At 39.2% G+C, this 57,671-nt stretch carries 52 protein-coding genes, 1 pseudogene and 1 riboswitch (1 of these 54 running past the window's edge); of the genes and pseudogenes, 24 read left to right on the plus strand and 29 right to left on the minus strand.

The window, feature by feature from the left end; genetic code table 11:
- From BUB28_RS05190 to BUB28_RS05200, 3 genes are all read left to right on the plus strand, one after another.
- The coding region (locus BUB28_RS05190) for a phosphatase PAP2 family protein (RefSeq protein ID WP_242939937.1) at window positions 1-609 on the plus strand (609 nt) is incomplete at its 5' end.
- 17 nt (window positions 610-626) lie between these two features.
- The gene (locus BUB28_RS05195) at window positions 627-1,244 is read left to right on the plus strand and encodes a helix-turn-helix domain-containing protein (RefSeq protein WP_072948255.1); all 618 of its coding nucleotides are present in this window, start codon (window positions 627-629) and stop codon (window positions 1,242-1,244) included.
- Between the two features lie 17 nt (window positions 1,245-1,261).
- Window positions 1,262-1,636 carry a ribosome small subunit-dependent GTPase A gene (locus BUB28_RS05200; RefSeq protein WP_072949545.1) on the plus strand — a complete coding sequence of 125 codons (375 nt, stop codon included), beginning with the start codon at window positions 1,262-1,264 and terminating at the stop codon, window positions 1,634-1,636.
- Here BUB28_RS05200 and BUB28_RS05205 read toward each other — a convergent pair.
- Complete coding sequence (locus BUB28_RS05205; protein WP_072949547.1) at window positions 1,633-4,131, minus strand: CotH kinase family protein; 2,499 nt, start codon at window positions 4,129-4,131, stop codon at window positions 1,633-1,635. The two genes, BUB28_RS05200 and BUB28_RS05205, sit on opposite strands and share 4 nt — an antisense overlap.
- Window positions 4,132-4,833: 702 nt before the next feature.
- Here BUB28_RS05205 and BUB28_RS05210 point away from each other — a divergent pair.
- From BUB28_RS05210 to BUB28_RS05270, 12 genes are all read left to right on the plus strand, one after another.
- Window positions 4,834-5,568, plus strand: a complete 735-nt coding sequence (locus BUB28_RS05210) for an MATE family efflux transporter (RefSeq protein WP_081373407.1) — start codon at window positions 4,834-4,836, stop codon at window positions 5,566-5,568.
- Between the two features lie 126 nt (window positions 5,569-5,694).
- A complete protein-coding gene (locus BUB28_RS05215) occupies window positions 5,695-6,408 on the plus strand; it encodes a DUF134 domain-containing protein (protein ID WP_072949548.1) in 714 nt (237 codons plus the stop codon).
- On the plus strand, window positions 6,408-7,217 hold the full coding sequence (locus BUB28_RS05220) for an MBL fold metallo-hydrolase (protein ID WP_072949550.1): 810 nt from the start codon (window positions 6,408-6,410) through the stop codon (window positions 7,215-7,217). Before BUB28_RS05215 ends, BUB28_RS05220 begins: the two co-directional genes overlap by 1 nt.
- 184 nt (window positions 7,218-7,401) lie before the next feature.
- Complete coding sequence (locus BUB28_RS05225) at window positions 7,402-8,742, plus strand: TrkH family potassium uptake protein (RefSeq protein ID WP_072949552.1); 1,341 nt, start codon at window positions 7,402-7,404, stop codon at window positions 8,740-8,742.
- Between the two features lie 24 nt (window positions 8,743-8,766).
- Entirely contained in the window at window positions 8,767-9,405 is a 639-nt protein-coding gene (locus BUB28_RS05230) for a potassium channel family protein (RefSeq protein ID WP_072949553.1), read from the plus strand.
- 335 nt (window positions 9,406-9,740) lie between these two features.
- Window positions 9,741-10,016 carry an amidohydrolase family protein gene (locus tag BUB28_RS05235; RefSeq protein WP_072949555.1) on the plus strand — a complete coding sequence of 92 codons (276 nt, stop codon included), beginning with the start codon at window positions 9,741-9,743 and terminating at the stop codon, window positions 10,014-10,016.
- Window positions 10,017-10,325: 309 nt separating this feature from the next.
- Entirely contained in the window at window positions 10,326-12,581 is a 2,256-nt protein-coding gene (locus BUB28_RS05240) for a glycoside hydrolase family 11 protein (protein WP_072949556.1), read from the plus strand.
- Window positions 12,582-12,622: 41 nt separating this feature from the next.
- Window positions 12,623-13,297, plus strand: a complete 675-nt coding sequence (locus tag BUB28_RS05245; RefSeq protein ID WP_072949558.1) for a polysaccharide deacetylase family protein — start codon at window positions 12,623-12,625, stop codon at window positions 13,295-13,297.
- A gap of 204 nt (window positions 13,298-13,501) precedes the next feature.
- Entirely contained in the window at window positions 13,502-16,054 is a 2,553-nt protein-coding gene (locus BUB28_RS17355) for a dockerin type I repeat-containing protein (protein ID WP_139277511.1), read from the plus strand.
- A gap of 382 nt (window positions 16,055-16,436) precedes the next feature.
- Window positions 16,437-17,402: a nitroreductase family protein gene (locus tag BUB28_RS16455; protein WP_175547798.1), complete on the plus strand. Its 966-nt coding sequence runs from the start codon at window positions 16,437-16,439 to the stop codon at window positions 17,400-17,402.
- Between the two features lie 71 nt (window positions 17,403-17,473).
- On the plus strand, window positions 17,474-18,298 hold the full coding sequence (locus BUB28_RS05265) for a hypothetical protein (protein ID WP_072949560.1): 825 nt from the start codon (window positions 17,474-17,476) through the stop codon (window positions 18,296-18,298).
- Between the two features lie 53 nt (window positions 18,299-18,351).
- A complete protein-coding gene (locus BUB28_RS05270; protein ID WP_139277512.1) occupies window positions 18,352-18,906 on the plus strand; it encodes a hypothetical protein in 555 nt (184 codons plus the stop codon).
- A 352-nt stretch (window positions 18,907-19,258) separates the two neighbouring features.
- Here BUB28_RS05270 and BUB28_RS05275 read toward each other — a convergent pair whose 3' ends face one another.
- Genes BUB28_RS05275 through BUB28_RS05295 form a run of 5 tightly spaced genes read right to left on the minus strand, consistent with a single transcriptional unit; the run spans window position 19,259 to window position 24,920 of the window.
- Window positions 19,259-20,284 (minus strand): sugar kinase, encoded by a 1,026-nt coding sequence (locus BUB28_RS05275; protein ID WP_072949563.1) that lies wholly within the window; start codon window positions 20,282-20,284, stop codon window positions 19,259-19,261.
- Between the two features lie 11 nt (window positions 20,285-20,295).
- Window positions 20,296-21,870, minus strand: a complete 1,575-nt coding sequence (locus BUB28_RS05280) for an aldolase catalytic domain-containing protein (RefSeq protein WP_072949565.1) — start codon at window positions 21,868-21,870, stop codon at window positions 20,296-20,298.
- Window positions 21,863-22,537 (minus strand): acylneuraminate cytidylyltransferase family protein, encoded by a 675-nt coding sequence (locus BUB28_RS05285; RefSeq protein WP_072949566.1) that lies wholly within the window; start codon window positions 22,535-22,537, stop codon window positions 21,863-21,865. Before BUB28_RS05285 ends, BUB28_RS05280 begins: the two co-directional genes overlap by 8 nt.
- 18 nt (window positions 22,538-22,555) lie before the next feature.
- Window positions 22,556-23,449, minus strand: coding sequence for a 6-hydroxymethylpterin diphosphokinase MptE-like protein (locus tag BUB28_RS05290; RefSeq protein WP_072949568.1), 894 nt, complete (start codon window positions 23,447-23,449; stop codon window positions 22,556-22,558).
- Between the two features lie 19 nt (window positions 23,450-23,468).
- A complete protein-coding gene (locus BUB28_RS05295) occupies window positions 23,469-24,920 on the minus strand; it encodes a lipopolysaccharide biosynthesis protein (RefSeq protein WP_072949570.1) in 1,452 nt (483 codons plus the stop codon).
- Window positions 24,921-25,310: 390 nt separating this feature from the next.
- Window positions 25,311-25,420, plus strand: a riboswitch (TPP riboswitch).
- A 208-nt stretch (window positions 25,421-25,628) separates the two neighbouring features.
- Here BUB28_RS05295 and BUB28_RS05300 point away from each other — a divergent pair.
- Entirely contained in the window at window positions 25,629-26,333 is a 705-nt protein-coding gene (locus BUB28_RS05300) for a class I SAM-dependent DNA methyltransferase (RefSeq protein WP_072949572.1), read from the plus strand.
- Between the two features lie 10 nt (window positions 26,334-26,343).
- Entirely contained in the window at window positions 26,344-27,015 is a 672-nt protein-coding gene (locus BUB28_RS05305) for a thiaminase II/PqqC family protein (RefSeq protein ID WP_072949573.1), read from the plus strand.
- 94 nt (window positions 27,016-27,109) lie between these two features.
- Here the strand turns inward: BUB28_RS05305 and BUB28_RS05310 are convergent, their stop codons facing one another.
- From BUB28_RS05310 to BUB28_RS05410, 21 genes and pseudogenes are all read right to left on the minus strand, one after another.
- Window positions 27,110-28,324, minus strand: coding sequence for a YqiA/YcfP family alpha/beta fold hydrolase (locus BUB28_RS05310; RefSeq protein WP_072949575.1), 1,215 nt, complete (start codon window positions 28,322-28,324; stop codon window positions 27,110-27,112).
- Window positions 28,325-28,336: 12 nt separating this feature from the next.
- Window positions 28,337-29,101, minus strand: a complete 765-nt coding sequence (locus tag BUB28_RS05315; protein ID WP_072949577.1) for an AlkZ-related protein — start codon at window positions 29,099-29,101, stop codon at window positions 28,337-28,339.
- 676 nt (window positions 29,102-29,777) lie between these two features.
- Window positions 29,778-29,897 (minus strand): annotated as a pseudogene (locus BUB28_RS16695) (DegT/DnrJ/EryC1/StrS family aminotransferase); the annotation flags it as partial.
- Window positions 29,890-30,855, minus strand: coding sequence for a glycosyltransferase (locus BUB28_RS05325; protein ID WP_072949579.1), 966 nt, complete (start codon window positions 30,853-30,855; stop codon window positions 29,890-29,892). The gene BUB28_RS05325 and the pseudogene BUB28_RS16695, both read right to left, overlap by 8 nt.
- Before the next feature lie 222 nt (window positions 30,856-31,077).
- A complete protein-coding gene (gene wecB, locus BUB28_RS05330) occupies window positions 31,078-32,259 on the minus strand; it encodes a non-hydrolyzing UDP-N-acetylglucosamine 2-epimerase (protein WP_072949580.1) in 1,182 nt (393 codons plus the stop codon).
- A 111-nt stretch (window positions 32,260-32,370) separates the two neighbouring features.
- Window positions 32,371-33,567 carry a capsular polysaccharide biosynthesis protein CapF gene (locus BUB28_RS05335; RefSeq protein WP_072949582.1) on the minus strand — a complete coding sequence of 399 codons (1,197 nt, stop codon included), beginning with the start codon at window positions 33,565-33,567 and terminating at the stop codon, window positions 32,371-32,373.
- On the minus strand, window positions 33,567-34,610 hold the full coding sequence (locus BUB28_RS05340; protein WP_072949584.1) for a polysaccharide biosynthesis protein: 1,044 nt from the start codon (window positions 34,608-34,610) through the stop codon (window positions 33,567-33,569). The genes BUB28_RS05335 and BUB28_RS05340 overlap by 1 nt, the downstream gene beginning before the upstream one ends.
- A 338-nt stretch (window positions 34,611-34,948) precedes the next feature.
- Window positions 34,949-35,683 (minus strand): WecB/TagA/CpsF family glycosyltransferase, encoded by a 735-nt coding sequence (locus BUB28_RS05345; protein ID WP_072949586.1) that lies wholly within the window; start codon window positions 35,681-35,683, stop codon window positions 34,949-34,951.
- Window positions 35,680-36,849, minus strand: coding sequence for a glycosyltransferase family 4 protein (locus BUB28_RS05350; protein ID WP_072949963.1), 1,170 nt, complete (start codon window positions 36,847-36,849; stop codon window positions 35,680-35,682). Before BUB28_RS05350 ends, BUB28_RS05345 begins: the two co-directional genes overlap by 4 nt.
- Window positions 36,850-38,089: 1,240 nt before the next feature.
- Window positions 38,090-39,709, minus strand: coding sequence for a hypothetical protein (locus BUB28_RS05355; protein WP_072949587.1), 1,620 nt, complete (start codon window positions 39,707-39,709; stop codon window positions 38,090-38,092).
- 134 nt (window positions 39,710-39,843) lie between these two features.
- Window positions 39,844-40,830, minus strand: a complete 987-nt coding sequence (locus BUB28_RS16965; RefSeq protein WP_072949589.1) for a hypothetical protein — start codon at window positions 40,828-40,830, stop codon at window positions 39,844-39,846.
- Between the two features lie 12 nt (window positions 40,831-40,842).
- Window positions 40,843-41,292 carry a DUF4869 domain-containing protein gene (locus tag BUB28_RS05365; RefSeq protein WP_072949591.1) on the minus strand — a complete coding sequence of 150 codons (450 nt, stop codon included), beginning with the start codon at window positions 41,290-41,292 and terminating at the stop codon, window positions 40,843-40,845.
- Window positions 41,293-41,580: 288 nt separating this feature from the next.
- Complete coding sequence (locus BUB28_RS05370; RefSeq protein WP_072949593.1) at window positions 41,581-42,327, minus strand: hypothetical protein; 747 nt, start codon at window positions 42,325-42,327, stop codon at window positions 41,581-41,583.
- On the minus strand, window positions 42,321-42,944 hold the full coding sequence (locus BUB28_RS05375; protein WP_072949594.1) for a hypothetical protein: 624 nt from the start codon (window positions 42,942-42,944) through the stop codon (window positions 42,321-42,323). The genes BUB28_RS05370 and BUB28_RS05375 overlap by 7 nt, the downstream gene beginning before the upstream one ends.
- Window positions 42,937-44,226: an AAA family ATPase gene (locus BUB28_RS05380; RefSeq protein ID WP_072949596.1), complete on the minus strand. Its 1,290-nt coding sequence runs from the start codon at window positions 44,224-44,226 to the stop codon at window positions 42,937-42,939. Before BUB28_RS05380 ends, BUB28_RS05375 begins: the two co-directional genes overlap by 8 nt.
- Window positions 44,227-44,715: 489 nt before the next feature.
- Window positions 44,716-45,009 (minus strand): hypothetical protein, encoded by a 294-nt coding sequence (locus tag BUB28_RS05385; RefSeq protein WP_139277513.1) that lies wholly within the window; start codon window positions 45,007-45,009, stop codon window positions 44,716-44,718.
- A 64-nt stretch (window positions 45,010-45,073) separates the two neighbouring features.
- Window positions 45,074-46,075, minus strand: a complete 1,002-nt coding sequence (locus tag BUB28_RS05390; RefSeq protein ID WP_072949599.1) for a PD-(D/E)XK nuclease domain-containing protein — start codon at window positions 46,073-46,075, stop codon at window positions 45,074-45,076.
- 54 nt (window positions 46,076-46,129) lie between these two features.
- Complete coding sequence (locus tag BUB28_RS05395; RefSeq protein WP_072949601.1) at window positions 46,130-46,405, minus strand: hypothetical protein; 276 nt, start codon at window positions 46,403-46,405, stop codon at window positions 46,130-46,132.
- A 191-nt stretch (window positions 46,406-46,596) separates the two neighbouring features.
- A complete protein-coding gene (locus tag BUB28_RS05400) occupies window positions 46,597-47,523 on the minus strand; it encodes a DUF1848 domain-containing protein (RefSeq protein WP_072949603.1) in 927 nt (308 codons plus the stop codon).
- Between the two features lie 97 nt (window positions 47,524-47,620).
- The gene (locus BUB28_RS05405; RefSeq protein WP_072949605.1) at window positions 47,621-48,034 is read right to left on the minus strand and encodes a hypothetical protein; all 414 of its coding nucleotides are present in this window, start codon (window positions 48,032-48,034) and stop codon (window positions 47,621-47,623) included.
- Complete coding sequence (locus tag BUB28_RS05410; protein ID WP_072949606.1) at window positions 47,941-49,290, minus strand: serine hydrolase domain-containing protein; 1,350 nt, start codon at window positions 49,288-49,290, stop codon at window positions 47,941-47,943. The genes BUB28_RS05405 and BUB28_RS05410 overlap by 94 nt, the downstream gene beginning before the upstream one ends.
- A gap of 168 nt (window positions 49,291-49,458) precedes the next feature.
- On the opposite strand from BUB28_RS05410, the gene BUB28_RS05415 reads away from it, so the two are divergent.
- The 5 genes from BUB28_RS05415 to BUB28_RS05435 all read left to right on the plus strand — a co-directional run bounded on the left by BUB28_RS05415 (window position 49,459) and on the right by BUB28_RS05435 (window position 51,674).
- On the plus strand, window positions 49,459-49,743 hold the full coding sequence (locus BUB28_RS05415) for a DUF960 domain-containing protein (RefSeq protein ID WP_072949608.1): 285 nt from the start codon (window positions 49,459-49,461) through the stop codon (window positions 49,741-49,743).
- Window positions 49,744-49,799: 56 nt separating this feature from the next.
- Window positions 49,800-50,207: a hypothetical protein gene (locus tag BUB28_RS05420; protein WP_242939939.1), complete on the plus strand. Its 408-nt coding sequence runs from the start codon at window positions 49,800-49,802 to the stop codon at window positions 50,205-50,207.
- A 197-nt stretch (window positions 50,208-50,404) separates the two neighbouring features.
- Window positions 50,405-50,863: a tyrosine-type recombinase/integrase gene (locus BUB28_RS05425; protein ID WP_175547801.1), complete on the plus strand. Its 459-nt coding sequence runs from the start codon at window positions 50,405-50,407 to the stop codon at window positions 50,861-50,863.
- A 17-nt stretch (window positions 50,864-50,880) separates the two neighbouring features.
- Entirely contained in the window at window positions 50,881-51,213 is a 333-nt protein-coding gene (locus tag BUB28_RS05430) for a plasmid mobilization protein (protein WP_072949610.1), read from the plus strand.
- Entirely contained in the window at window positions 51,213-51,674 is a 462-nt protein-coding gene (locus BUB28_RS05435; protein ID WP_072949612.1) for a relaxase/mobilization nuclease domain-containing protein, read from the plus strand. The genes BUB28_RS05430 and BUB28_RS05435 overlap by 1 nt, the downstream gene beginning before the upstream one ends.
- Window positions 51,675-52,168: 494 nt before the next feature.
- Here the strand turns inward: BUB28_RS05435 and BUB28_RS05440 are convergent, their stop codons facing one another.
- Complete coding sequence (locus BUB28_RS05440) at window positions 52,169-53,611, minus strand: leucine-rich repeat protein (protein ID WP_072949614.1); 1,443 nt, start codon at window positions 53,609-53,611, stop codon at window positions 52,169-52,171.
- Window positions 53,612-54,107: 496 nt separating this feature from the next.
- On the opposite strand from BUB28_RS05440, the gene BUB28_RS05445 reads away from it, so the two are divergent.
- Window positions 54,108-55,301, plus strand: coding sequence for a hypothetical protein (locus BUB28_RS05445; RefSeq protein WP_072949616.1), 1,194 nt, complete (start codon window positions 54,108-54,110; stop codon window positions 55,299-55,301).
- Between the two features lie 60 nt (window positions 55,302-55,361).
- On the plus strand, window positions 55,362-57,515 hold the full coding sequence (locus BUB28_RS05450; RefSeq protein ID WP_207647078.1) for a S8 family peptidase: 2,154 nt from the start codon (window positions 55,362-55,364) through the stop codon (window positions 57,513-57,515).
- Between the two features lie 107 nt (window positions 57,516-57,622).
- On the opposite strand, the gene BUB28_RS05455 is transcribed toward BUB28_RS05450, so the two are convergent.
- Window positions 57,623-57,671, minus strand: the end of a protein-coding gene (locus tag BUB28_RS05455; protein WP_072949619.1) for a glycosyltransferase. 1,106 nt of this gene lie beyond the right edge of the window; 49 of the gene's 1,155 nt are visible here — the last part of the coding sequence; the start codon falls outside the window, past its right edge; the stop codon is at window positions 57,623-57,625.

Consider the following 57,671-nt stretch of genomic DNA (forward strand, 5'->3'; position numbering starts at 1 on the left):
ATACTGTTTGCAGTCTGGACTGTACTGATACAGACGGTTGATGTTCAGGCAGTGGGACAGAACGGAACCGACATCGGTTTTGCAGGTCTGAACGTGTGGTTCCATAAAATGACAGGCGTTCATATGTGGGTGTATACTGTCACCGACTGGCTTGGACTTGTGCCGATCTTTATCTGTATGATATTCGGAGTTGTCGGTCTTGTCCAGCTTATAAAGCGGAGAAGTCTTCTTAAAGTTGATAAGGATATTATCCTGCTTGGTATTTACTATATCCTTGTGATATTCGGTTATCTCATATTTGAGATGATACCTGTAAACTACCGACCGATACTTATAGAAGGACGTATGGAGGCTTCTTACCCGTCGTCAACAACGCTCCTTGTTATGAGCGTAATGCCTACGTTGGCTTTTCAGGTGCATCGCAGGATAAGGAATACTAAAGTCAGATACGGTATTTATGCGTTTACGGTCTTATTCACGGCGTTTATGGTGGTGGGACGAACTGTTGCAGGAGTACACTGGCTGACGGATATAGCAGGCTCTGTTTTGCTGAGCTTGGGACTTTATCTCATATATCAAGGTGCTGTCCGACTCACTGACAAAAAATAACTAACGGAGAAATGAAAATGGAATTTCACGAGAAATTGCAGGAATTAAGAAAGAAAAAAGGCTTAACTCAGGAGGAGCTTGCAATGGAGCTCTATGTTTCACGTACAGCTATATCGAAATGGGAATCGGGAAAGGGTTATCCGAATATTGATTCGCTGAAAGAGATATCAAAGTTCTTTTCTGTGACCATAGATGAGCTTCTGTCATCGGAGGAACTCCTTACCGCAGCAAAAGACGAGAACCGCTCAAATATCGGGAAAATGATAGATCTGCTGATAGGCATAGTAGATATAATGAGCATTATGCTTATTCTCCTGCCGCTTTATCCGAAAAAGACAGGAGAGACAGTCTCGGCAGTTGCCCTGTTTGATTACACGAATATTTCCTTCGGGATAAGCTGTGTCTGCTGGGGACTGTTTGCCGCTCTTATCATCATTGGTGCAGTGAAGCTGTTTATGAATTACAGAAACATAGAAAATGGTAGAAGTACTGTTACAGTGGCATCGCTTGTACTTAGCATTATCGCGGTTTTATTCCTGACCATGGCAAGAATACCCTATGCGGCAACAGTAGCGTTTCTGCTGCTTATAGTTAAGGGGATAATGCTTTTCAAAGTTCCGAAAAGCGAGCACTGAACAGATAGGAGATAAAAATGAAATTAGAGAGCTTACCGCCTGTATATGAGGCATACAGTGCAGAATATCCTGATCTTACAGTGTGCCGTATAGTTTTGCAGGAAAAAGAGCTTTACCATGTCATACATAAAGACGGGATGATGCAGGCACAGGTATCGGGCAAATTCAGATACGACGTCAAAACTGTATCTGATTTCCCTGCCGTAGGCGATTATGTTATGGCTGATATAACTGGCGGAGACAGAGCAGTGATACACAATGTTCTTCCGAGAACAAGCGTATTTATCCGTAAAGCTGCAGGAAAATCAAATACTGAACAGGTAGTTGCCGCAAAAGCTTTTTTGATGATAATGGAGCCGCAAAAGCGGCTCCATCTTTTTACATCATTTTAGTACCATGTTCTGAAAATACTATTATTCTGGCGCGGCGGACAGAAATAGTTCCTTAAACCAAGCAATGAACGGATAATAGAAATTATTCTCTCATTGTACCTGTTATATGTGTTCCTTATTATCGTATTTATATAATCGGAAACCGAGAACGTATTTGTTATGGTCTTATTGTCCCCGTAATGATATACCGCAGTTATCCTGTTGGATATTGCAAATGAATCGGGAGAACAAGTAAAGCCATAATATTTTTCGTCACAGCTCATAAAATCAGCGTCAAAGGCATCTGTGTATGTTTTGCCATTGATATTGAATTCCATATAGCTGTTATTCTTTTCTTCTTCTGTAAGAGAAGTAATGTCAAGGTAGAAATTAAAGCTGATCTGTCTGCTCAGAACAATACTCTGCGACTTGAATTCAGGAACGGGTTCAGCAGCGTACTCGCTTTGTTTTACAGTAGTGAAGTTTCTGACTGTAGTATTATTATCCTTGTCTTTTCCGATAAAGGATATCACGTTTTTCTTTTCTGCTGCCTGACTTAACTTATCGGCAGGAAGCTCAAATCTTACAGAACCGTTTGACAGTGCAAAAGTATCATAGTACAAACCGTTTACATATACTTTCAGACTTGTTGTCTGCGGATCATTTACGGCTATCTGCATGATAAGGTCTTTTTCGGGCTTGATAACAGCATCGGCAGGAGCACTTGCTGATATCGTATCATCAACAGCATTTGGTGTCGAGATATTCACTGCATCCGATCTGATATACGGTGAAGCGCTGTTTTCGTTATATGTGCTTGCAAGCAATGCGTCATCCGAGCTGAACTGCTCGTCAAGCCACGCTATCCTTTCGCGCATATACGATATGAATAAGTCTCTGTCGGCTATATAGCCTCTGCCGTAACCGGGCCACTGATTATTTCTGTCCCAGAGCGCACTGTCAGCCATACCTGATTCGTAAAGATATTCGCTGTCTCTTTCAAGTGCGCCGTTTTCCTTTATAACATCTTCAAGGTAAGGCCTTATCTGCCAGTATCTGTCGGTTGCTGCCGAAATAAACAGCGGATCATCAAGGAACTCTCTGTAGAAATTCTGCGGATCCTCAAACTGCGATACCTTCCAGCCTGTTGCATTACTGCTTATTTCCTGACTTACGATTATTGAACCTGCGCCTGTGTCAAAGTCCCATGGAGGCCCGAATTTAAGGAGAGAATCATGCGGTTTATAGATATATCTGCTCTTGTAGCGCGAATCGTCATTTCCCATTATCTCCATAAGCAGCCAATAGGATACCATTGAATCAAAATCAGCAAGCTCGGTGTAATGAGTCATCTTGCCGTCTATCTCGGTATATCCGTCCTCGGAACGATAGGCGTTTTCAAAATTCTGCCAGTAATCCTGAACATAGCTCATCATTGCGTCGTTTGAGGCAAGAAATTCGGGAGATTTGAGCATTACTTTAAGTCCCGAATCTGTCATGAATTTTGATTCCTCGTCGTATTCCTCAGAGGACTCAAAAAGGTAACCGCCCGAAATGTCGCTTTCAAAGTCATAATAGTCCGATACCAGATATTCTTTTCCGTCAAAAGTAACTGTACCGCCTTCTTTTATCCATGACATATCCTCTGTCATCATATCTGTAAGCTCGTCTTTTTTGTCACCCTTTATCTTTTCCTTTTTAGCGATAGCAGAAGCGGCGTCCTTAGCTTCGCCCTCCCAGTCAAATATATCCACTCTTGCTTCTTCAATGCCTACCTGCTCGCAGAGCTGATAGTTTCCGACGTATTCACCGTTTATGACTACATCTGTCCAGACTGTCTCCATAGTGGTGAGACCGAGCTCCTTGGAAAGCTTTGAAGCAGTCGTATTTCTCAGAAGGCTTTCGTCCTGATAATTTGCAAGCAGGCACCATTTTTTGCTCTTACCCATACCGTAAAAGTCGGTCTTTTTATCGAGCTTTATCTTATATGGCTTCTTTTCCCAACCCCATGTAGTATTGCCGCGGCCTTGCATAGTCATTTTGCCGTTGTAAATCGGCTCTGCTGTATCTTCGTTGTTCTGTATGAACATTTCGCCGCTCTTGGCGTCCTTTTTAAATGCAGGGACCTGACCGTCATCTGTATTGATATAAATAACGGGAAGCTTGCTGAAGTATACCTTGTCCACTGTTTCGTATCCTTCACCGTCAAATTCCTGAACTTCTATCCACTTCTCATAGAATTCTTCTGTAAGAACAAAGCTCTCAGGATCGACCTCGCTGCCGTCCGCAAGGCATCTTATCATGCTTCCTGTCGGATTATTGATCTTCAAAGCCTCTCCGACCTTCAAGTAAGTTTTGTCGATACTTATCCCAGTATTTTCTGTTTCTGCTGCAAATACTGTAAAACCTTCCTGTGAAAAGAGCTGACCGCAATTACCTGCGAACATAAGATTTGTACAGGTAAGAGCTGCTGTGGTAAAGCTGAACATTTTTTTGAGTATTCTTCGATTAGACAATTTCAATTCCTCCTTTTAAATTTAAGCCGTTTTTTTATCTGTGCATTTCATAAAATCATTGCTACAACATATCATCAATCCCCCTATGCAGATATATTTGCTTCTGTTTTATGTTTTATTGGAAGCATTTATGTCCTTTTTTCTAATGACAAAGTCATTGTAGCATATTTTTTCTCCCGAATGCGGATAATTACAGATTTGTAATCGGCAAGCAAATAGTACACAACTAACTCAATATATTTAATAATGGCCGCTTTGATTTTGTTAAATATAAAAGAATCTTTACAGCTGTATTATAACATGATAAATCAATATATATAAAGATTTTTTGTAAACAATGTCAATACTTCTGCGTTTTTTTGTTATGTTATACAAAAAAACAGCAGCCGGAGATATTACTTCTCTGACTGCTGTAATATCTGATCTTTTCATAGATCTCCATTGCTATTGCCACTCCTTGTTCCTCCTGTACACAAGCTCTTTCTCTTATTATACAGGATTATTATTATTAGTGGCTCACTTTTTTATTATCATTTGTGCCATATTTGGCTCAGTTTTATTTTAGCATACATAAATAAACCATTTAACTTCACTATTTATATTCCAATCTGCATATAGTATGTATACACTATCTTATGTCCCATCGATTTCACGTTATTTCGCGGAATTTTCCATTGTTGTTCCGGACACATCATATTGCTTATGATACGTCGTACCAAATTACCGTTTGAATTTAATAAAAGTTATGTAACTCTTGAGAAAAACTATGCGTCAACCATCATCAGGATCGGAACACCGATCGCCTTGCAGGATTTCCTTGTGGGCATCTCCTTCCTCGTTCTGCTTGCCATTGTAAACAAGCTCGGTGTTACGGCATCTGCCGGAGTGGGCGTTGCCGAAAAGGTATGCGTATTTATCATGCTCGTCCCACTTTCCTTCATGCAGTCAATGACCGCATTCGTTGCTCAGAACTACGGAGCAGGACAGATGAAAAGAGCGAAAACTGCTCTGAAAACAGGTATTGCCGTTTCATTTGCGTTCGGAATTGCAATGTTTTTTATCACATTCTTCCGCGGAGACCTCCTTGCAGGCATCTTTTCACCCGAAGCAGATACAGTTAAAGCGGCATGGGATTACCTGAAAGCTTATGCTATAGACTGTCTCAATACCTGCTTCCTGTTTTGCTTTATCGGCTATTATAACGGCATCGAAAAGACTAAGTTCGTTATGTTACAAGGCATTTGCGGAGCATTCCTTGTCAGAATACCTTTTGCTTTTCTGATGCAAAAAATAGGACATAATTCCCTGTTCCTCATCGGAATGTCAATACCATGCTCAACGGTATTGCAGATAGCAATGTGTTTCGCAGCGTATTTTTACTTCAGGTCAAAAGATGACATCGAACATGACAGGACTTATGATAAGACGGCACTTTAATTAAAAATGATTTTAAGAAATAGCTGTGTCATTATAGATAATATTGGTTTTTAAAATTATGCGTTTATACTTGACATAAGTCAGAAACAGTGATATAATTGACATAAGTCAGAAAGGAGATCGCCTATGCCAAGACCTCAGAAGTCCCGCCGTATATGCTGTTACCCCGATTACTGGAGCTTTGCCCCCGATCAGGATACCGCAAACGATACGGTAACAATGTCACTTGACGAGTTTGAGACCATACGTCTGATAGATCATCAGGCCAAAACTCAGGAGCAATGCGCCGCCGAGATGAACGTCGCAAGGACTACTGTTACGGCAATATACGACAGCGCAAGAAAGAAACTCGCTGCTGCATTGGTGGAGGGCAGACGCATCGTCATTTCGGGCGGAAATTACACACTTGACAACACTATCTCAGAGGAGATAACTCAGAAAGGAAGCAAAATCATGAGAATTGCAGTTACCTATGAAAACGGACAGATATTCCAGCATTTCGGCAGAACAGAGCAGTTCAAGCTCTATGATATCGCCGACGGAAAGATAATAAACGAGCAGGTCGTAGGCACAAACGGCACAGGTCACGGTGCTCTTGCAGGTTTCCTCAAGAATGCACAGGCTGACGTGCTTATCTGCGGTGGTATCGGCGGAGGCGCTCAGATGGCTATGCAGGAGGCTGGTATCGCTCTCTACGGCGGCAATATTGGAAGTGCTGACGAAGCAGTTGCTGCTTTCCTTGCAAACGATCTTGCTCAGAACTCAAATCCAACCTGCGATCACCATCACGAACACGGCGAAAGTCATTCCTGCGGCAGTCACTCCTGCGGTAATCACTGATGAAGATATTAACACTTGTCGAGAATACTTCCGCAAGCGAAAGCTGTATCGCAGAGCACGGCCTCAGTATATATATCGAGACTGAAAAGCACAAACTCCTGCTCGATACGGGACAGACTGACGCAGTTGTGAAAAATGCGGAAGCTCTCGGCGTTGATCTGACCGCTGTTGATACAGCCATACTCAGTCACGGTCATTACGACCACTCGGGCGGTATCCTGCCCTTTGCAAAGCTTAATCCCAATGCAGAGATAATCATGCAGAGGTCCGCAGCAGAACCACATTACAACGGCGAACGCTATATCGGAATTGATACGGATATCCTGAAACTGCCGAACGTTCAACTCATAGACGGCGATCTAAGGCTTGACGATGAGCTGTTCCTGTTCAGCGGAATTACAGGCAGAAGGTGCTACCCTCAGGGCAACAGAAAGCTTTCCTGTATGCGCAGCGGCGAGAAAGCAGAGGACGATTTCGCCCACGAACAATGCCTTGTCATCACACAGAACGGCAAGCACTGGCTGCTGTCGGGCTGCGCTCATAACGGAATACTCAACATTCTTGACCGTTACAGGGAGATTTTCGGCGGTGAGCCCGACTGCGTTCTCAGCGGATTCCACATGATGAAGCGCGAGGGCGAGCACACCGAGGACGAAAAGACTGTCATCGTTCAGACAGCTCGTGAGCTTGCAAAAATGAACACTGTTTTTTACAGCGGACATTGTACGGGTGAGCCTGCCTTTGAACTGATGAAGAAAATATTGGGCGGAAAGCTCATCGCACTGCACAGCGGCGAACAAGTTATATAAAACTAAAACGGGAACAGTTTCAAGCTGTTCCCGTTTTTGATGAATGTACTTGCAATTTTTTCGGCCCATGCTATGATTTGTAGATATATGGCAGATTACAGCTTATAAATTATAATATTGCAATATCACCAAAATAATGATATAATAAAATATATCTATTTGATTTTTTAGTTGGAGAATTCGTATGAAAAAAGATAAAACACAAAACGGACTACACAACCGTAATTCATTCCGTACTATAAGCCTTGGATTCGTAATACTGATACTAAGCGGAGCACTTCTGCTTATGCTTCCGATATCATCACAGGACCGAAGTATTACGCCGTTCAAGGACACGCTTTTCACGGCAATATCAGCATCATGCGTAACAGGTCTGGTTGTCCGTGATACTGCTACACACTGGTCGTTCTTCGGACAGGCGGTCATACTGACCCTTATTCAGATAGGCGGTATGGGAGTTATTACCATAGGACTAATGATAACGCGACTATCCGGAAAAAAAGTTGGGCTGTGGTTCCGAGGCATGATGCAGGACTCTATTTCAGCTCCTCATGTTGGCGGAATACTTCAGCTCACAAAATTTATACTGAAAATGACCGCGGCTATAGAGCTTACCGGTGCAGTGCTGCTTTATCCTGTATTCTTCCGTGAGTTCGGTGCGGTAAAGAGCATATGGTACTCTGTCTTTCACTCCGTTTCGGCGTTCTGTAATGCAGGCTTCGACCTTATGGGCGTAAAAGAGAAATTCTCATCGCTTACAACTTTAGGCAGCAACGCTTATGCCAATACTGTAATTATGCTGCTTATAATAATTGGCGGTATCGGTTTCCTCACTTGGGACGATATTGTACAGTATAAGTTTCACTTCAAGAAATACCGCCTTCAGACCAAGGTCGTAATCGTTACATCGGGACTGCTTATAATTCTGCCTGCGATTTTTTTCTTTTGCTCGGAATACTCAAACGAACCTATCAAGGAACGTATACTTCACTCATTTTTTCAGTCGGTCACGGCAAGAACAGCAGGTTTCAATACATCGGATTTTTCTAAAATGAGCGAACCTGCTGCAATGGTAATGACGGTACTCATGCTCATAGGAGGTTGTTCGGGTTCTACCGCAGGCGGTATGAAAACTTCGACGGTTGCCGTGCTTTTCCTTGCTGCACTGAGCGTGTTCCGCCGAAAGAATGACATCGAGTGCTTTAAGCGGCGTATTCCTGAAGATACGATCCGAACAGCAGGTGCGATACTGTTTATGTACTTAACGCTTTTCATGTCAACGGGAATAGCAATTTCTATGATAGAGTCGCTGCCGCTGATAAGCTGCCTATTTGAAACAGGTTCTGCACTCGGAACAGCAGGATTGACACTTGGAATAACTACATCCCTTTCGTTGTCCTCTCATATCATACTCATGATCCTGATGTTTGCAGGAAGAGTCGGAGGACTGACACTGATATATGCTGCATTTTCATCAAGCAGTGAGACATCAAGACTCCCGCAGGAAAAGATAACAGTCGGATAATAAACAATAAAAGGAGAAATAACCATGAAATCAGTTTTAATAATAGGCGCAGGTCAGTTCGGTATACATATAGCAAGACGCATGGCGGAATCACGTTGTGAGATAATGGTGGTAGACAGCGAGGAAGAACGCATCAACACTATACTGCCGCTTGTTACCAATGCTCAGATAGGCGACAGCACAAATGCAGATTTTATGCGTTCATTGGGAATACCTGACTATGACGTGTGTATCGTTACTATAAGCGACAGCTTTCAGGATTCGCTTGAAACTACAGCTCTTCTCAAGGAACTCGGAGCTCGAAAGGTAATATCCCGTGCGCAGAATGACGTTCAGGAGAAATTCCTGCTTCGCAACGGAGCAGATGAAACAGTTTATCCTGAAAAGCAAACGGCTATCCGTCTTGCAACAAAGGAGGCTTCAGACGATATTCTTGATGTGTTCCAGTTAGACCACGACATAAATATCTATGAGGTCCGTGTGCCTAAGGCATGGAATGAAAGAACAATTGCTGAACTTGATATACGCAAAAAGCATCATTTGAATATCATAGCTGTCCGCAAATCAAATCAGCTTGTTGTTCCCATGCCGGATATGATGCTATCAATTGACGATGCAATACTTCTTCTTGGCAATATGAAGGATATACAAAAAACATTCTGACATAAAACCGTCAATAAAATTTTCCAAAAGAGCCCTGCATTATTTGCAGGGCTTTTTATTTTCGGTAAATTTTTTCTGAGAAAAAATAAAGATGTGATTTGTCTCAAACTGATTCTACATAATCCCAATAATTATACCCACAAAAAATTTTTTGAAAAAGGGTGAGACAAAATTAGTTTTTAGTTGTCTAAGAATCAAGCAAATGATTGCAGCAGATGTTAATAGTTATAATGTGTTGAGGCGACAGAAGCTTCAGATGTTCTTGTCTATTATGCATACGCTGCAAATAAAAATAATTATATCTATTTAATACGGAAGTTTATTATGAGAAGCATATGAAGGAGAATAATATCCCCATAGAGATAAATCTCACAAGCAACGAGTTCATACTCGGTGTTAAGGGCGATTCTCACCCGTTTACTATTTATAAGGAAAGCGGGGTTCCGATAATAATATCTACCGATGATCCCGGAATACTGCGAACATCTATTACGGAGGAATATGCCCTTGCTGCTTATAGATACGATCTTGATTATGAAACTATAAAAGGAATTGTAAAAACAGTATCACATACAGTTTCCTCAATAAAAATGACAAAGAGACTATTTTGAAAAAATATGAAGACAAGCTGTCAGTTCTTGAGGCAAAATACTCTAAGTAACAAGTTATTAAACCAAACAGCACAAAAAGGTCTCCCGTTAACGGGAGACCTTTTTCAGATTATCTATCACTAAAATAGCATATTCAGAACTATTTTGTCTTTAAAGCATCTCTTTCCGCCTCACCTTATATGTGTACAGAAATTTTGACGTATCCGACTCGTTTTATGCATAATGCCGCAATAAAAGACTTGATATCACGCAAAAAAATAAACTATAATATTGATATCGGGAACTTTTATGATTTAGGAGGGATTTGAATTGAACAACACAAAAAAACACTTTTTATCCGCACTGACAGCCTGCTTAGTTACTGCTGCGTCAATGACTGTATTTCATATCCACGCTGTCGGAAATACAAATATGTCTGCCGCTGAAAAGCAAACAGTCGGACTTGAGACAGAAAAAGAAGCTTTAACCGAGCATATTATCGGTCCTGATAATGGTGAAAACTACAACATATGGAAAGGAAAAGATGATAACGGCGAATTATCGCTTGACCTTAATAATTCAGACCTTTCCTTTGAATGTTCATGGAACGGAACAAAGCGTGCTGAATATCTTATCGGCAAAAACGACAGGATAAATTTTGATAATTACAAGAGATATTCAATGGAGTATTCTGCCGAAATAAACTGCGAAGACGATTACGGTTTCGGAGCTTCTTTCGTTTGCTCAAATGAAATAGATTCACCGCAGACAGAGGTACGCGTACTTGAAGCATACTCAGGTGAGGAATACAGCAGCCATGAGATAACTCAGACTATAGAAGTCAATGGTGTGAGCTATAATGTATATAACTGCTCGCTTCCTTGCTATGGATTTGAACTCCGTACAATATATGTACTGCGTTCCGACAAGCTTGCTGCTGAAAAGAAGATCAGCGGAGATATTGATATAAAAGGCATATTCAAAGCATTGAATATGGAGGGCTATAAACTTCATGATACTCATACTGCCATTATGTATATTGAGGGGCTCGGTGAAAAAGGCAGCATAAAAGTGAACAGAAACAATATCAATATTATTCAGCCGCCTGAAAGAATTACCGTGCCTAACAGCAATTCTTTGGATTACGTTTACTATGACGGACTCAGATATTCTTTCTGGCAGGACGACAGTATCTCAAACGGAAAAATGACGTTCAACAGTGACGGAAGTGCTGAATGTATCTATGACAATACCAACCAGTATTCGGATTGCCTTTTCAAAAAAGGTATCATCAAAGAAAAGGGCTTAACATATGATGAGTACGATAATCTCAGTATCAATTATAAAACTACCATAAAGGCAAAGGATAATTACGCAGCAGGCGTTTACGGCTGGCTCAAAAACGATTTTGTTGAGTTTTATGTTGTCCAGTTCAGAAACTCTGACGATTTTCTCGGAGATGCAAAGTATGTTGAAACAGTCACTATAGACGGTGTCAAATATGACATATACAAGGGATACGCTATGCCGCTGGCTTTTGACGCCCCTTTAATAGAAAGGTACTGGAGCGTATCACAGCAGGTATATAATAAAAATGTATATGAGGGAAACGGCGAAGTTGATCTCATCAAGCATTTTCAAGCATGGGAAAAAGCAGGCCTTAAAAGGCACACTTTATACGAAGTTTCGTCCTTTGCAGAATCATTCGGCAAGGGTAAAGGAGAGTTTATTCTCGGAGATGTCGACATCAGTATCAAGTCCCCGCAGGATAAGAATGATGTGATACTGGGAATTCAGGATTCAAAATATGAAAAAGAAGGATATTCATATTATCCTAACGATACCTGTATCCTTAAAGAAGACGGCACATTCATATTCAGCTGCGACCACGCCAAGCCTGTTTGTTCAACCAACAGAAGAACAAAGGTCTTCCCTGACGGTCAAAAAATATACATCAATAAAAATGACGGATTAAATATAATATATGATGCCGATGTCAGCACAGAATGTGATTATTATATCAACGGAAACGTCTATATGGCTACCGAGGATAATTACACAAATATAAATCTTTGCATTTATGATTATTCAAGTCAGGACCGCAGTATATCAAATGCAAAAAAGGTGGGCGAATTTGAATTATACGGCGTACCTTATGAGCTGTATATCAGCAATTATATAAATAAAGAACACACTATCAACGGTACATACAATACCATGACTTATTACAGTGTTTGCAAGGATAAAGTCAAGAACCATGAAAATATACGAAGCAACATTGACGTTGCAGCCCATGCAAAAGCATTTAAAGACGCAGGATATGAGACAGGATCTGTTACAGGTATCTCTCTCGATGTTATTTTTAACGGTGCAGGAAAAGGTGAAGTCGTATTCAAAAATTGTGACTATGAGATCACAAAAGGCGAACCTCAAACAGTTACTCAGGAAGACATTGAACTGTTCCAAAACTTCCTCCTCGGCAAGGAATGTGACTTAGCAGGCAAAGACTTCGACCTCAATAACGACTTCAAATGGGATATATATGACCTTATCGAAATGAAAAAAACTGTTTACGGGGAATTATAATCTATTCCGAATATAAATTCAAGAAAGGCTCAGATCACCTTATGGATCCACACACAAATAATAAAACGGACATTCAGGCGTACAAAAAACTCTGCGCTATCTCATTTGATGACGGTGCAGCAGGCAATGCTCCAACTGATCCTTCAATGAGAATACTCAAGGCTCTCATCAAAAACAAAATGACAGCTACATTCTTTTATGTCAGCGACTGGACAAAAAACGCAGGCGGCATTGAAGAAGTAAAGTTCGCATACAAAAACGGCATGGAAGTTGCCAACCACTCTATTTCACATCCGTATCTCAGTAAGCTTGATACAAATGAAATAAGGGAACAGTGGGAGCAGTGCAACACCGAACTCAGAAATATAATCTCTGCCGAGCCCTCACACATTATGAGGCCGCCCTATCTTGACGTTAACGAAAACGTATTGTCTGCCCTGTGCGATATACCGCTTATATCTTGTGCGATAGATACACGCGACTGGGACAACGCAACAACAGAACAAATAGTAAATACGATCAAGAAGGCTGCTCAGGACGGTTCACTTGAAGGCGCTATCGTTCTTTGCCATGAGACATATGCTTCAACGGCAGCAGCTATGGAAGAAGTTCTACCATGGCTTGCCCTAAACGGCTACAAGAATGTCAATATCTCCGATATGGCAAAGGCTCACGGCAATGCGCTTGCAAACGGTCAGCTAAATACACATATTTGAATCGGACGCATTTTCTCCCTACACCATATAGCATTTATTTTTATTCATAAAAAGTTTACGATTTTCTGCCGCACATTTCACCTTCTCATACGTTAAACTCAATATAAACTTATAATACGATCATCTCTTGCTTTCAGAGATATATCGTTTATGACGAAATAAGCATTTTCATGCTTCAAAATTTAAGAATGGCAGGTGAATATTATGAAACTCGCAAAACTTACTGCTGCGATCATAGCAGCAGCAACCGCAACCACCCAGTTCTCAATAAACGATTTCAATATTTCAACTCCTTCCACCGCGTTTGCAGAAGGTGCAGGAGTTGTTGCAAAGCTTCCTGATTGGATCCCTAATAATCTTGAATCGGCAATTGAGTTCCGCAACACCTACGGAGCAACACATATCGACAACGGTCTCATATGCGTCGTATCCATATTACAGCGTGATAAAGTCCCTGAAGGCGAACCACAGGGCATACTGCGCTACGAAGTCCAGTCAACATCTAAATCGGTAAAAGAACTGCGGCATACAAATTTCGGCTCGGAACAAAGCTCTTATTACTATGATATAGCTGTATTCGATCCGCAGAAATCCGAAGATTTTGATATCGCAGTCATCGACACTTGGGCAAAAGAAAGCGATAAGGACCTTAAATACGGTCATGCTGTCGCCCGCTATTCTTTCTCGGCAAAAAATGATATGGATATTACCGAAACCGATATCTATGGCTGGCTGCCCGATTGCGAGAAGGAATATCAGGATTACACAGACAAGAACGACAATTTATCCGTAAAGGATAATTATGTTGTGTTCTGCCTTTCTCATAACGCAGGTACTCCCTATAACTGGATCCTGAACGATACGGGAAAAGAATGCTTTGAGCTTGAAACAGTAAGCGATTGCAGTCCCCTGTATTCCGTTCCGCTTGAAGGCGGAGCGATCAATACGATCTATGCGTACAAAGCAGTCAAGGACGGTTATGACAAGATATCCTACGATTTCACGGCAGTCTATTCCAGCAGCGCCGAAGGCAAAAAAACTCTTGCTGCTGACTGTGCGGTTATAAATGACGCACAAACTATATTGCTTTCAGGAGATATGAGAGTCACCCTTGTTGACTATGACACAGGCGAACCGCTTACATTCGATGAAGATACGATGCCTTACATATGGACAGATATAAGCAAGACCACTCCCGAGGGCGAGGTCTATTGCGAAATGCAGCCTGTCGGATTCAGGAACAATCCGGCAATTGTACGTTTAGGAGATTTTTTCGGTGAATTCAATTTCTCCTTTGGCTTAAAAACTGATAATCTGCCTGTTGGGTATTCTCTGCCCGATACAAATAAAAAGTCCGCCGGTTACTATAACGGAACTATTTTGCCTGAAGATCATATGACTGTCACAAAATATGACAACCATACTGCTGATGTCGTTTTCAAGCTGAAAAAGAACAGCAATATCAATAAAAAGACAACAAAGATCACATTTTATGACAAGGACACAGGTGAACTTATAGATATCCCAAAAGAAGATGAGAATATCTACCTTCTGAAATGCACATCAGGAGAACAGTCAACAAGCGAGATATTCTATATCAAATCAAATCCCTGTACAGTGGATTCGGACTGTGTATATGAAAAATCATGCTCTTATTCCTTCCACTCAGATACAAATGCAGGCTGGTATGATTTCCTGGAATTTGAGATCATCTCTGAAAATGCAGATAATATCGAGTTAGCTTGCAGAATGAACTGGAAGCCCAGCGGTGATATAAACGGAGACGGTTCATTAAGTGTCGGCGATGTGCTGTTAATGCAAAAATGGCTGCTCGGCACAGCTGATGCAAAGCTTGCAAACTGGAAAGCTGCTGATTTCTGCCGCGACAACAAGCTCGATATATTTGACCTTATCAAGATGAGAAAAAAGCTCATCGCAACTCTCCCACCCTCTTATGTTGAGCCTGACGAAAAAATTGAGTTCGGAATGCCACTTATTGTTGCGGAAGACGAGGTGAAACTGTATCTCGGACCAAATGAAAGCTATCAGGAAATTGCTTCGATACCGGCGAATACCCGTATTAGAGAATGGGGCTATCAGCAGAACAATGACACATGGTTATTCACAGAGTACAGAGGACAGTATGGCTGGATAAAGACCATAAAAGATGATGGTATAACTCCGACGATATTCTATGAAATGGTAGCAAAAAAGCCTGTGATATACCTATACCCCGAACAGGAGACAGATGTTCATATCGAACTTGAACTGACAGAAGCAGAGCTCTCAACAACATATCCGAAGTATAATAACGGCTGGGACGTAACAGCTTACCCTGACGGCAAGCTTCTGAACAAGGCTGACGGTACACATCACAGATATCTGTTCTGGGACGCAGTGAACTCCCACACAAGATACGATCTCTCCAAGGGATTCTGCGTTGCAGGCGGCGATACAGAGAGTTTCCTCAGGGAAAAGCTCACATACATGGGACTGACCGAAGATGAAATGAACGAGTTCATCGTATACTGGCTCCCGTTAATGGAGCATAACAAGTATAATCTCATTTCCTTCCAGGGCGAGGCATATACAAATTCTGCTAAACTGAATATATCCCCAACACCTGACAGCCTGCTCCGCATATTCATGACATATGTTCCGCTGGAAAATGCCGTGGATATCGAACCGCAGCAGCTGCCTACCTTTGAAAGAAAAGGCTTTACTGTCGTTGAATGGGGCGGAAGCGAAATAAGATAACAGCAAATATAATACGAATACAAAATGAACTTCCGACCTTAACCGTATTGTTCACTTATAAGTTTTACAATTATTATTTAAAGCTCCCTGTGCAAAAACACAGGGAGCTTTTTAAGTAAACGAAGATACAGCTTTATAACGTAAATCTTCAGAAGTTTTTATTCTGCTTTGCTATTACCGATACAGGATAATTCCTTTATCTCGGCAAATTTCTCGGTATCAGATGTGGCAAGCGTAAACATTTAATCGCTCCCGTATTTCACTGAACAAGAAAAATGTTTACAATACATCTTCCCTTTTATCTTGAAGAAACAGCAGATATGTGATATAATTAATGATAAACATTCACTATATCTGGAAAAACTTAACGGGGGGCATTTCTATGGATAAGATAATTTCAGCCTGCGGAAACGATTGCTCGGCTTGTCCGAGATATATCGCCGCTCCGTATGAGAAAACAGAAGAAGAATTACGGCATACAGCAGAACTATGGCTAAAAATAGGCTACCGTGACAGATTAGTTTCCAATGGCGAAATATCCTGCAACGGATGCAAACCTGAGAACTGGTGCAGATATGGAGTCATTAAGTGCTGTAAGGAAAAAGCTATCAGGAATTGCTCTGAATGTTCCGATTTTCCTTGTGATAACATGAAAGAATGTTTTGCTGTAACAAAATCATTTGAACCGAAATGCAGAGAAGTCTGTACTGATCCTGAATATGAACAATTGAAAACGGCTTTCTTTGAAAAAGAAAAAAATCTGCTTGCACAGCGTAATTCACAAGCTAATAATATGGATATATTTGATATTATAAGGAACAGGACCAGTTATCGCGGGAAATATATAAACGCTCCCGTTCCCAAAGCCGATCTGGTGAAGATACTTGAAGCAGGAGCAGCTGCACCGTCAGGCTGCAACAAGCAGACTGCTTCATTTATTGCAGTTGATGATACAGTGCTGTTGAAGGAAATAAAATTACTGATCGAACCACCGATCGCTGAAACTGCACCCGCCTTTATTCTTGTCCTTACGCAAAGAATATTTGCTTATCGAGATAAATGCTATAATATACAGGACTATAGTGCTGCTATCGAAAATATGCTGTTAGCGATCAAAGCGCTTGGCTATGAGAGCTGCTGGTACGAAGGTCACATAACCGATGATGACGATATAGCAGGAAAGATCGCTGCTCATATGGGTATACCTGACGACTACAGTATCGTATGTATTTTACCAGTGGGTAAACCTGCCGAAAAAACACACCAGGCAGTTAAAAAGCCATTTGAAAGCAGAATATGGTTTAACGGCTTCGGGAAAAGCAGCTTGTCGAACAAGGACTTCCATTAAAGCATGACAGCGTTCTAAGCGATATATAAGGTTAATTACAGAATCAAACCGAAAGAAAGAGGAAATAAACATTGAAAAGAAGAAATATTATCACATTACTTATGCTCGCAGCTGCACTTACAAGCTGTGGAAAAAGCGGCAAAGTTACTGCAACTGAGAGCAAAACTTCAGTTACAACAACAGTTGCCGAAGCAGTTACTACCACTGCCGAATCCCAATCAACAACGGCAACAACAACAGAAACGACTTCAAAAGGCAGTGCCGATAATAGTAATGAACAAGAAAGCACTGCCGCCAACAACAATTCCGAAAGCATCGGCATAGACCGTGAAACAGCTGTCAGCAACGTAAAAGAATTGGCAGGATCGGGTGCAAAAATCGTCAGCGTTACAGAGGGAACAAGCCTTGAAGGATTTAAGTGCTGGGTAGTTGTTGTTGAGCCTGTAACGACCGAAAACGGTCCTGATACGGTAACTTACTATTCCGGCTATCAGTTCTGCTATCCGGATAACAGAGTCCAGACGGACGGTCAGCAGAATCCAATGATGAATTTCATCGGCAACTATTCTAACGGCAGTAATAAGATGTTTGTTTCCTGCACCGGCATGGATCAGGCTTCGATAGTGGTAACATGGAGCGACAACGTTGCTGATACTTCTGTATGGACAATGAGCGGTAATGTTACAGCGACTGATGAAGCAGTTACAGTGACATACAACAATTGTACAAAGGAATCCGTCAGCTATGCAGGCGACGGCTCAAACATAAGCAATACGATAAATTATACGGACGGCAGCGGTACGATAGTATTCAAATCTGCTGATAATAAAGCTTACTGGTATGATTCACAGGAATACGCTTCCGGTGGAGTTCCTTTCACGTACTGTAATGAATAAAAAACTAAAAAAGATCATTAAGAAAATACTGATATATAGCTATGGGCATAAGCGTGGATAAAGTCAGATCAGAGAAAAAAGCCTATCACTATATGCTTGAACAGTACAAAAAAGACGGCAACAAAAAAATGGTCTCCGAAATGGAGCAATATTACGATCTTTTCAGCGGCGAAAATAATGACATTGATATGTCGTGTAAAAAAATGCACACATATTTTGCCAAGACACGCGATAAGGCTATGCACGAAAATGGTGTGGGAACACTCCATAATATGGATTCCGTTATTACGGGTATATTCTTCCCTACTCTGAAAATGACTGATTTCACGCAGAAGGAAAGACTGAATATCTGGCGCGGAAAGTCCTTTGTGTCAAAAGCTGAAGTTTCATCAGGAAATTTTAAAGCAGTTGATGTAACAAAACAGCTTGACATACCTTTTTATGTACTGACAGGCAAATATGACATGACCACAGATTATGAACTTCAGAAAGAGTATTTCGACCTTGTTAAGGCTGATAAAAAGGATTTTACACATTTGAAAACTCCGCGCACAGCCCTTTATTCGAAGAACCTGAAAGAGCAAAGAAAATACTTTCCGAAGACGTAATAAACAATAAAATTTCTCTCGCTGACAGCTTTTAAACTTCAAAGAGAGAATAAAATGTCATTACATAAAAATGGTCATCCAACAAAAAACAATTCAAACTAAAAAGGCAGCCTACACTTAACCGGCTGCCTTAGTTCTTATATTCAGTTATGGGATATCCTCCTTGCCGAACCTTACTTTGCAGGCTTTCTGTCCGCAGATAATTGTGAGCATTACAAAGAATACTTCAATGAAATAGTAAATGTACCGAAAAATGAACAGCAGAAGTCCTTTATGTTCAAGCTTGATAAGGACCTTGCTTCCGTTTAAGTCTATCCATGTGGATAAAAGACAAACGATTTCTTATATGTATTTAACGTTGAACTCTCCCGTTACCACCATTGTTAATAAGGCTTTCAACATCTTGAACTGTAACTCTATTATAATCGCCCTCAATAGAATGCTTTAAACAACTTGCTGCAACAGCAAAGTCAATACACTGCTGATTATCAAAATCAGAGAGGAGGCTATAAATCAATGCACCTGAAAAACTATCTCCACCACCAACTCTGTCAACGATTTGTATATTATATTCATTTGAATAAAATGCAGTATCCTGATCTTTACAATAAAGCATTCCACTCCAACCATTCATACTTGCTGAATAGCTTCTTCTTAAAGTAAAGGCAACATATTTACACCCATAAGATCTACAAATTTCTTTTGCAACTTGTTCATAAGCTTCATTATTGATGATACCATTTTCAATATTTGTTTTTTCAGCTTTGATACTAAGTACTTTGTCAGCATCTTCTTCATTCGCGATACATAAATCAACATAAGGCATAAGCTTCGACATAATTTCTTTTGCTTTATCACTGGTCCATAATTTTTTTCTATAATTAAGGTCACAAGAAACTGTTAATCCCTTATTCTTAGCGATTTTGCAAGCTTCAAGACATATCTCTGCAAGTTCATCAGAAAGAGCAGGAGTTATTCCGGTCCAATGAAACCACTTAGCTTCATTAAATAATCTATCCCAGTCAAATTCACTTCTTTTAGAAAGTGCTATCGCAGAATATTCTCTGTCATATATCACTTTTGAAGGGCGCTGAGATGCTCCTTTTTCAAGATAATACAGTCCCATTCTGCCATTGCCGTAAACTATATCAGATGTATCAACTCCGAAATAGTTTAAGGACCTGACCGCCGCAATCCCGACATCATTATCAGGCAGCTTTGTTACGAAAGAGGCATTGACTCCAAAATTTGCAAGCGATACGGCAACATTTGCTTCGCTGCCACAAAAAGTAGCGTCAAAACTATCTTTCTGTAACAATTTTGTATATCCAGGTGCAGCAAGTCGTAAAAGAAGTTCTCCAAAAGTTACAATCTTCATCGTATTTCTCCTTATATATGTACGTACTTTTGGGAAGTCAAAAACTCTATTTTTACACTGTTTTTATATATTCCTAAAACTTTTGTAATTCCTACATTCATTGCATCCAATATTGCATTACGAGTTACAAATGCTAAATCACTACTTCCATAGTTTTCAGCCGCATCATGTGAATAGCCATCGAATCCAGCTAAGTATATGCCTTCAACATTATATCTCATAAAAAATTTTATAGCCATTAATCCTGCATTATCAAATACTGATTCTTCTTGATTCGTGAGCTCTTTATACTTTTCCTGATAGTAAACACCTTCAGCAGTGATATTAGAAGTAATAATACAGCTATTTCTTTTATCTTCCGGCAAATCACGAAATCTTCGAGAATTGGAAATAAAAATATAATGCGGAGCTACTGCTTCATATACATGATTTATACTGATCACAATTGTATTTTCATCAATAAACTTAATGATCTTTTCGGATTCTTCAACTGAACTCTTTCCCGGAGCAATAAGAAGAACTCTCTTGCCTCTTAATAGATCTATCAATTCATTTTTATGTTCTTCCTGAGTCTGCCCTCTTGCCATATATTTCAGATACAATTCTTCAATATACACTTTGTCAAAAGAAACTTTCTTTTCTTCATCCATCATATCAAAGATATCATTCATACCTTCTATTGTAAGTGTTTTTTTATCGTCAAGATACCCCGCATAATTTGGATGTGCATTATGAGCTGCTGATATGTAGTTTGGAAGAGAATACCCACAATAGTTCATCTGATAAAAACCGCTTAATATTTCATCTATCAATACAAGGATCGGCTTCAAATTGTAATTCTTACCTGCATTTTCATTAAGATACTCAATAAACAGCTCTGTATTGAGATTACCAGCGCCTCGTCCCATGCCATAGATCGAAGAATCAATAATTAAATTACGATTAGTTTGCACCGAAACAAGCTGCTGAGCGTTGGAATAGGCAAGCTGCATATTGTTATGACTATGAAAGCCTATCCAAATATTATCGTTCAGATTATGTTCAACCATATAAAACAGTCTCGTGAGAGCTTTCCCTTTCATCATACCGAAACTGTCAACAATATAGAAAGCATACGGATTAAAACTATTTACGGATCTTATTAAAGATAGAAATTCTTCATCGCTATAATTTAAAGAAACCATTGCCTGTATGAATACGAGATATCCTTTTTCCTTGATTTTGCGGCAAACATCTAAAGCTTCGTTTAAATTCCTTTTATGAAAGGCAACCCTAATCCCATCAATAGATGATCCGTCATAAATTGGAAGATCATCTACATTGAATTCACCATAATTCATCATAGCTACATAGAGTTTTCCTTCTCTATTCGATGGTATTACTCCGGCAATATCTGATAAAGATACGAACTTAGATACATCAGGATCATATGAAATGCGATTCGTAATAAATCCACATTCAATTACTTCAATGCCCGCTTCCTGCAAACCTGAAGTGATCTTTTTCATATTGTTAAGCCCAAATCTCCATTCATTACAGTAGCCTCCGTCGCGCAAAGTACAATCTAAGATATGTATGTTATTCATTAGAATTCTCCTGTTTATTAGCAAACAAGTGGTTAAAGATAGCATCAGCAATCATAAAGTCTTCTGATTCATCAATATCCACGCTCTCGATCTCACCAACTTCGACAATAAACGGGTGGTTTCCAATTCTGCGATTCAGCTTTGTAATTACATCAGCTTTATAAATATAGAAACCACTTGTCTCCTCATAAATTGGAGGGAGATCCTGTGTTCTCGGAATGTTATCAAGCTCATAATTAAAAGGGATTCCGTCCTTCCATAGGAAATCCTGAAGTTTCTTTGCCGCAAAAGACGAGTCATATTCGCCGCTTTTTACTGCATTCAGCCCCTTTTCTATAGATCCTTTAGAAATAAAAGGTGCTGTTGTATGTGTCATTACATAAATATCAGCTGGAATATCCTTTGCAAAACACTGAAGAACCTCATTCATTTTTGTTGTATCCTGATCAAGGCTTTCTGATCTGCGAAGATATTTAACCCCCTCGGGAATGAATTCCTGAATATCAGGATTGCTACAATAAACATATACTTCATCAACGCCTTCTACAGTAAGAAGAGTTGAAAGAATGTAGCAGCATAGAGGCTTTCCATTAGTAAACGATTTAGTGTTCTTTTGCGGAAGGCGACGATTATTTAGTTTCATCGGAACTATTGCAACTGTTTTCATCTTTTATCATCTCCGGTATTATTTTCTTTTCAAAACCGAACTAATATCTTCTCGCGGAATAGAAGAAATCAATGTAGTAGAACTGCAATTTACAATTTTAATATTTCTCTTTTTACAGTATTCATTTATCTTTTTATATCCGAGAAAGAGAAGATACTGATCATAAAACACATCAGACATATCCCAATTCTGAAGTAAACCGCTTATTTCCTTCTCTGTATTGTCATTATCATATGCGTGCATTTCATCATTTTTCTGTTTCAACGCACAGTTAATTGTCGTAACTATACTTGTCGAATCGCATCCTAAAAGATAGATCTCATCAAAACCCATATATAATGCTATTATAATTGCATATTGAACAACGTTCCTCATTCCCGGAATGAAAGACGATATATCACATTTTTCTTCATTGATATTTATATCTTCTATCGAACCTATACTGTATATATAATGAATATCAAGAATTTTATCCAATTTATGTTTCTTTATAAACTCATATCCGTCAACAGGGACAAAACATACCGGATTCAATTTACTCATTTTTTGATAATTTACCATTACATCTTTCATATCATAATACATATCCGTTCTAATTGCAAAAAAAGCCCCATCTATCCACAAATGATAATCAGGTTTAACTTTTTCAAATCCAGAAACTTTAGAAAAATTATTCACTGTAAAAACAAATTCATCTTGTAATAATGATAAATCAATATCCTTCAATGATGGACCATTTCCTAAAATAAAGCATCTCTTACCCTTATGAATATCCTTATAGGAATTATTTTTTTTCCAAATTGAATATGCTTTACTTGACTTATTTTTTAACCGCATTGATTTTATCGGTTTCATAATTTTAATAGTTCCATTACCACCGAGAACCCTTTTTATAGTTTCTTTTAATAACATAGCAGTCCCTTCTTCATAATTATCTTTTTATTGTATTTCTTACGAATAATATAAGCTGTTTTCGCTTTTTAACGCATACCATAAAGATTATTATTACTAAAAGATATCTAATAATCATATAGTTATATAACAGCATAAAACCAAAACAAAGTATGCTAAAAGCTATGAAAAGAATAATAAGCCGCCTCAGATCAATAGCTTTCATCGAGAATCCCGTTTCCTTTGCAACTCTACACATTGCAAAATAATTCATTGATGCAAAAAGTATATAACTAATCATAGTTGTATACCCGGCAACAAGATAGCTAGTTTTGGGTATCAATATCATATTTAGAACGATATTAGCAACAGCAGCACCAATTGAAGCGTACACTAAGCTCTTCTTCTTTTCATAATAAAACTGTGCATTAATGAATAACTGAGCGTAGAACAATAAAAGTAAACTAATAGCTACAGGAGGAATGCTCCAAATAGCCTCACTATACTTTTTTCCGGCTGTAATCAGTATTATTTCCGGTGCCATAATGACGACGCACATTATCATTCCCGCCATCAATATTGCTATCCCATTTGCAACTTTTGCGTTTTCTTCTTCTTTTCCTTCTTTTATTTTTCTATAAAACCATGGCAAATACGAATTGTTTATAGCATTCAAGACAAATATAAGCAGCATCGCTAATGTATAAGCAACACCATAAATTGCAGCCTTGCCTTTTCCGCAATAATGGTTTATCATTAATCTGTCGCTTTGATTAAATATCATCTGTGAAAGATAATATGCTAATAACGGCACATTGAAACCCAATGCATATTTCCAGTATTCCTTATGGAAAACGCTTTTTCCTTTGACTGCATTCAAGCTGAATATAATTAGACCGAACGCTAAAGTAGCTGCCACATGACCAATGATTCGCGCCTCTCCTTTTTGCTCACTAAGCAAAACAAAAGCAATTGAAACAGCAGTGTCCGCTATTGCCATAATAAGCGTTAACATAATAACCGGCTTGTACTCATAATCAAATCTTTTCTTTCCGCTCCACAGATTTATCGAGTTAATAGAAATCGTTTCAAGAATCAAGAATATTACAAATAGCGTAGACAAATCTAAAAACTCATTCCAGAATCCTTGAAATGGCAGATATATTACTAAGAAAAAGCCGCATAATACTAACCAAATGCCCTGAATAGAGGAAATATACCTATCTCTGTCTTTTTCAAATTTTATCATAGCCGGTGCAAAAGATCCGTATGCCAAATTCAAAGTTAATATGATTGCAAATAAACTGGACCATGATGTATAAATAGTCATTTCGCCGTATTCATCTGTTGTCATCAGTCTTGCAAAAATAGGCATATTAATGAATGCAATACATCTTTGAGCAATATTACATAATGTGTATGCTAAAGAGGCTCTCGCCTCTTTTGACATAGTTCCCCATTTCTGCCTAAGCTTATGAATGGATAAAGTCAAACAAGATTCCTCCCGTTAGTTTATAATTTTATATATATATTTCTTAAACTCATTGTAATCTCTGCTATAGTCCGCAGCCTTATAATGATCAGATACTTCTACACACAAAAGCAAGTTTTTCTGTAATCACAACATCTCTATATGTACATTTATCAATAATTACACCTATACTTGGATAGATATTTCAATCTCTCACTATATGATTAGTATATCACATGAATACTTATAAATCAAGTATCCGTTATATAAATCATTCAGTATATAAGATCAATTTTTTTAACCATACATAATATAAATTTGGCGTTTATTATCCGCAAATGAATCCGTCAACAAATAAATGTCTGTATAAAGGTGTTGACTTTTCCACTTGATAGCGTTATAATAAATATGCTATATGTTAAGGGGAGCTCATAACGTTGGGCTGAGAGGGAGCAAACTAACTCCGACCCTATGACCTGATGCGGATAATGCCGCCGTAGGAAGTCATACTGCGATTTTTTACAGGAGGTATCTTACAGATATCGCCTGTTTTTTTATGCCATCATTTATCCGCTATCAATAATTTCCTGAGATATCAATATGCTCGGAGTTATGCCCGAAATGTCAGAAAAAGCATTTCGGGAACACTTACCGCACAGTTGGATCCCGGAAAAGGCAGCGGTCCGATGAATCATGCATTTATATTGAATAAGATCACATGGAGGAAAAATGAAAATGACTAAGCAGAAGTTTGACGGATATGCAGATCAGTATGATTACTGGTTCATGGAAAATTCAAACCTTTTTGAAAGTGAGCTCAGGCTCTTTAAAAAGGTACTTGGTGATATTTCGGGTAAGAAGCTTTTATCGGTAGGCTGCGGAAGCGGACTTTTCGAGAGCTTCATCGACTGCTCACAGATAGAGGGTATCGAGCCTTCCCGCGATATGGGACAGATAGCCGAAAAGCGCGGCGTGAATGTTATATGCTACGGCGTTATCGAGGATATCGACCTGCCGAAGGATAGCTATGATATCATCTATTTCAACGGCAGTTCAAGCTATATGGAAGACCTTTCTTCCGTATACAAAAAAAGCCTTGCAGCCCTGAAAGAAGGCGGAAAGCTGATACTGCTCGATGTTCCGAAGGAGAGCGCATTCGGCTTTATGTATCTCCTCGGAAAGAGCCTCGGTACATATGAGCATGAATACCTCGAAGGCACTATGCCGGGTCTTCCCTATCCTCTCGCACTTGCTTCATCGGGCATCTGGCATTCAACAGAAGAAAAAATAAACGTACTGAAAAAACTGGGTGTCACAAAATTCTCATTCTATCAGACACTTATCAAAAATCCGATGTACACCAACGAAGAGCCCGAGGAAGTTTCCGAAGGCTATAAGAGCGGCGGTTATGTTGCGATAATCGCAGAAAAATAAGAGGTTGACCATGTCGAAGTTATCCGAAAAACTATATGAAAGAGCCGTTCCCCTGTGGAACGAAGAAGCAGAAAATGAATTCGTTGCCGCAATGGCTGACGGAACTCTCGACAAGCAAAAATATCGTGCCTATATGCTTCAGGACTACTGCTATCTGACAGACTATATCGGAATACTGAAATGGATGTACGAAAATACAGATGATGAGAAAGTCGCAGAATTTCTGAAAAGCGCAGCCGACAGCACACGTAATGAAAAGGACTCTGTCCATGTACCAAATATGCAAAAACTCGGCATAACAGACGAAGAGATAAACAACGTCAAAAAAGCTCCCGACAGTGAGGAATATCTGAACTACATGATGGACAAAGCGCGTGAGGGTATAATATACGGCATCACAGCTTTGCTCCAGTGCTCATGGAGCTATGCATATATCGCAAGCATTGTAACGGACAGGTATAAAGACAAACTCGAAAGCTCTCCGTATGCAGAATGGTTCCATGCCTACACATCGGAAGAATACATCGGAGCGAACTGCCTCTGGATAGATATTCTTGACCATGCCGCAAAAAATATCACTCCCGATGAGGAAGAAAAACTCTGTGTGATTTTTGAAAAATGTGCCAATTACGAAAAACGCTTCTGGAATATTTTTATCAGGCAAGTCCCGAATCCCTTATAAAAACGTACAATATCAAAGAGTATATGATGAGAGCGACCGTGAAAACGGTCGCTCTCATCTCATTTTAACATCGAAGCTCGAATTGAGATACAATTCAAAGCATTGCAAATCTGATAGTACTTCCATCAATTATTTCCTTTAGCTTTTCTTCATTATCAAGATGCATAAGGTAAATATTAACTCCGCTGTCCGAAAGTCCGACCAACTCAGCCAGCATATCTTTCAGGTAGAGGTTAACTTCGCTCTTGTAGAACGACGCTTCGGTATAAAGGAACGAACCGCTTTTCAGCAGCGGTCTGAAGGGTTCAAGAGTTGCGGTATCACCTGTATAAACTACGTTGTTTCCGTGGATATTCAAATGATAACCGAAGCACCTTCCCTCAAGTGGCTTCACATGGGTAGTAAGTATCGCAGCAATAAACCACTTCTTATTCAGCTCGTCAGCAGTAACGATGTTGAACCACTCCTGCTCGCAGCCCTCTATCCTCATAAGCAGCAGTAGCAGGTCTTCTTTAACTTCTTCCGAAGGTGCAACTATAGTGACTTTCTTTTTCCTATAGCTTGCGAACCAGACGTATTGCAGCATTGTTCCGACTCCGCCGCTATGGTCGCCGTGGGTGTGGGTGATGAGGATATAAATATTGTCGTACTGCTCCCAGTTCATCTTCTTGACCTTCTGATATGAGGTCGCAGGACAGTCGATGAGCACAAGCTCGTTATCCTCTACGAAAAAGGCGGAGTTATGTTCGTCTGCAAACGCCGAACCTCTGCCTAAAAACAGCAGCAAATTGTCATTCTGTATCTCAGTCAGCATCTCTGAAATATGCTCGCCTATATTCTCGATAGTACTGTGGCTGCCATGAACTCTTTTCACCATACGTGACAGCTTCACGCAGTCTGCATAATTATCGGGCAGGATAGTATCAGCGTCGCTGCAAAGTGTATAAGCACGCTCGTTTTCATCAAAAGATGACATCTTGCCATACTGTTCAACGAAGTCAGCAGGTATGCCCGAAGATGTGATAATCTCCAGTTTATGGGGATAATTACAGGGATTTGTGAGTATACACGGACGCTTGATCTTTCGGCTCAGCTTGTCCGCATACCAGCCTCCGAGACTTTGTCCCACAAAGATAAAATCATCGGTATCAACTATATCCGAAAGCTGGTCAAGAAGCTTTTCGGGAGATGTTTCCATGTAATTCAGCTTTGGCGAAATGATATCCTCAGCAGGAAAAATCCCGCAAAGTGCCTTATAGTTCTTGTTATCTGCTTCTCCCATGAAGCCGTGAAGATTCAGTATTTTCATTTTATCATTCCTTTATTTCGGCTCTTTCCCGATAAGCCTAATGATCTCAGCTTCATCAGCGTCGGGAAAAAGCTCTTTTACTCTGTTTATTATGCGCAGCCAAGAATCCCGCGGAGCTTCGCTGTATGCGGAAGTGACCGTATCATAGCCCCATACAGCCTCAGGCGGCAGCAGCACCGATACTGCCATGCCGTATTCTGCACCTTTCTTGTTCCTGCGTCTGTGGAAATCAGCAGTGACCAGATACGTCTTCATCATCAGATCGGTAGTAATGCCCTGAAAGTTCTTCTCACCGCCTTTTCCGAAGCCTGCAAGCTGTTTCAGTTCCGTTGAAAGTATCTGCTTGTCAGTCCAGATGATATCTCCGTTGCTGTCTGTATCGGTGAGAACCTCCATTATCAGCTTCTCGCGGCGATTGACCTTGCTGTCCTCCCATGCAGAGTCAAAATCGTAGCCGTCGCGCCTGTAATTAGCAAAATACGGCAGCCATTCAAGACTGATGAAGCCTGCCTTTTTATCGAAAAATTTGCCGTATGCCACCTCGTGACCTTCGGCAAGTATCTCACGCCATTCCCAGGGATCCTGCTCCATGTCCCCTGTCCACCAGTAATCGGACGCAACGTGCTCCTCAACGGAGAAGCACTTGACTCCGTTGCCGAACAAAGGCAGAAATCCCACTTCATTTATCCGATCAACAAGCTCTTTAGGACTTCGTATCCTGTAGGGATCATCCCACGCAAGCCCGTGCATTATCCATTCACCGTTTTCTACTGACATAACCTGCTCCTGTGTTTTTTCTTAATTATATCATACAAAAAAGATGTTTACAATACATCTTTCCGTTTTTACCCTAAATAAAGCAAATGCCGCACGTATAGTAAAATGGATGAGCATATCGACTTTAGGGAAATGGAAGAATACTATTATGGCAGAAAAAGGTATATATCGAAAAAGATGATGCTTCAGATCCTTTAAAAGAAGAATATAATTACAAAGCATTATAAAATCAAGAAAAAGCCGAGCTGATCAATACCTTAAGAAACAAGTACAAGCTCGGCAGATTATTGGAATACTTTTCAATTTCGATAAACAGTTTTTATTATCAGAAAACTGTAATGAAACAGCCTGATTTGTATTTATCTCAACGAAAACTGTCCAAAAGAATATTCTATGAAAACTGTGACAGAAACTGATGCAGACGCATCCATGCTGAATCGCAAAGGAGGTCAGTGATCCTTTCAGAAAAAGTTATACGCAGGATCATGAGGAAGAGCGTCTGACAGTAAGTTTGATAAAGAAGAAAAAATATAGTTCGTATATCGGTGAGATTAGTCCGGCTTGTAATAACCTGATAAAAAGAGATTTTCACGCCGATAATCCAAATGAGAAATGGCTGACCGATATAACTGAATTTGCATTACCTGAAGGGAAAGTATATCTTTCTCCAATAATAGATTGTTATGATGGATATAGCCGGCTCAATAAAAACAGGTGTTGCACCGACATATGTAACGGTAAGTGCAGTTGCGATATATGTATTTGAAGGAACGATGACCTCATCGCCATTACCGATTGTCTTTAATAAATGACTGTGCATTAGTTTTAATTTCATTAAGATACGTACCAGCTATGCGCATTTCTTTATTGATAGTTTTATTAAATGATAATAATTCTTTTCTTTTATCCGAGTTAATAAAGCCCACAATAATTTTTGAGAGACCTAAAAATCGCTCAAGGAATTTACAATACGCTTTTCCAATACCTGATGATGCCTTTTTTGTGTGGATACATCTATCAATTCTATCAACATCATTTAAATATGCTTTGCTAGGTGTTTTATGCGAAACTCCACTATTGACTCGATATAGAATATACGGAGTAATACTTGATGCAAATCTGGAATTTGATTGATGTATATGATAATTAAACTGAGGTGCATCCTCTATCAAAGTATATCCATCTAATGCTTTAAAAAATTCTTGATCAATCAATTCTTTTTTGACAAATACTCCTGGCGCTGGTATTTTTCCACTATATTGATACTGTCTGGCTAAATAATGTTTAATTGATTCACTGTTATTTCCGCAGGCAATAATACTTCTAAAAAAATTATAATTGTAATGTTTATTGCCTACATCTGTTTCGTCATAATACATAATAGGCGTAAGAATGATATTAGACTTATTCATATCGGATATTAGTTTGAAAATATTGTTTCTATAAAACAAATCATCCCCTGCAAGTATTTTATAGTATTCAGTGTTAATCAAATTTAATGCATTAATATAGTTTTTAACGGTACCTTGATTCGCTTCAGCAACAGATATGGTTATTTTCTTGAATAAGGAGTCATTTTTCTTCAGCCATCTTTTTACTATTAGCACAGTATTATCTTTGGAGTGATCGTCAGCCAAAACATACTCAATGTCGATGCCCTTACCATATTTGATTATTTGATATTTGATACTTTCAAGATGCTCTATTATCATTGATTCCTGATTAAAAGTTAAAGAACAAAATGTAAAAACCATATATCCACTCCTTTTCTATTACACGTTTTTAGCTATTTACTATTTAATCTAATATGATAAATAATCCATAAATCAACTAAACCATGTATTCATTTAATACTCTTTTTTGATGCAATCATCATAAAAATTCTATGAAAATATGATACGCCTTTGTTATTTACAGAACAAATAGAAAAAAAATTACATCCATAAAGAGTAAAAGGTAATAACCATCAATTTATATCATTTTCTCCACACCATCTTATTCACAACGCCCATGTAGCTCTGTATTATCTTCACTACCTTGGAAGAGACATTCTCCTCCACATAATCGGGCACAGGTATGCCGTAGTCGCCGTTTTTGTTCATCTCAACAGCTGTATCCACCGCCTGCAACAGTGACTTATCGTCGATGCCTGCAAGGATAAAGCAAGCCTTGTCAAGCGCTTCCGGACGCTCGGTGCTGGTGCGTATGCATATAGCAGGGAACGGATGTCCCACGCTTGTGAAAAAGCTGCTCTCCTCGGGAAGCGTGCCGCTGTCGGACACAACTGCAAAAGCATTCATCTGCAGGCAGTTGTAGTCGTGGAATCCGAGAGGTTCGTGCTGTATAACTCTGCTGTCAAGCTTGAAACCGCTTGCCTCAAGACGCTTCTTGGAACGCGGGTGACAGCTGTAAAGTATCGGCATATCATACTTTTCAGCCATCTTGTTTATGGCCGTGAACAAGCTCATGAAGTTCTTTTCCGTGTCGATGTTCTCCTCACGGTGAGCAGAAAGAAGTATGTATCTGCCCTTTTCAAGACCGAGCTTTGCGTGTATGTCGCTTGCTTCTATCTCTGCAAGGTTTTGGTGTAGCACCTCTGCCATAGGTGAACCTGTCACATAGGTGCGCTCCTTTGGCAGACCGCAGTCTGCAAGGTATCTTCTTGCGTGTTCGGAATAAGCCATATTAACATCGCTTATGATATCAACTATACGGCGGTTAGTCTCTTCGGGGAGACACTCGTCCTTGCATCTGTTGCCTGCTTCCATGTGGAAGATCGGTATATGCAGACGCTTTGCGCCTATCACCGACAAACAGCTGTTGGTATCACCCAACACAAGAACTGCATCGGGCTTTATCTCAGCCATAAGCTGGTAGCTCTTTGCTATGATATTTCCCATAGTCTCGCCAAGATCGTTGCCTACTGCGTCCATGTACACCTCGGGATCTGCCAGTTTGAGGTCATGGAAGAATACGCCGTTAAGATTGTAGTCGTAATTCTGACCCGTATGCGCAAGGATGCAGTCAAAATACTGTCTGCACTTATTTATTACGGCAGCAAGACGTATTATCTCGGGACGTGTGCCGACGATTATCATCAGTTTCAGTTTGCCGTTGTTCTGCCATTTTATATCAGAATAATCTGTCTTGATGTCCATGTTATCCTCCAATCGGAAAAGACCTCAGCTGAACGACCTCTCCTGCTTCAATTTTTGTAAGATTTGGAATGCAGTTTTCACCCTTGACGATCTCGCCAATGATTATCAGCCTCATACAGTTTCACCAAATGTATCGGGGTGAGCAGGGTCAAACTGCTCGTTCGCCCACATCACGGTTACAAGGTTTTCCGTATCGCTCAGATTTATAATGTTATGCGTGTAGCCGGGAAGCATATGTATAGCCTGTATCTTGTCCCCGGATACCTCAAACTCTATCACTTCATCGGAACCGATCCTGCGCTCCTGTATAAGCCCGTGACCAGCCACAACGATGAAGAACTCCCACTTGGTGTTGTGCCAGTGCTGACCCTTTGTAATGCCGGGCTTGCTTATATTCACGCTGAACTGACCACAGTTGACAGTCTTCATAAGCTCGGTGAAGCTACCTCTGTCATCGCAGTTCATCTTTAGATCGAAGATAGTCTTTTCCTTCGGCAGATAGCTCAGATATGTCGAATAGAGCTTCTTCGCAAAGCTGTTGTTCGGTATCTCGGGCATAACAAGAGTGTTCGGCTGTGCCTTGAATGATTCAAGCAGATCAACTATCTCACCGAGAGTCACCTTGTGAGTAGTCGGCACATAGCAGAACCTTCCCTGCTCCCCTGCTAAAGGAGTAAGTCCGTCATACTCGCAGCTATGAGGCTTGTCCTCAATTGCATCAAGCATTTCTTCCACAAGATCATCTATGTACAGCAGTTCAAGCTGAGTGCTTCTGTCATTTACCTGTATAGGAAGATCGTTTGCGATATTGTTGCAGAATGTAGCCACAGCGCTGTTGTAATTGGGTCTGCACCACTTGCCGAACAGGTTCGGAAAACGGTATACATAGACCTTTGCGCCTGTCTCGGCAGCGTAGTCAAAGAACAGGTTCTCGCCTGCCAGCTTGCTTCTGCCGTATTCGCCGTCATAACGTCCTATGAGTGTAGCCTGTAAGGACGATGACAGCATTATGGGGCATTTGTTTCCATTCTTTTTCAGCGTATCAAGCAGTTCGCTCGCAAAACCGAAATTACCCGCCATGAACTCGCTATTGTCCTTAGGACGGTTCACACCAGCAAGATTGAACACGAAATCTGATTTTGCACAGTATTCGTCCAGCAAGGACTTGTCTGTATCGATATCAAACTCAAATATCTCGTCGATCTTGATGCTCGGACGGGTGCGGTTCTTATTTTCTTTTATATTATTCAGATTGGCAACAAGGTTCTTTCCTACAAAACCTTTTGCACCGGTAACTAATATGTTCATCATACTATCCCCATCTCAGCCCGCTGTTCCTGTATGTAAGCAAGCGAAGCGATCTTCTCTTTTGTCTCCTCAACATCAAGGATTCGGGTATTGTTCGAGTTGAACTCCGTGAGAGTATTGCGCTTATCGTCGCCTTCTTTGAAATACTTGTCGTAATTCAGACCACGATTGTCCGCTGGAACACGATAGAAATTGCCCATGTCGATTGCCTTTGCGCACTCCTCGTTGGTCAACAGAGTTTCATACATCTTCTCACCGTGGCGGATACCGATGACCTTGATATCCTCTTTCTTGCCGCCGAACAGTTCGCATACAGCTTCAGCCTGTGTCTGTATCGTACAGGCAGGAGCCTTCTGTATGAGCAGATCGCCGTTTTCGCCGTTCTCAAAAGCGAACAGCACAAGATCAACAGCCTCTTCAAGAGACATGATAAAACGGGTCATCTTAGGCTCAGTCAAAGTGATCGGCTGACCATTCTGTATCTGGTCTATCCACAACGGAATAACAGAACCGCGGCTGCACATTACATTGCCGTAACGGGTACAGCAGATCTTTGTTTTGCCCGAAGTTCTTGACTTAGCGATAGCGACCTTTTCTTCAAGCGCTTTGGAAATTCCCATAGCGTTGATCGGGTATGCTGCCTTATCGGTAGACAGGCAAATAACGCTCTTTACTCCTGCTTCTATCGCAGCTGTCAGTACATTCTCGGTACCGATAACGTTGGTGCGTACAGCCTCCATAGGGAAAAACTCGCAGGAAGGAACCTGCTTGAGTGCAGCTGCGTGGAATATGTAGTCAACTCCGTACATAGCAGCACGGCAGCTTTCAAGTGATCTAACATCACCAATATAGAACTTGATCTTCTCAGCGACCTCCGGATACTTCGCCTGATATTCATGACGCATATCGTCCTGCTTCTTCTCATCACGGCTGAATATCCTTATCTCACCGATATCGGTCTTTAAAAAGCGATTGAGTACCGCGTTTCCGAAACTGCCGGTTCCTCCTGTGATCATTAAAGTCGCTCCGCTGAATGCGCTCATTACTTACATCCTCCATCTGATTTCAGTATATTTTGAATGCTGTTAAAACCATATGCCATTATTAAACTACCTGGAGTTATGTTTTGAATTTTTATACCTTGTTTTACAAAATACTTTTCAATTGCTACAGGAATAACATTTAGACTACCCGTCATTGGTTTCGTTAATTCTGCTTTTAAAAAATCACCATGTTGTTTTAGTTCTATATTGATAGAATATTAGTGACATAACCAAGTCCAGTTCCTAAACGCCAAATAGAATGATCAAAATATTTGCAGAACTCAGTCCACTGTTCTATTCTTCTCTGAGAATTAATATTATTTTTTCTAAAAATACTATTAATGATCAGTTATCAAATACCATATAAACTTAGTATTCGTCACTGCATAACGTTTAAAAAGCCTTCTGGGCTCTTGAATGAACCTGTAAAACCACTCCAGGCATAATTTCTGCATCCATATCGGTGCTTCGGGAACGATACCAGCCAGAACATTGAAAGCTCCGCCGACACCGATCATAAGACCATTTATTTTACCGACCATCCTGTTGCAAAAGAACTCCTGACGAGGTGCGCCAAGAGCGACCCATACGAAATCGGGATTTGTTGTATTGATCCTCTCAGCAAGCTCTTGTTCCTCTGTTTTGCTCATGTCACGAAAAACAGAAGGCTCGTATCCGCATATGACAACTTGCGGATACTTCTTCTTTATTACTTTGATAAGCTTCTCAAGGTTCTCTTTGTTGTTACCATAAAAATAGTGTCTGGTCAGTCTGTTTTTGGATTCCTCAAATATGCGTCTCATCAGATCGGGTCCTGTGACACGATCCATATTAGGATATTGTTTTTTTCCTACCATCGATAAAGGCTTTCCGTCGGGAACAGACATGAATGAATCAGCCTGAACTTTAAAGTATTTGGGATCGTCATGTGCCATTACCGTGGTATGTACATTTGAAACGCATATATACTGACCTTTGACTTTGTCAAGATCTTCATATATATTAGCGATACAGCTTTCCATATTCACCGCTGATATAGGTACGCCTATAATTTTTACTCTTTCATTTTTCACTTCTTGACCGCCTTGTATATCGATTTCAGTTTTTCGTAATTTGAATCCGGGGTGTAATGTAAATCATACGCTTTTTTTGCATTAGCGCTAAATTTTTTATAATTATTCTCTGCTTCTTTGATTGCATACATCAACGATTCTTTGTTTCTCGGTTTAAACACAGTACCCGCATCTTCTTTTTTTATAATATCAGCGCCGTTACCGATATCAGAACAAATAACAGGTGTGCCAAGAGCAAATGCTTCAATAATTGTCATTGGGAATCCTTCATACAGATCTGTGGGAAACAACATAGCAGCAGCCTTGCTTAAATACTCCCATATCTTTTCCTGGGGCTGAAATCCCATGTAATGAAGTTTTTCATTTTTCTCACACTGTGATCTGACATATTCTTCAAGTTCTCCGTTTCCGAATATATAAAGCTCCTTTTGTAAATCCCAGTTATCCATAAGAAAATCTATACCTTTGTTTTTATCTAAACGACCGATAAAAACAAATGAGCCATCATTTGTTTTATTGACATCAGGCGTGGTAATATATTCAAAATTTGGTTTTATAAACTCATGCTTGATCTTACTGCCTAAGAGCTTATGGAATTTCTTTCTGTTAAAATCAGTGAGAAAGATATATCTTAGCTTTTTATATGTCCCCAGTAGTCTGTGTACGGCAAGCATATTCGCCACTACGATGGTCTGTATCCTTGACTCACGATAACAGCCCTTCTTTATACCGCAGTGCAATCCTTTGTGAAGACAATCCTCACATATCCTGCCATTTGAAAAGAAAACGCCGTTCGGACATAAAAACCTGAAGTTATGGATAGTCTGAACGGCAGGTACTCCGCAGCTCCACGCAGCGTAATAAACCGATGGTGAGATCAGCGGGAATGTATTATGACAATGAACGATGTCAATTTTTTCTTTCCTGATGATCCTTTTTATCTCACGGTAAGTCTTAAACGAAAACACTGCTGTAAACGGGAGCAGTATTTTCTTTATTTTTGACTCGTTCAGTTCGGCGTTATCACGGGTATATTCCACGAGATAGTGACCGTTTTCACGAAGCAGTTTTTTCTCATTCTCGAAAACAGTATGTTCACCGCCGCCTATCTGATAGAAATTATGTACCATCAGCACACGCTCTTTTGAAGCCGTTTTATTTTTCATTGCAGGCACTATAGATAGCCTCCTAATCATACATGATATCAACTGCGGTGTTTTCTATATATTCACCATTATCTATGTGATCTCACATTATTGTTGTGATCAGACTCTTCTTATTTCTCAATCCTCACACTCCTGCGAAATCAAGTTTACAATCACAAACGTGACACAATAATATAACATTTTCAGTATAAAATTATATCACTTTTAAGCTTAATTGTCAAGAAAAATAGGCGTAGTTTGTATATATAGCACAATTTGCAGGATATCCGTATAAGGATTTGTCAATAATTTGGAATGAAGAAACAAAAATAACTATAAGCCCGTTTAGCTTATGAACAATGGCATTCAACTGACAAATATGCGCTATTATATGAACGAAGAAATACAGCAAATTTCATATTAATTCCGCCATCATAAACAGCCATTGCACAGTCAAAAGAAAACGGCATATAGCCATATTTTCCTATATTTACAGCTTTTACGGGCATAAAAAAGAACCCTTATTTTGTATTAAAATAAGGGTTCCGATATGCCAAAGTACGCCAATTTTGATACAACCAGAAGGGCGTATTCTTTTGGTACCTCGCGATTTCTTTTGCTATACCGCGAATTCTTTTGGTTGGTGCGTTTTCTTTTGGTATATGCCGTTTTCTTTTGGTCTATCAGGATTCACACTTATATCTGTGTATCACGTTGTATTAATAAATTGTTTTATCTATCTTCCGACATTAGACTTTTTATTGTTGATATCTTACTCTTCAATGTATAGTTCAATACCACCTTCCACGCTCTTGACAATTCTTTCGTGTGACTGCCCGTGTGACTTTTTTGGGAAATCATGTATTTTTACTGCATTTTGGAGTGCAAATATGGAATTTCAACTGCACTCCTAATACAAGAAAACCGCTTGAAATCGGTATTTTTCCGAATTCAAGCGGTTTGAGTTTTGTCAGTCCATGACTAAAAGTATGACACATAATAATTCGCTATTTTTCGGTTGTTTCCGAATCATCATTGCGTCAAAATCAAATAGTTTCCTGTTTAGTACTTGTTTACTATAACACAATACGCTTACTTTGTCAAGAGAAAAACGATATTTTTATCGTGTTATTCTTACATACATAACTTATAATCACAAATAACTCCGGGCAATCCTTATGCCGTGCCGCCAAATATCTGGCTCTCTTTACCATGTTCTTTGCGAGCATCCCAAAAGTCGCTTGAATCCATAAGCCACGTCTTATCTTTTTGCTTTTGATATATCAAAAAGAAGTTCATCAGCAAGTTTTCCGAGCTTATTCTTATGCTCATAGATTACCGAGGTCAGCTCGTTGGCGGTCTTAGCTGGGAGTACTTTATACATATTTCTGCGATGCAATGAAAAAGATACTTTTGCTTTCAGAGTATCATCAAGAGTTTCATCAGCGTATAGCTTTACAAGATATTTCATTCTCTCCCAGTCCGTCTGATTGCAAAGCAGAAAAATGAAATAGTTTCCATTTACAGTTCCTGAACGAAGCTGATATTCTTTCCATATACTATCAGTAACAAATAATATACGGTTTGATGTGATTATACGGTAAGCTTCAATGCACATTTGGGTATCTTCGGAGCATAACTGCTCCCAGTAAAAATCTGCTCCGTCCGCTCCCATGAGCTTACCGTAAGAATGAAGGGCTTTTAGTGCTATGGAGTTATTATCTGAGAAAACAAAGTTTTTTACTGTTTCCGCATCTGCCTTTGTGCCGTATGTTCCAAGGTCATTAAGAGCTATTGACGTGTTTTTCGTACCGAGAAGTCCGAGATAGTAATTACGTGCGTCAAAACCTTTAAACTTTTTCATTATAAAAGCTGTAAGCGATCTGACCTTTGAGGCGTTATCAGTAAGAAGTTCTTCAAGTCCGTCCCATGCGTTATTGAGTTTTTCGTATCTCTTAAGCAGAGCAATATATCTGACATTGGGACACTTGTGACGTATATATCTTTCATAATCACTATCGGAACAGCCGAATTTACTGAGCTTATGCAAGAGTACACGCTCCTTGCTGTTGCCGAAGGGTTCGTGTTCAATAATAAACTCAAGTATTTCTTTGCTGAAGAGCTCGTTCTGACATCCGAATCTGTAGAAAGAATTTCTTACAAAAGGCTCTTCTCCAAGTAACTGCCTTATGTGTTCAGCATTGAGTTCATTTTTTATTCTTTCGCATATTATTGAAAATATCTCATCAAAATGCTTTTCCGAACGCCTGTTACTGAAATGAAGCCTTTCAAATATTGAGGTGTCTCTGATAATGTGGTACAGTGAGCATTTAGGCAAAAGCTCTTTTAAAATCTCAGTAGAAGCATCACGTATTTCCTTCACCCAGTCGTTCATGCGGATGTAGAAATAGCGAAGATGATCGTTATAATCAGCAAGCTTACGCAAGCACTCCTCTCTGAAATAACCGTTGTAGTGAAATGTTCCAATGCTAAGCAGTGCAGCGAACTCCTCGTCCGATAAATGAGGATATTTTTCTATTGTAAGGTCAGCCTGAGATATGCTTCTGGGAATAAGATAGTTTGAGCGACAGTAGCCTCGGCATGAATCGGAAAAAGTATACCACTTCTTCGCTGAAAGGCTGTTTAGCATTTCAAGCAGAGACTGAGCTACGATCTTCTGAAGTTTCTTGTTTACATAGAAGAAGTTTTCCAGCAGAAGCTGTGCATAAGTATATTTTCCGTCCAGAAGTTCATTTACAGATAGTGTTATACGCTCCTCGCCAATTGTAGGGAGCTTTTTCTCATATGCTTTATCCGTATGGACTATCAGCTGCGGATCAGGAGAGACTTTTTCATTTTTGTGCTTTAGAAAGCTGAACATATCAATCGCCCCGATCAATACTAATGAATTTTCTTATGATTACTTTGTCAAGAAAAAACTGAAAAATTTAAGCGAATATGTATTCATATTAATTTGCCAACAAATCTCCTTGACTGAATAAAACATTATCGAACTTAATCAGCCAAATCATTATGAGTTGTTTTTAACTTTATCTTATCTGGCATTAAAGCTAATACTCTTGATAGAGCACCACTTGTTTTATATGCGGCTGGTAATCTGGATTTATTATACTGAAACACAGTATTTCTTGTTACTTCAGATAGATAATAAGTATAATACGCTTCCCAGCTCAAATACTTAGAACTATCAGCATACATATACGTCTTTTCAAGTATCTCATTTGAAACATCTACAATCCCCGCGCTTAACAGCAGAAATTCGAATGATTCAGGTGCATATAGAACACAGTTTATTTGACTTGACATAAGATAACGATATATCTTTCCCATTTCAGGTCCAAATGCAGCACCGTCTACAATTGCAAGTATTTGTTTTTCCTGAGACTCTCTGATCATATGATATATATTGCTTTTGCCTTGTGCAGATATACATCTATTCGGATAGATAAGATCAAAAAAATCATGACCAGCATTTGAATCTTCTGAGATAACTATTTCTGGTTCATAATCCTCAGTTACATCGAAATTGTAAAGCTTATACATCTCATTATAAACTCGTTTATAGCTTTTATACTTCTGATTATCAGATACATTTCTAAGACCGTATATCTCTTCTACGCTATAGGGCAATTGACTCAATTCATCACGAGTTACTATCACAAAATAGTTATCTGAACCATTAACCAATTCGGCAAATCTTTTTGTTTTCAGAAATGAAGCCGTTTCGTCTATGAATACTATATGCTGTTTCAGTCTTGATAATCTTAATTCCCAATCAATTGAAGTAAGAACTGTACATTTTACGTCGCAAATCATCGTAATACCTGAAGACGCTCCATTCGCTTCATAATCACCAATTAACCTTATAAGTTCTGTTTTTCCTGTTGCACTATTTCCCTGAAGCATGGTTATATTTCTCTTTACGGTCAGAAAATAATGCACCTTATTATTATATAGTTCAATATCATATTTTCCAATCATAAAACCATTACCTCATATAAGTCTGTTGTCAAGCACTGCTTCATTCAGCTCTTTCATAGTGTGAACTATCTTATGAAGATTAACGATCTCAATTTCAAAAGTATCATCGCCAAAATCCATTAGATACCCAAGTCTGATCGTTAAATCTTTCTCTTCAGCGATCTTGAGTATCCAAGAAGCACAGTTATCTCCGCAAGCTGATGCATTGAAGATATGCTCTGAGTCAAACTTCATAAGCATGAGCGTTTTAACTCCCCCGGAAAGTCGTTCCGTTGGAATCCCACCGAGATACGGACTATCTATGAGTCTCGCACCCTTGACCTCAGATCCGTCAATATCCTTGATCATCTTTACAGACATCGGATCTGTGATCCATTCATCATCATATGTATTATTAAAATAAACATCTGTATTAAAGATGTATTCCGGAGTATCGAGTTCGCCGTAGAATATTCTGAGCATTAAAATTGCTTCCTTTCTTGCGTATTATAGAGATAAGTCATGTTATAGATATTATAGCATTTTATTATTTGAATATCAAGTATAATTTCTATTCAGACCATTCAGCTTTCTCAGGCTGATGTCTCCGTAGAAGGCACAGGATAATCAGATGGTCCTTTTATAGGCATCATGTATCTAACATTTCAAAAAACGCACCTTATAGGATCATTCTCATCGGCTTCTGACAGCCATTCGTTCAATGATTCTTCATTTATAAAATTAAAGTGATTTGACAGTGTTGGTGTTAAATTAAAGTTTCGGGAGATTGTCTAATTCGTATGACGGAATACATAACACATACTCCGAATTTACAGTGCGAATGACAGAATATGAATATGGAATCAAGTAGTGATCTGGTATAAAACTACCTATAACGGGTATCAGAGAAAAAAGGCTGCTTTTCTTCTTAACTCCGACTTTGGAATACGATGACGGAGATACGCTGCGTATCCAATGACGAGTTTTAGCCTTGTTATCTGATTCTGACCATGGACTCATGAGTGAGTATGGTATCCTTACTGTTCCGGTAACATCAACAAAATACAAAGCCTCATTGTCAGTGTAAGTGAGGTACATACCATTCGTAAACGGAAGCTCCTTTTTTCGGTAAAAATCATCCTGTAATAGCTTTGGAAATAACAGTTCTATTTCGTCGCTGTCATCCGGAATACTTATTTCGGATAAAGCCATTGTACACATTTCTTCTGAATGCCGCTTTACGGAAGGTCTGCTGATCCATATCGCGCATAATCCCCAGATCAGCGGAAATCCGAATATTGTAAGCAATCCGGATAACATGATTAAGCCTGAATTCCATCCTGCAAGATCGCCGCCAATCCAAAGAATTGCCATAAAAAGGACAAAGGCAATAGCGATCCACTTTGTATTTTTTTCAACCTTTTCGATTTTTTGATTATGTCTTGTAATTTGATCCAAAAGCTCTGGATTTGGACGGGATATAATTAATTCATCAGACTCGAATACATTTTTCAACATAATTCCTTTATATCACTTATCCATGAAGTATCCTCATTTTCAAACTTATCAAGGAAATGAATGAAATTCGTGCTTCCTGATACTTCATCACCCTTATCCATTTCTTTTACACGTTCACGCATTTCTGGATAGCTTCGCTTGAATATCTTTGAGCAAAGCTCCTTGACCTGCTCAGCATGAGCATCATAATTGGCAACTCCGGTTAGTTCCTCTATTATTTTTCCATTAGTCTTTTTTCCTTGATTTCGCAGATCTGCATCGCCAAAATGCGACAGAACGATCTGCATTGTACATGGATCGGCGAAGATGACCACCTTGTCGGTTACTCCGGTTTTAGCATGAAAACCGTTGATCTTGCTCTTGATCAAAGAATACTCTCTGTATGGAGCCTTGTCTGTATCGCAGAATACCAATATAACTTCGTAAGCGTCATTATTGTACGCATCTTGATATCTTGCGAAAATATTTGAAGCACTTTTGGCGTTAATCGGATAGAAGTCATAAATGTCTGTACGCCATACATTCAGCTGAAGAAGCCTGTTGAAGTATTCAGTATCTTCAAGTCCTTCGCATATAACACATACTCTGTGTCTATAACTAATTGGAGGTTTAGCCATTATTCTGCACCTCCAGCAAAGACTCAAACAAATCAGGCTCAGGTAGAGCACCAAATACGCCACGCTTGTATTTTTCAACAAGGTCGCTCGTATCTCTTACTCCGTCCTTTTCAGCTGTGAACTCAGATAATGAATACAGATACGCATTCTCCATGTCTTTATGAGCAAACCATATCTGCTCTTTTCTGAACAGCTTCTGGCAATCAAGCAGAGTAATATCGTGAACCGTGCAGATAAGCTGTGCCTTTGTGTTGAGCTCGTTGTTAAACATAGCTATTATAGCTCTAACGAGCTTGAAATGCAGGCTGTTATCAAGCTCATCTACAACAAGGATACGTCCGTTTTCAAGAGCGTCTATCACATAACTTGCAAGGCAAGCTATCTTCTTGGTGCCGGTTGAGTCAAAAGTAAGACTTGGAACAGTCAGACCTTTATAGGTCGAGAACAAATGGAGCTGATCCATAAATGTTTCTGAGCATTTTAAAACCTTTTCCTGTAAATTTAATTCACCATTCGGATCTAATACCTTAATGATATCATTATCGGCATTACCAGCTTTAAGATACTGATAATTCTCAAGGTACAGGTCAGCATTAATAATGAAATTAACTATCTTTTGTGTCTTGTCATCGGATATCTTTAGCATTTCGATAGTCTTTTTCATCGGAATATTATTCATATCCACGATATCTATCTTCTTGGCAAATGAGGTAATGATATCCTTTATATCAGACAAAACAGAGAACTGAGAGGTATCAAGAAGGTAGATCAAAAGGTTATTTTTTGCAGTTACCTTCATTGCTGAAATAACAGCATTCTTTTCTTCCTCGTCTTCTGTATTGCAGATGTATTCCTTGTTTTTGGTATCCCTGAGCAGAATTATCGTTTCCTTCTTGTTCTTATGGACATCATAGGTGATTTTTGAGAACTTCTCGAAAATATAGTCATTCTTAGGGAAATCGTACTTCAGCTCAAAGCTGTATTCAAAACTGTTATCGCAGAAAGATATTGCGAATTCGCAATTCTTATCTGCATTGAATATATTCGGAACCATTCGCTTTCCCTCATTGAGCATGATGCCCCTTACAGCATCAATGCATTTAACAAAGTTAGTCTTTCCGACATTATTCGGTCCCATAATTATTGCAGATTTCAATACGTTAGTGGAGTTTACGGAGACTACATTGCTTGGAAAATGCTTGTTTCGCATATCAGAGCGCATAGTAAACTCTGTTTCCGTGTTATAAATAAAGCAGTTATTGACCTTTAAAGAGATAAGCATTATATCAGCTCCTAATACTTCATTTTCTTTATTATACCACTAAACAATATTTTATGCAAGTATTTTTCATAAAAAATATGCACAATCTGCTTTTGCTTAATAATTGATACAAATCACTCCCTGTGTGTAAGAATCAGGCACTTCCGCACAGAGCGTAATATGTCACAGGAAGAACTCGGAGATCTTCTTTGCAAAATTCTATTATTCTAACAGACACGTTATCAGCAATTTGGAGATCTTCTTGTGGATTATCTTGTGGATTTCCATAAGTTGAATTCCACAAGTTGAGTCGTGCAAATGGTATTGTTATCAATATTGCATTATCCTTAAACTGAAACGCCTCTTCACCATATAAATAAAATTACCCACTAAGCTGCTGCCAATCTTTTCGGCAGTCGCTCAGTGGGCGGAGGTGGTTATTATTCCTATTTTTTCTCCTAAATCGCAGTTATTCTCCTAAATTCATACCGTTTTTAGGAGAATATGGTGTTAGCCTGTGTAGTTCTCGCCAAGGGCAAGTTTAATCTGTTCTTCGGTGAAACCGTTCTTGCGCATAGTTTCAATAACAGTTGCAAAAGCGCTTGTTTCGCCTTCAACTCTGCCTCTTGCTTCACCCTCAGCAACACCTTCTTTTCTCGCAAAATTCAGTGCAGTTGCTTCATCGTGCAAGCGTTTCTCACGGCGGCGTGCTTCTTCACGAATCTGCTCGTCAGCACTCATCTCACGAAGAATTACAATAGTCTTCTGGATTTCCGGAATTGATGTACTCTGCTGAAGTGCCATAAAATCGCCCTCCGTTTCTGCATTGATCAGTGTGAGCCAATCTTCCATTCGCTTATTTTCGGTTTTATTTAGTTTCCAGATCTTCCTTATCCAGTTTTATCATAGCCTGCTTCTGATAGAAAGCGACACCATATCGCAAAACCTGTGTATATCCAGTCAGCTTTAACGCATACTGATTATCTCTGAGCTGCTTGATCGCCTTATCGCAATCATTCCCCATGTCTTTTTCGCTCTCAGAATGCTTTGCTTCAATGATCATGCATCTGCGATTTCTCTTATCACGAAGGTCAATATCCGGTCTGCCAAGTCCTCGTTCCTTATTGGAATCCACGGCATATCCACCGCGTCCTACAAATATTCCTGCAAGGAAAGTATGATAATAGTCCTCATGATAATCATTATAGCTGATGGTGCTCCAAAGTAAATCAGAAAGAATTATACTTGCACGTTCTTCCTGTCCACTCCATAGTGCAGTCATCAAATCATGCAGTTCGGTTTCATCAACCGAAGCCTTAAACTGATCCACCACAGCAGTCTGGAAGATATCTGCAACTTCTTTGTTTGGAATACGCATTTCCTTTTGCTTTGAGGAAACCTGATCATGTCGAACCGGAGTCACATATCCTGTCATCAGCAGAACGCTCCACAGATTGCTCTCGGAATCATACGCCTGTTCATAGGTCAAAGCATCGGTAACCGTTTCTAAAATTGTGCCGCCATTCAGAAGAGCTTCAAACTTCTCCGATGGGTCACAGTTCGGCATCTCAAAAAATGCTTTGATATCACTGTTGCTGCTTGTGTTTTCCCAGTAGTTCTTGGGTTCCTTGTTTCTGTTGGTCGTTAGTGCTTTAATATAGTTTGAAACATCCCAAGGACAGTACATTTCCGTGTTTCCGAACAAATATCCATCATACCATTCCTTGACAATCCCAATTTTATCCGAAAGCTCATAATCAGCAAGGAATTTCTCCACTTCAACCTGTGTAAAACCAAAATATTGTGAAAACTCCTCATCCATTACAGAATATGATGCAAAATTGTTCACACCGGTAAAGATCCTTTCCAATAGGATAATTCACTACATGTTCTAAGCACTTGTCATCACCATTTGTGTGTAAAATTACTTTAAGCGTCTCCATAAACTTGCAACCTCCTCATATGTTTGTATTGCTTCTGGCGGCATATCTGGCTTCAGATTGCCATACTTTTGGTTCTTTGCATTCTCCAGTTCACCCATAAGTGATGGAGTAAGCGGAACTGGATAATGTTTGATTCGGTATAACGCCTCCTCAGAACGTGTTCTGTTGTTTTCCTTTGCTGTATCCTCGAGATCCTTTATCACAGATTTAGGAACTCTGAATGACAGCATTTTGCTTTCTTCTTTATGATCTTTCATACAGATCCCTCCTATACTAAATATTAATCCTGTATTTAGTTCATGTACTTGTAAACCCGTAATCAGTATATATGATTAAATATATTAATCACAGGATATAAGTATAGAACGTTTGTATTACAGAATTTACTATATAGTACTTTTTTCAAATAAAAAAACCTCCCGATTATTCGGGAGTAAAATAACAATATTCAGAAAAAAGTTAACTGGTTATCGATCCAGCTTACCTGCTCCGCCTGATGTATCACTTCCCCATCGTGTAAAGTTCCTACAAGAAACGGAGAAGCCGGATCGTGTAAGCTCATGTTCCGTCTTACGTTATTTCTGTTAGAGTTGGCGTAGCAGTAACGGCAAAGATGAGCACAAGTATCGTAAGCGCCTATATCAGTACCAAGAATGCAGCTGCATTCCGAACGCAGGGATCTCTTTTTGGGTACATTCAGAGAACAGCCAATTGCAGCCTCAAATGTCTCTTTCGTCATGCAGCCGTTACAGTCCACGCCGTATGGTTCAAGGTCGTTTCCCTCAGCACAGACTTTTATCGTGATGCCGTAACGCTTACCGATATCTGCAAAAGCTTTTCCGATAGCTATACGCTCCTGCGGAGTCACAGTCCTGACTTGCGGAAAGTTGCGAAGAACCTTTTCATACATATCGATGAAGCTGATAACGCATACTGTAGTATAACCTGAAAGAGTTCTGCACATCTCCTCGAAGTCGGATATGTGGCGTTCTACAGTATATGTACTGTCAACAAATATCGGATCATACCTCCAGCCGATACAGTTGACTCCTACAGCTTTCGACAGCGTAATAAAGTCCTGCATAACCTTTTCTTTCGGCGGAACGTTAGGCTCAATGTCATTGCCATAGGAAGTTATTGTCACGAACCAATACTGATTGAAACGACTGAGCTCGTCAAGGTGTTTCAGCATTGGGGCGGGATTCTTAGTGCAGAAAGATATACAGTCCACAACATCAGGATCAAGCTCATATCGGGTTATCCAGTCCTGACGATAGGGATTCCGCACAAGAACATATCCTGCCCTGATCCTGTTCATGAACCATTCAGAGTAAAATGCGGGGATATCAGTTCTCATTCCTGTGTTTAGTATCATAATTCTCCTTATTCTCTCAGCTGCATCATTAACGGTGCAGCTGCTTTTATAATATCATACCGTCCCGTAATGGGACGGTAATAAGATAATAGAAATATTATTCAAACAGCTTTTCAAAATCCAAAATGCTCTCATTATCAGTGAGGCTCATCATGATAATGCACATAAGCTCATCATCGATCTTTCTTGCAAAGTAATGAAATTCAGTATTACCGTGATAATCGATAACAGCCTTTGCACAGATATATTCTTTGTCTCCGAGAGTGGCTTTACTTATGTCTCTGCTTATTATTGACCAGCCATCCTGATCATTTTCACCTGCACGAGCCAGTAGATCAATATAATCATTAAGGTATTCTTCCTCGGTATAGTCGCTGTCATCCGGAACAGCAAGATTTGTATTCAGAAAATCAATTTCTATTGCATTTCCGCTGCCGTTTCCGTCATAGAATAAGCTGTCGCATTTTTTAGCAGATTCGATCCTTTTGTTTTCTTCTTCAAAGCCTGACATAGCCGACCCGAGATCACTGCTTCCATGTACGATCCTTCGGGTAAAGTCATTTTTATGCCTGCGTATTCATTGACATACACCCCGTTATTTACAGTACCCTCGGTATAGCCTGTGTCTTTCAAAGGCTCTGCAATATCGGCATTGTTCTGAACCGTATCTTCTGTACGTTTTAGTGTTATCAGATAGACATATCCGAATTTCTCGGATTCAAATATCTTGTTATTTGCCGAGCAGGTCAGCGATGAACCATCATGAGAGTAGCCGTTCTTATCTCTGTAAAGTCCGCAGCAGTAACCATCATCATCATTAAGCAATGTTTCCATTGATTGCTTATTAAGCAACTTTCCTCCGAAAAGGGCACGGTCAAATGCCACCATATCTGAAATGCAGGAATGTATACCACCGTCGCCTCTGGAGTTATTAGGACAGGCAGGGTATCCGTTTTCATCAGTGAAGCCGTAAGAAGCCTGTTCTTCATAATTTACAGGAACATATGTCATATCATCTTTGGCCATTGATGTGGTCTTTTTCATGCCGCATTTATCAAATATATTCTTTTGAACGTAATCACAGTACTTCATACCTGTTACCTGCTCAATAATAAATGCCAGCAGGCGGTAATTCGTATTGCTGTAACTGAATTGAGTACCTGGCTCAAACAGCAATGGTGCATTATACAATGCCTTCAGGAATTGCTCATCAGTAGTTCTGTCCTGAAGAATATCGCTAAGCTGCTTATTTGCTGCTTCCGCACCCGAAATATTCCAGAATGGATCGGGATTGTTTATGTAATCTGAAATACCTGTTCTCATATGCAGAAGGTTATATATCGTAATGTCTTTTCCGGTTTCATACTCTGGGAAATATTTGTCAAGAGTATCATCTATGCTTAACTTGCCACTCTCTGCAAGCTGCAATATACATACTGCGGTGAAAGTTTTGCTTGCGGAAGCAATGTCAAATACAGTGTCCTGAGATACAGGAGTTTTACCGTCTTTTTCAGTGGCGTTTCCGCAATACAAATATACAATATCATCATCTGTAGCAACTACCATAGCACCGTTGCATTTATTTGTACCATATTTTTCAAGCAGCTCGGAATATTTATCTTCCTTATTTGACCATGATCTCACGGATTCTGAAAGCTTTATGCCTGAAATGGTATTAGCTGAATTCTTATTTCCGCATGATGCTGTCGGAAGAAGCATTGTTGCAGCTGTTAATAAAGATATTATTTTTGAAATCTTATTGGACATCGTTGATACACCTCCGATTTTTCCCTAATTATAGCATTGAAACAAAAAACTGTCAAGCAATGTCGATAGCGCATTTGAAATTCCTGTTATTTGGATTTTCTATATGTATATTATTATAATGACAGAAGCTTTTGTCACCAAAATATTATTAGAAAGGAGAAATAAGCCATGTTCAATAACGAACGCTATCTGACCTATAGCGTAGACAGCACTATCCCTTTGGAGCTGCAATTGTTCCTGTGGGAGTGCGTTGACCGTATGCCTGCTCCGAAGGACTACTTACAGGTATTTGAGCTGAGTCCGTCGGGTTCTATGCAATGTATAACACACAGCTCGGAAGAACCAGAATATCGAAAGGTGTACATGATACCGTCAGATGCACCTATAACAGAAAAGATGTATATCATTGATGACGGTGACCATAGCACTATGCTCTTATCAAGCGAATATTAAAACTAATGTCAGCCATTCGTGGGCTGGCTCTTTTCATTTTTCGGAGGTTTAAAACAATGGAAGAAAACAATAACGTCCTGTATTGCTCACACTGCGGCGCTGTCATAGGTGAAGATGAGGATTATGAAACAATAAACGGTGAAGTTGTCTGCTCAGACTGTGTTGAAAATCATACTACTACCTATGACCGCTGCGGCTCTGTTATCTGGACAAATGATAGAGCTACGGTGACGAGTACACCAACTTATGTTCATCATGTTATCACAACCACTACACTCGCTGCTCATGCTGCGATGCTTTGCTCCATGAAGACGATGCTTATCATCTTGACGGATACGATTATTGCAGTGAGTGTTATCACGATGAAGTGGACAAATGCCGCTCCATACATGACTACGGCTACAAGCCCGAGCCGATATTTTACGGCGACAGTCAGCGCTACTTCGGCGTTGAGCTTGAAATAGACGTGGGTCAACGCCGATGAGATACTTGCTATTGCCAATAAGGATAACGAGCATATCTACATCAAAGGTGACGGTTCTCTTGATGACGGCATGGAGATAGTAACTCATCCCATGAGTCTTGAGTTTCATAAGAAATACTGTTTGGAAGAGATAATACCATAGGCGGATACAAACTTTGTGATCTAAACACTTCTACTATGCAGGTGTTTTTTAACGAGAAATTAAAAAACAGTAAATTAAACGGTTCTGGTGGGCTGAGTCCCCAAACAATAAAAAATATGCATGACATGATACACAGAGCGTTAAATAAAGCTGTTCATCTTGAAATGATCACTAAAAACCCTACTGACTTCGTTACCCTTCCAAAACGTAAAAAGAGTGAAATGAGGTATCTTACTCTTGATGAGCAAAAGTTACTGCAAGATGCCTTGAAGGGAGAACGCCTTGAAATGCCTGTACTTCTTGCACTTTATACCGGAATGAGGCAAGGCGAAATGTTTGGTTTGAAATGGGCATATGTTCACCTTGAGTCTAAAGATCATGCATGGCTAAAAGTAGTACAAGCCGTAAACAGATTCAGTGACAGAACAGGAGAATACTCACAAAAGACGTTTTTAGGGTTATGTGATCCCAAAACACCTCATTCTATCAGATGATAAAGGAGGGCGTTCATATGAAACGCAGTGAAAATGTACAGTTTAAGGCAACACCTGAAGAAAAGCAGATTATGCTTGACAATTCAGCTAAAGCCAACACAGATCTTAGTAAATACCTGAGAACAATAGCAACTGAAGAAGGTAAGGTCATATTCCTCGACAAGGGAGGATACATTCCTCGCAACCTCATAGAAATAAATGACAAGATTAACGCGGCATTAAGAAACGGAAAAATATCAGATGCTCTTGGCCACGAGCTGATTGCAGGAATAAAGGATATCATGACAAAATTTGTTGAAATATCGCAGCAACTAACAATCATCAACAATGCCGATGAGGAGGAAGATTAATGTCATTACTCATTGCTCGTCAAGGGGACAATCGTACCATCAACGACTTCAAATCTATGTATGACTACGCAACTGACCCTTTCAAGACTAAGAATAAGCATTTTGTATATGCGTTTGAATCGATCACAGATGATCCGTTTGCCGAAATGGTTGCTTTAAAGAACATTTTTGGCAAGACAAGCGGTCGACAGTATACTCAAATGATACTGTCACCTACTCCAGTCGGAAATGACATTTCAGATGAGAAATTTTTCGAAGTGGTTAAAGAAATAGCTGTTCCCATTTACGAGGATGGTTTCCATTGCACAGTATCTATGCATTTTGATACCGGTAAAAGGCACTTTCACATACTCCGTAATTGTGTTTCATTCGTTGATGGACACAAATTTTCACAGAGCATAAGCCAGCTAAACCGCTTTAAACTTTATGTCAATAAAGCACTGTCAGGCAGGATAATGTAACGTCATGACATTCTATTATAAATATAACACATTCTCATTAATTATATATCATTTTTTTGTAAACAAATTTCTTTATCAACAAGCTTTTTCATAACCTTGTCTCATTTCCTATAAGCTATATATGAAAGCTATTACTGTATCAAAGGCGTTTCTGCAGCCGAAAATCATCTAAGGGAACAAAGATCATCAGCGGCTTCAGATGTTGACAAGTTTAATAATATATTTTATAATATATACATATTTGATGTAAAATATCAAAAATTAATATCATGTCCGTTGTGAAGCAAAGGCAGTCACAAAAGAAACAGGAGATTATGATATCAAGGCAGGCAATACTGCCACTAAGTCGCTTAACAAGTTTATCGAGGAATTCAAGCCTTCTGTTGCTTATAAGCTTATCAGGAGTAATACCGGTATGAATCAAACAAAACTGACTCCGCTTGAATTGCGAAGCCAGTTCATTTCTTAATTCAATTTACCATAGGGGCTTTTTGTTATTTTCTTCTCTTCTTGAATGATACGAATGCAAGTACAGATGCAGCTAAACCAGCCGAAACAAGTCCTGCACTGCCTTTATCTCCTGTCTCGGGAGAGTTGCTTTTTGTAGTAGTTGTTTTCGTTGTGGTCGTAGCTTTTGCTGTAGTTTTAGCGGCTTTCTGGGTAGTTTCCGCATCAAGCGCAACAAATTTGATATTATGATCATTAGCGTGTTTTTCGGCTTCAGAGCCCTTATATCCATAGATAGTCAGATTCTGATTATGACCCTCAAATGCACTGTCAACGATAGTTACTGTATTTTTGGGAATGACTATTTTAGTCAGGTTTGTGCAGTCCCCAAATGCACCTTCAAGGATCACTGTCAGATTTTGAGGAATGACTATTTCAGCAAGGCTAGTGCAGCCATTAAAGGCATTAAATGAAATCTCATTGATATTATCAGGAAGGGTTATTGATGTCAGACTTGTACAGCCTGCAAAAGTTTCCGGAAAAACTACCTGAAAACTATCAGGAAGCGTTACTGAAGTCAGGCTCACACAACCTTTAAAAGTAGCGTAGCCTAATTGTATCCCTTCAGGAAGCGTTACAGAAGTCAGTTCCTGACAATCCCAGAAAGCATAATGTCCCATGTTTTTAACTGAGTTCGGGATATTTACCGAGGTAAGATTGATGCATTTTTCAAAAGCGTTATTTTCTATGGATTCAACAGTATCGGGGAGCGTTACAGAGGTCAGATTTATACAGTTTGCAAAAGCATCGCCGCCGATACATTTGATACCGTCAGGAATAACTATTGATGTGTTGTCAGGCATTGATCCTTTATATTTATATACTGTCTTTCCTGTGATGAGCATTCCGTCAGGCTGATCGTCGTACCACTTGGTATTTGCAAACGCATCAGGCATAACATATTCCAGATTTTGGGGAATATTGATAGACTCTAATGCAGTACAGTTTTTAAAAGCCTTATAATCGATGTACTCAATGCTGTCAGGCAGCGTAACTGATTTTAAGCTGCTGCAATCCATGAAAAGGCTGTTTGATATCTCTTTAACGTCGTTGGGAATGGTTATTGACGTTAAGCCTGTACACTTCTCAAAAGCCGACATTGAAATTGTTGTTATACCGTCAGGTATAGTGACCGAAGTTACATCAGCACGATTATAGAACGCCGAGCCTGATATTCCGTTAACTTTTTTGCCGTAGATCTCCGAAGGGATAACAACTGCTTCGGCAGTACCTGTATACCTGCGGATAAAGGTATCACCATTTTCATCAACAGTATACTCAAATGATGTTTTTTCATCAACTTCATATGTTCCGAGTTCAACGATCTCAACTGCTGTAATTGCTGAGCATCTGTCATTAACAGTATTATTCAGCATACAACATGAACCAACGATTGCAAGTGACATAATAAATGATATTCCTTTTTTCATAACCTTACTCCTATTCGTTTTTTATTCGGTTTCATTTTTAATACTTTGCTGAATTCTGCATCAATATAAAAGATAGCAATTTGATACAGTGCAGTTATTCTTTACTTATTAGACGATATAAAAAGGGAAAACTACGCGTTTTTAATATTATACAATATACTATCACCAAAAATCAATAAGGAATATATTAACAATTCCCCGATATGTCGAGGAATGAACATCTATTGTTGATGAAAAGCTGCAAATCACGAGTAACTGAGGACAAGCGTCCGGAATATATAGAGTCCGCAGGTATCCACGAAAGAGGCTATCACATGGAATGGGCTGTTTTCGTATTCTTTTAAAGATTCCTATCTTTTGAGCTGGGAAAGAAACTGAAAATTGAATTTTTATAATACAGCATAAGAGATATTTTGTATTTGACAAAAGTAGTGATCATAGAGTAAAATATTATATACGCATTAATCTTTGTATTCAATTTATAAGGAGATGTACTATGAAGAATTATCAGAAAGTTACTGCGCTAATCGCAACAATGAGTATTATGTCATGCTTCATTGTTTCATGCGAAAAAACAGAAAAAAATGAGTTAACGGCAGATAGTATTATCGATGTTTCGACAGTTGCCCCCATTGAACTTGATGAGCTTCCAAGAGGTGAATACGAATGTTACGAGTTAGATTATTTAAGCGGAATAAAAGATATTACAGGTATTTCACCGCTGAATAACAATCGTTTCCTTGTTATCTCTGAAGAATGTTCAGCGGGCGGTGAGGCATACGGAGCTCTCAAATATCAGAAATTGTATATTGCTGATGACACAAATAAAAGTGTGACTGAGATCACTCCAAATTTGAACGTGAATGAAACAGCATATTCTTCTGCAATGGGTACACGAGATGGTAAGATCTTCATTGCCGTTATTGAGCCCGAATATAGCTCCGGAAAAGATCCGGGGCATGATGAGGAAGAAAATTTCGCACAAGATCATATAGATTTCCTATTTAATCATGCAAAAAATGTTAACTATAAGCTTTTTGAAATCAACACAAGCGGTGAAGTTATATCGAAAAAAACGATTGACATTGACTATAACAGAAAAAGACCTATAAACTGGCTTATATGTGATGATTACTGGAACGGAAATATCGTAATTACCGGAATAAGAGCATATAACGGTGAGAAAAATGCGGTTTATTATATTATAACTCCAAAAGGTACCATTAAGAGAGAAATAGAAAACTATATCTCATATTATGGTCCAACTGTGAGAAAAGCAACCTCAGACGGCAGATTTTGTATGATTGGTACAGACTATGATGCTACTGAACCTGCTGATAAAATTTATTTTTATGATAAGGAGAGTTCAAAATCAACTGAATCATATGATATAAAATGTGTGGATTTTGGATGCGAATCAAGATCTTCTAGTTTAGTTGCAGGAACCATCGGGCACGGAAACGATCTTCTGTATTTAAGCTCCGATATAGGTCTTTTCTCTTATGATACAGAAGGAAACTATGAAAATATTATCAATTACATTAATCTAACACCTAATAATACTGAAATTCAGAATGTTTTAACTCTTGACAATAACAAGGTTCTTGTTTTGGGAAGATGTTATCTTGCTAATGAAGGCTGCACAAAAACAAAATTATTTGCATTCACAAACATTACCGCAAATAATTAATAACTCAGCTATATCAAATTTATTGTAGCAGAAAGGATATAATACTTTATGAACAATCGCATGAAAAAAACTATTATCAGTTCAATTTTAATCGCTTCAATTTTAAACAATATTACCCCATATAATGCAGGAGCAAATTCGGATAATATTGAAAACTATGACATGACGACTCTATACGATACATCTGTCCATGACAGCGAAACTATTGATGATCAATACATAATCGTTACAAATGACGAACTGTCCGAAGATGTTGACTCAGTACAGCTTACTCCCGAAACTATTGATTCGGATCAGGAAATGTATGTGGTAAATCTTGACAGTGAGCAAGCTGAAGCATTATCTAATGATAAAAATGTCACTATCCTTGAAGAAGATTTCATTGTTTCCGCAAATAGCCTGTATCCTCTTAACACAAATTATTATAATCCAAAGAACAGAAGGCCGCACGCTTTTCATGAAAATCAGGAACACAATGATCATGAATGGAATATTCAGCTGATAAATGCAGAAGATCTTAGTGAGCAGGTAAAATCGCCGGATAAAGTCAAAGTTGCAATCATTGATTCCGGTGTGGATCGTATCAGCAATATTTATGTAGAAGATTCCGTTTGCTTGGTTCCTGAAGAAGATCAGATAACGACCATGTTTGAGGATCTTACCGGACATGGTACCGCAATTGCAAGTATAATTGCAGGCAGCGGAGAGGACGGTATTCTTGGAATCAATCCGGATGCGGAAATATACTCGGTGAAAGTACTGGATAAAAATAATAATGCACCCGTAAGCCGTATTATAGAAGGAATATATTGGTGTATCGATAATGATATCGATATTATTAACATGAGCTTTGGTACAAACAGGTTTTCACCTGCCCTTGAGCAGGCTGTTAAGGATGCTTATAATGCAGGTATCCTGATGATCGGAGCTGCCGGAAATAATGCAGGTGAAGTAGAATATCCTGCGGCTTTTGATGAAGTAATGGCAGTAGGTGCTGTTAATACAAATGCTCAGATGAGTGATTTCAGCAATACCGGAGAAGAACTTGAAATAGCAGCTCCAGGCGAAAAGATCAAAGTAGGAAGTTTCTTTTGCGGCACAAGTGTTACTCACGGAACAAGCATAGCCGTTCCACACGTTGTTGGTGTTGCTTCACTTCTCTGGGAAAAAGATAAGTCAAAATCAAATGAGTTTATCCGCCAGCTTATTGAATATAGTGCTAAAAATATTGATAATACCGACGATTGCGGACTTTTAGATGCGGATTATGCTTTAAGCATCTATGATACTTTTACGGAGAATTTTGATAATGAACTATCAAAAGTAAATGATCTGGCTATCCCACAAAATGAGCAGATTGCAACTACATATGAAGAAATTGATGATGATGAGAATTATGTCGAAGGCCGTTGGTCTAAAAAAGAGCATCAAAAAATTGTCGGTAGTGTAGTGGCAAATTTGGGCATAAGTGATGATGAGCTTAAGGTTATTAAAGAAGGTGCTATATATCCTGATATTGTATTAAATAAAGCATCAGATCATCCCCAATGGCATGGATATTTTGCAAACGGTTGTAATTATATAGGATGTTACCAGCTTGTCCAGCGAATAGGCAAGGGTGCTGGAAATATCGATTGTTATTCAGATAACAACAATCCAATCCCAGGTTTAGATAATGATGATTATCTGGCAATAAAAAATTGTTTTGGAAGAAAGTCAGAGACTTTTTGTAATAGGAGTTATAAAAGTATAATCGAGGAAGAATGTCATTTAACATACGACTTAAATACGGAATCCGGACGAAAACAGGCCTCAAGATACAGAAGATGTTTCATTTATGGTCTTTCTATGCATATTATGGCGGATACATTCGCTCATTCTGCATATACCATAGACGGCAAAAAAATCAATCATGACGGTGGAACAGGAAAAGTTGGAAAAGCAGATAACAAAAATTATCTTAAATCACGATATGACTGTTCTAAAAGAGGTGTTGGCAAGGCTTTACAAAATCTCCAAAGAAATGCTGCATATGGATATCTGGATTTTGCAACAGCTTGTGAATGCGAATATAATCTGACTGACCACACTTTTTATATCAGAAATTTATTGATTAATGCATTCACAAATGGAATGTCAAAGGATTTGCACCTTTTAGATGTGATAAAATATGTTGACCTAACTTTCAATCGCGGTGATAATTATACTCCTTAAGAGTACACCTATTTTCAGCAATAAAATATAATGAGCCTCTTAAAAAGGCTGTAAAACAGTCTCCTGTGATAAAAAACACAGGAGACTGTTTTTTAGCTGCCAAATCGTTATAAATTATACTTCAAAATATGTTTTATTATAATATCGATACCGCCT

Source organism: Ruminococcus flavefaciens, from assembly GCF_900143025.1.
Lineage (GTDB): Bacteria > Bacillota > Clostridia > Oscillospirales > Ruminococcaceae > Ruminococcus > Ruminococcus flavefaciens_I.

Coding starts and splice junctions, on each gene's coding strand:
- BUB28_RS05340 (WP_072949584.1), bottom strand. CDS start 34,610: ATGAGCGCATTCAGCGGAGCGACTTTAATGATCACAGGAGGAACCGGC.
- BUB28_RS05280 (WP_072949565.1), bottom strand. CDS start 21,870: ATGAATAACATACATATCTTAGATTGTACTTTGCGCGACGGAGGCTAC.
- BUB28_RS05355 (WP_072949587.1), bottom strand. CDS start 39,709: ATGTTCAGCTTTCTAAAGCACAAAAATGAAAAAGTCTCTCCTGATCCG.
- BUB28_RS05325 (WP_072949579.1), bottom strand. CDS start 30,855: ATGGTTTTTACATTTTGTTCTTTAACTTTTAATCAGGAATCAATGATA.
- BUB28_RS05275 (WP_072949563.1), bottom strand. CDS start 20,284: ATGAAGATTGTAACTTTTGGAGAACTTCTTTTACGACTTGCTGCACCT.
- wecB (WP_072949580.1), bottom strand. CDS start 32,259: ATGGACATCAAGACAGATTATTCTGATATAAAATGGCAGAACAACGGC.
- BUB28_RS05410 (WP_072949606.1), bottom strand. CDS start 49,290: ATGTCCAATAAGATTTCAAAAATAATATCTTTATTAACAGCTGCAACA.
- BUB28_RS05440 (WP_072949614.1), bottom strand. CDS start 53,611: ATGAAAAAAGGAATATCATTTATTATGTCACTTGCAATCGTTGGTTCA.
- BUB28_RS05310 (WP_072949575.1), bottom strand. CDS start 28,324: ATGAAAATACTGAATCTTCACGGCTTCATGGGAGAAGCAGATAACAAG.
- BUB28_RS05405 (WP_072949605.1), bottom strand. CDS start 48,034: ATGTCAGGCTTTGAAGAAGAAAACAAAAGGATCGAATCTGCTAAAAAA.
- BUB28_RS05370 (WP_072949593.1), bottom strand. CDS start 42,327: ATGTTGAAAAATGTATTCGAGTCTGATGAATTAATTATATCCCGTCCA.
- BUB28_RS17355 (WP_139277511.1), top strand. CDS start 13,502: ATGAAACTCGCAAAACTTACTGCTGCGATCATAGCAGCAGCAACCGCA.
- BUB28_RS05380 (WP_072949596.1), bottom strand. CDS start 44,226: ATGCTTATCTCTTTAAAGGTCAATAACTGCTTTATTTATAACACGGAA.
- BUB28_RS16455 (WP_175547798.1), top strand. CDS start 16,437: ATGGATAAGATAATTTCAGCCTGCGGAAACGATTGCTCGGCTTGTCCG.
- BUB28_RS05290 (WP_072949568.1), bottom strand. CDS start 23,449: ATGTTATTAAAAGAAACTATAAAAAGGGTTCTCGGTGGTAATGGAACT.
- BUB28_RS05215 (WP_072949548.1), top strand. CDS start 5,695: ATGCCAAGACCTCAGAAGTCCCGCCGTATATGCTGTTACCCCGATTAC.
- BUB28_RS05195 (WP_072948255.1), top strand. CDS start 627: ATGGAATTTCACGAGAAATTGCAGGAATTAAGAAAGAAAAAAGGCTTA.
- BUB28_RS05335 (WP_072949582.1), bottom strand. CDS start 33,567: ATGAACATATTAGTTACCGGTGCAAAAGGTTTTGTAGGAAAGAACCTT.
- BUB28_RS05395 (WP_072949601.1), bottom strand. CDS start 46,405: ATGAAAGATCATAAAGAAGAAAGCAAAATGCTGTCATTCAGAGTTCCT.
- BUB28_RS05375 (WP_072949594.1), bottom strand. CDS start 42,944: ATGGCTAAACCTCCAATTAGTTATAGACACAGAGTATGTGTTATATGC.
- BUB28_RS05305 (WP_072949573.1), top strand. CDS start 26,344: ATGTCGAAGTTATCCGAAAAACTATATGAAAGAGCCGTTCCCCTGTGG.
- BUB28_RS05225 (WP_072949552.1), top strand. CDS start 7,402: ATGAAAAAAGATAAAACACAAAACGGACTACACAACCGTAATTCATTC.
- BUB28_RS05245 (WP_072949558.1), top strand. CDS start 12,623: ATGGATCCACACACAAATAATAAAACGGACATTCAGGCGTACAAAAAA.
- BUB28_RS05450 (WP_207647078.1), top strand. CDS start 55,362: ATGAAAAAAACTATTATCAGTTCAATTTTAATCGCTTCAATTTTAAAC.
- BUB28_RS05425 (WP_175547801.1), top strand. CDS start 50,405: ATGCAGGTGTTTTTTAACGAGAAATTAAAAAACAGTAAATTAAACGGT.
- BUB28_RS05420 (WP_242939939.1), top strand. CDS start 49,800: ATGGAAGAAAACAATAACGTCCTGTATTGCTCACACTGCGGCGCTGTC.
- BUB28_RS05385 (WP_139277513.1), bottom strand. CDS start 45,009: ATGGCACTTCAGCAGAGTACATCAATTCCGGAAATCCAGAAGACTATT.
- BUB28_RS05435 (WP_072949612.1), top strand. CDS start 51,213: ATGTCATTACTCATTGCTCGTCAAGGGGACAATCGTACCATCAACGAC.
- BUB28_RS05400 (WP_072949603.1), bottom strand. CDS start 47,523: ATGATACTAAACACAGGAATGAGAACTGATATCCCCGCATTTTACTCT.
- BUB28_RS05300 (WP_072949572.1), top strand. CDS start 25,629: ATGAAAATGACTAAGCAGAAGTTTGACGGATATGCAGATCAGTATGAT.
- BUB28_RS05235 (WP_072949555.1), top strand. CDS start 9,741: ATGAAGGAGAATAATATCCCCATAGAGATAAATCTCACAAGCAACGAG.
- BUB28_RS05315 (WP_072949577.1), bottom strand. CDS start 29,101: ATGTCAGTAGAAAACGGTGAATGGATAATGCACGGGCTTGCGTGGGAT.
- BUB28_RS05200 (WP_072949545.1), top strand. CDS start 1,262: ATGAAATTAGAGAGCTTACCGCCTGTATATGAGGCATACAGTGCAGAA.
- BUB28_RS05430 (WP_072949610.1), top strand. CDS start 50,881: ATGAAACGCAGTGAAAATGTACAGTTTAAGGCAACACCTGAAGAAAAG.
- BUB28_RS05415 (WP_072949608.1), top strand. CDS start 49,459: ATGTTCAATAACGAACGCTATCTGACCTATAGCGTAGACAGCACTATC.
- BUB28_RS05210 (WP_081373407.1), top strand. CDS start 4,834: ATGATACGTCGTACCAAATTACCGTTTGAATTTAATAAAAGTTATGTA.
- BUB28_RS16965 (WP_072949589.1), bottom strand. CDS start 40,830: ATGATTGGAAAATATGATATTGAACTATATAATAATAAGGTGCATTAT.
- BUB28_RS05445 (WP_072949616.1), top strand. CDS start 54,108: ATGAAGAATTATCAGAAAGTTACTGCGCTAATCGCAACAATGAGTATT.
- BUB28_RS05285 (WP_072949566.1), bottom strand. CDS start 22,537: ATGAAAACAGTTGCAATAGTTCCGATGAAACTAAATAATCGTCGCCTT.
- BUB28_RS05350 (WP_072949963.1), bottom strand. CDS start 36,849: ATGAAAAATAAAACGGCTTCAAAAGAGCGTGTGCTGATGGTACATAAT.
- BUB28_RS05230 (WP_072949553.1), top strand. CDS start 8,767: ATGAAATCAGTTTTAATAATAGGCGCAGGTCAGTTCGGTATACATATA.
- BUB28_RS05365 (WP_072949591.1), bottom strand. CDS start 41,292: ATGCTCAGAATATTCTACGGCGAACTCGATACTCCGGAATACATCTTT.
- BUB28_RS05220 (WP_072949550.1), top strand. CDS start 6,408: ATGAAGATATTAACACTTGTCGAGAATACTTCCGCAAGCGAAAGCTGT.